This window comes from Streptomyces sp. NPDC049627, from assembly GCF_044465645.1.
In the GTDB taxonomy this organism is placed as follows: Bacteria; Actinomycetota; Actinomycetes; order Streptomycetales; family Streptomycetaceae; genus Streptomyces.
Genome location: NZ_JBITLW010000004.1, coordinates 403116 through 460391 on the forward strand (window position 1 = coordinate 403116; position 57276 = coordinate 460391).

General features: G+C 71.0%; 47 protein-coding genes (1 of these 47 cut by a window edge). 24 read left to right on the forward strand and 23 right to left on the reverse strand.

All coding sequences use genetic code 11. The features are described from left to right. Positions 1-91 precede the first annotated feature (91 nt). Both ACIBU0_RS13600 and ACIBU0_RS13605 read left to right on the forward strand, forming a co-directional pair. A complete protein-coding gene (locus ACIBU0_RS13600; protein WP_398816419.1) occupies positions 92-2266 on the forward strand; it encodes a HEAT repeat domain-containing protein in 2175 nt (724 codons plus the stop codon). Between the two features lie 205 nt (positions 2267-2471). Further along, on the forward strand, positions 2472-3479 hold the full coding sequence (locus tag ACIBU0_RS13605) for a nucleotidyl transferase AbiEii/AbiGii toxin family protein (RefSeq protein WP_398816422.1): 1008 nt from the start codon (positions 2472-2474) through the stop codon (positions 3477-3479). 151 nt (positions 3480-3630) lie between these two features. Here ACIBU0_RS13605 and ACIBU0_RS13610 read toward each other — a convergent pair whose 3' ends face one another. Beyond that, on the reverse strand, positions 3631-4554 hold the full coding sequence (locus tag ACIBU0_RS13610) for an LLM class F420-dependent oxidoreductase (RefSeq protein ID WP_398816425.1): 924 nt from the start codon (positions 4552-4554) through the stop codon (positions 3631-3633). Between the two features lie 244 nt (positions 4555-4798). Between ACIBU0_RS13610 and ACIBU0_RS13615 the strand changes: the two genes are divergently transcribed. Further along, positions 4799-4975 carry a hypothetical protein gene (locus ACIBU0_RS13615; RefSeq protein WP_398816428.1) on the forward strand — a complete coding sequence of 59 codons (177 nt, stop codon included), beginning with the start codon at positions 4799-4801 and terminating at the stop codon, positions 4973-4975. Positions 4976-5259: 284 nt separating this feature from the next. On the opposite strand, the gene ACIBU0_RS13620 is transcribed toward ACIBU0_RS13615, so the two are convergent. The 4 genes from ACIBU0_RS13620 to ACIBU0_RS13635 form a co-directional block, all read right to left on the reverse strand. After that, the gene (locus tag ACIBU0_RS13620; RefSeq protein WP_398816431.1) at positions 5260-5730 is read right to left on the reverse strand and encodes a DUF6099 family protein; all 471 of its coding nucleotides are present in this window, start codon (positions 5728-5730) and stop codon (positions 5260-5262) included. Between the two features lie 184 nt (positions 5731-5914). Further along, on the reverse strand, positions 5915-6241 hold the full coding sequence (locus tag ACIBU0_RS13625; RefSeq protein ID WP_398816434.1) for a nucleotide pyrophosphohydrolase: 327 nt from the start codon (positions 6239-6241) through the stop codon (positions 5915-5917). Further along, positions 6238-7473, reverse strand: a complete 1236-nt coding sequence (locus ACIBU0_RS13630) for an AAA family ATPase (protein WP_398816437.1) — start codon at positions 7471-7473, stop codon at positions 6238-6240. Before ACIBU0_RS13630 ends, ACIBU0_RS13625 begins: the two co-directional genes overlap by 4 nt. A 92-nt stretch (positions 7474-7565) precedes the next feature. Continuing rightward, on the reverse strand, positions 7566-7955 hold the full coding sequence (locus ACIBU0_RS13635) for a cell division protein SepF (RefSeq protein WP_274244558.1): 390 nt from the start codon (positions 7953-7955) through the stop codon (positions 7566-7568). A gap of 284 nt (positions 7956-8239) precedes the next feature. Between ACIBU0_RS13635 and ACIBU0_RS13640 the strand changes: the two genes are divergently transcribed. Both ACIBU0_RS13640 and ACIBU0_RS13645 read left to right on the forward strand, forming a co-directional pair. Continuing rightward, on the forward strand, positions 8240-12274 hold the full coding sequence (locus ACIBU0_RS13640) for a molybdopterin-dependent oxidoreductase (RefSeq protein ID WP_398816441.1): 4035 nt from the start codon (positions 8240-8242) through the stop codon (positions 12272-12274). Between the two features lie 156 nt (positions 12275-12430). Continuing rightward, entirely contained in the window at positions 12431-14101 is a 1671-nt protein-coding gene (locus ACIBU0_RS13645) for a hypothetical protein (protein WP_398816444.1), read from the forward strand. On the opposite strand, the gene ACIBU0_RS13650 is transcribed toward ACIBU0_RS13645, so the two are convergent. Continuing rightward, positions 14079-14597 (reverse strand): YceI family protein, encoded by a 519-nt coding sequence (locus tag ACIBU0_RS13650; protein ID WP_398816447.1) that lies wholly within the window; start codon positions 14595-14597, stop codon positions 14079-14081. The genes ACIBU0_RS13645 and ACIBU0_RS13650 overlap by 23 nt on opposite strands. Before the next feature lie 108 nt (positions 14598-14705). Here ACIBU0_RS13650 and ACIBU0_RS13655 point away from each other — a divergent pair, with 108 nt between their 5' ends. After that, positions 14706-15188, forward strand: coding sequence for a MarR family winged helix-turn-helix transcriptional regulator (locus ACIBU0_RS13655; RefSeq protein ID WP_398816450.1), 483 nt, complete (start codon positions 14706-14708; stop codon positions 15186-15188). Between the two features lie 58 nt (positions 15189-15246). Next, the gene (locus ACIBU0_RS13660; RefSeq protein WP_398816453.1) at positions 15247-18384 is read left to right on the forward strand and encodes an FAD-binding and (Fe-S)-binding domain-containing protein; all 3138 of its coding nucleotides are present in this window, start codon (positions 15247-15249) and stop codon (positions 18382-18384) included. A 93-nt stretch (positions 18385-18477) separates the two neighbouring features. On the opposite strand, the gene ACIBU0_RS13665 is transcribed toward ACIBU0_RS13660, so the two are convergent. Next, positions 18478-19251, reverse strand: coding sequence for a carbonic anhydrase (locus ACIBU0_RS13665; RefSeq protein WP_398816456.1), 774 nt, complete (start codon positions 19249-19251; stop codon positions 18478-18480). Positions 19252-19451: 200 nt separating this feature from the next. Here ACIBU0_RS13665 and ACIBU0_RS13670 point away from each other — a divergent pair, with 200 nt between their 5' ends. Then, on the forward strand, positions 19452-19919 hold the full coding sequence (locus ACIBU0_RS13670; RefSeq protein ID WP_398816459.1) for a DUF6174 domain-containing protein: 468 nt from the start codon (positions 19452-19454) through the stop codon (positions 19917-19919). 30 nt (positions 19920-19949) lie between these two features. Here ACIBU0_RS13670 and ACIBU0_RS13675 read toward each other — a convergent pair whose 3' ends face one another. Then, on the reverse strand, positions 19950-20813 hold the full coding sequence (locus ACIBU0_RS13675; protein ID WP_398816462.1) for a winged helix-turn-helix transcriptional regulator: 864 nt from the start codon (positions 20811-20813) through the stop codon (positions 19950-19952). Positions 20814-20905: 92 nt separating this feature from the next. Here ACIBU0_RS13675 and eno point away from each other — a divergent pair, with 92 nt between their 5' ends. Next, positions 20906-22189 (forward strand): phosphopyruvate hydratase, encoded by a 1284-nt coding sequence (gene eno / locus ACIBU0_RS13680; protein WP_398816465.1) that lies wholly within the window; start codon positions 20906-20908, stop codon positions 22187-22189. 45 nt (positions 22190-22234) lie between these two features. Here the strand turns inward: eno and ACIBU0_RS13685 are convergent, their stop codons facing one another. Continuing rightward, positions 22235-22522 (reverse strand): hypothetical protein, encoded by a 288-nt coding sequence (locus tag ACIBU0_RS13685; protein WP_398816468.1) that lies wholly within the window; start codon positions 22520-22522, stop codon positions 22235-22237. A gap of 308 nt (positions 22523-22830) precedes the next feature. Here ACIBU0_RS13685 and ACIBU0_RS13690 point away from each other — a divergent pair, with 308 nt between their 5' ends. Continuing rightward, a complete protein-coding gene (locus tag ACIBU0_RS13690) occupies positions 22831-24504 on the forward strand; it encodes an allantoin permease (RefSeq protein WP_398816471.1) in 1674 nt (557 codons plus the stop codon). A gap of 80 nt (positions 24505-24584) precedes the next feature. On the opposite strand, the gene ACIBU0_RS13695 is transcribed toward ACIBU0_RS13690, so the two are convergent. From ACIBU0_RS13695 to ACIBU0_RS13710, 4 genes are all read right to left on the reverse strand, one after another. Further along, positions 24585-25226, reverse strand: a complete 642-nt coding sequence (locus tag ACIBU0_RS13695) for a superoxide dismutase (RefSeq protein ID WP_398816474.1) — start codon at positions 25224-25226, stop codon at positions 24585-24587. A gap of 380 nt (positions 25227-25606) precedes the next feature. Continuing rightward, positions 25607-26380 (reverse strand): DUF1775 domain-containing protein, encoded by a 774-nt coding sequence (locus ACIBU0_RS13700; protein WP_398816477.1) that lies wholly within the window; start codon positions 26378-26380, stop codon positions 25607-25609. A gap of 177 nt (positions 26381-26557) precedes the next feature. Then, on the reverse strand, positions 26558-27220 hold the full coding sequence (locus ACIBU0_RS13705) for a hypothetical protein (protein ID WP_398816480.1): 663 nt from the start codon (positions 27218-27220) through the stop codon (positions 26558-26560). A 162-nt stretch (positions 27221-27382) separates the two neighbouring features. Beyond that, complete coding sequence (locus ACIBU0_RS13710; RefSeq protein WP_398816923.1) at positions 27383-28096, reverse strand: TauD/TfdA family dioxygenase; 714 nt, start codon at positions 28094-28096, stop codon at positions 27383-27385. 493 nt (positions 28097-28589) lie between these two features. On the opposite strand from ACIBU0_RS13710, the gene ACIBU0_RS13715 reads away from it, so the two are divergent. The 7 genes from ACIBU0_RS13715 to ACIBU0_RS13745 all read left to right on the forward strand — a co-directional run bounded on the left by ACIBU0_RS13715 (position 28590) and on the right by ACIBU0_RS13745 (position 37132). Beyond that, on the forward strand, positions 28590-29612 hold the full coding sequence (locus tag ACIBU0_RS13715) for an AraC family transcriptional regulator (protein ID WP_398816483.1): 1023 nt from the start codon (positions 28590-28592) through the stop codon (positions 29610-29612). A 348-nt stretch (positions 29613-29960) separates the two neighbouring features. Further along, positions 29961-31013, forward strand: coding sequence for a 3-keto-5-aminohexanoate cleavage protein (locus ACIBU0_RS13720; RefSeq protein ID WP_398816485.1), 1053 nt, complete (start codon positions 29961-29963; stop codon positions 31011-31013). A gap of 64 nt (positions 31014-31077) precedes the next feature. Continuing rightward, positions 31078-32052: a quinone oxidoreductase family protein gene (locus ACIBU0_RS13725; RefSeq protein WP_398816489.1), complete on the forward strand. Its 975-nt coding sequence runs from the start codon at positions 31078-31080 to the stop codon at positions 32050-32052. Positions 32053-32133: 81 nt separating this feature from the next. After that, positions 32134-33048 carry a TauD/TfdA dioxygenase family protein gene (locus tag ACIBU0_RS13730; protein ID WP_398816492.1) on the forward strand — a complete coding sequence of 305 codons (915 nt, stop codon included), beginning with the start codon at positions 32134-32136 and terminating at the stop codon, positions 33046-33048. Positions 33049-33089: 41 nt separating this feature from the next. Then, a complete protein-coding gene (locus tag ACIBU0_RS13735) occupies positions 33090-34454 on the forward strand; it encodes an MFS transporter (protein WP_398816495.1) in 1365 nt (454 codons plus the stop codon). After that, positions 34451-35065, forward strand: coding sequence for an RBBP9/YdeN family alpha/beta hydrolase (locus tag ACIBU0_RS13740; protein ID WP_398816498.1), 615 nt, complete (start codon positions 34451-34453; stop codon positions 35063-35065). The genes ACIBU0_RS13735 and ACIBU0_RS13740 overlap by 4 nt, the downstream gene beginning before the upstream one ends. Before the next feature lie 30 nt (positions 35066-35095). Beyond that, a complete protein-coding gene (locus ACIBU0_RS13745; RefSeq protein WP_398816500.1) occupies positions 35096-37132 on the forward strand; it encodes an acetoacetate--CoA ligase in 2037 nt (678 codons plus the stop codon). Positions 37133-37265: 133 nt separating this feature from the next. Here ACIBU0_RS13745 and ACIBU0_RS13750 read toward each other — a convergent pair whose 3' ends face one another. Further along, the gene (locus ACIBU0_RS13750; protein ID WP_398816503.1) at positions 37266-37739 is read right to left on the reverse strand and encodes a hypothetical protein; all 474 of its coding nucleotides are present in this window, start codon (positions 37737-37739) and stop codon (positions 37266-37268) included. Positions 37740-38331: 592 nt separating this feature from the next. On the opposite strand from ACIBU0_RS13750, the gene aspA reads away from it, so the two are divergent. The 6 genes from aspA (at position 38332) to ACIBU0_RS13780 (ending at position 45159) form a co-directional block, all read left to right on the forward strand. After that, complete coding sequence (gene aspA / locus ACIBU0_RS13755) at positions 38332-39744, forward strand: aspartate ammonia-lyase (protein ID WP_398816505.1); 1413 nt, start codon at positions 38332-38334, stop codon at positions 39742-39744. Positions 39745-39809: 65 nt separating this feature from the next. Then, positions 39810-41258, forward strand: coding sequence for a four-carbon acid sugar kinase family protein (locus tag ACIBU0_RS13760; RefSeq protein ID WP_398816508.1), 1449 nt, complete (start codon positions 39810-39812; stop codon positions 41256-41258). Beyond that, positions 41258-42121 carry a ketose-bisphosphate aldolase gene (locus ACIBU0_RS13765; RefSeq protein ID WP_398816511.1) on the forward strand — a complete coding sequence of 288 codons (864 nt, stop codon included), beginning with the start codon at positions 41258-41260 and terminating at the stop codon, positions 42119-42121. Before ACIBU0_RS13760 ends, ACIBU0_RS13765 begins: the two co-directional genes overlap by 1 nt. A 161-nt stretch (positions 42122-42282) precedes the next feature. Beyond that, complete coding sequence (locus tag ACIBU0_RS13770; protein WP_398816514.1) at positions 42283-43032, forward strand: aspartate/glutamate racemase family protein; 750 nt, start codon at positions 42283-42285, stop codon at positions 43030-43032. A gap of 283 nt (positions 43033-43315) precedes the next feature. Beyond that, entirely contained in the window at positions 43316-44107 is a 792-nt protein-coding gene (otnI, locus tag ACIBU0_RS13775) for a 2-oxo-tetronate isomerase (protein WP_398816517.1), read from the forward strand. A 686-nt stretch (positions 44108-44793) separates the two neighbouring features. Further along, entirely contained in the window at positions 44794-45159 is a 366-nt protein-coding gene (locus ACIBU0_RS13780; RefSeq protein WP_398816520.1) for a cupin domain-containing protein, read from the forward strand. 508 nt (positions 45160-45667) lie between these two features. Here the strand turns inward: ACIBU0_RS13780 and ACIBU0_RS13785 are convergent. The 8 genes from ACIBU0_RS13785 to solA form a co-directional block, all read right to left on the reverse strand. Beyond that, positions 45668-46651, reverse strand: a complete 984-nt coding sequence (locus ACIBU0_RS13785) for a D-2-hydroxyacid dehydrogenase (RefSeq protein ID WP_398816523.1) — start codon at positions 46649-46651, stop codon at positions 45668-45670. 1 nt (position 46652) lies between these two features. Continuing rightward, positions 46653-48104, reverse strand: coding sequence for an NAD-dependent succinate-semialdehyde dehydrogenase (locus ACIBU0_RS13790; protein ID WP_398816526.1), 1452 nt, complete (start codon positions 48102-48104; stop codon positions 46653-46655). Positions 48105-48142: 38 nt separating this feature from the next. Next, on the reverse strand, positions 48143-49423 hold the full coding sequence (locus ACIBU0_RS13795; protein ID WP_398816529.1) for an NAD(P)/FAD-dependent oxidoreductase: 1281 nt from the start codon (positions 49421-49423) through the stop codon (positions 48143-48145). 187 nt (positions 49424-49610) lie between these two features. Continuing rightward, positions 49611-50378 (reverse strand): amino acid ABC transporter ATP-binding protein, encoded by a 768-nt coding sequence (locus ACIBU0_RS13800; RefSeq protein WP_398816532.1) that lies wholly within the window; start codon positions 50376-50378, stop codon positions 49611-49613. Continuing rightward, positions 50375-51292 carry an amino acid ABC transporter permease gene (locus ACIBU0_RS13805; protein ID WP_398816535.1) on the reverse strand — a complete coding sequence of 306 codons (918 nt, stop codon included), beginning with the start codon at positions 51290-51292 and terminating at the stop codon, positions 50375-50377. The genes ACIBU0_RS13800 and ACIBU0_RS13805 overlap by 4 nt, the downstream gene beginning before the upstream one ends. 43 nt (positions 51293-51335) lie before the next feature. Beyond that, on the reverse strand, positions 51336-52355 hold the full coding sequence (locus ACIBU0_RS13810; RefSeq protein WP_398816537.1) for an ABC transporter substrate-binding protein: 1020 nt from the start codon (positions 52353-52355) through the stop codon (positions 51336-51338). A gap of 99 nt (positions 52356-52454) precedes the next feature. Next, a complete protein-coding gene (locus ACIBU0_RS13815; RefSeq protein WP_398816540.1) occupies positions 52455-53135 on the reverse strand; it encodes a haloacid dehalogenase type II in 681 nt (226 codons plus the stop codon). Positions 53136-53251: 116 nt separating this feature from the next. Then, a complete protein-coding gene (gene solA, locus ACIBU0_RS13820) occupies positions 53252-54388 on the reverse strand; it encodes an N-methyl-L-tryptophan oxidase (RefSeq protein ID WP_398816543.1) in 1137 nt (378 codons plus the stop codon). Between the two features lie 278 nt (positions 54389-54666). Here solA and ACIBU0_RS13825 point away from each other — a divergent pair, with 278 nt between their 5' ends. Further along, on the forward strand, positions 54667-56295 hold the full coding sequence (locus ACIBU0_RS13825; protein ID WP_398816546.1) for a PucR family transcriptional regulator: 1629 nt from the start codon (positions 54667-54669) through the stop codon (positions 56293-56295). A 49-nt stretch (positions 56296-56344) separates the two neighbouring features. Here ACIBU0_RS13825 and ACIBU0_RS13830 read toward each other — a convergent pair whose 3' ends face one another. Further along, positions 56345-57276, reverse strand: the 3' portion of a protein-coding gene (locus ACIBU0_RS13830; RefSeq protein ID WP_398816549.1) for a tartrate dehydrogenase. It continues 127 nt past the right edge of the window; 932 of the gene's 1059 nt are visible here — the last part of the coding sequence; the start codon falls outside the window, past its right edge — the gene reads right to left on this strand; the stop codon is at positions 56345-56347.

The following is a 57276-nucleotide window of genomic DNA, read 5'->3' on the forward strand; positions in this document are numbered from 1 at the left end:
GCCTGTACAACGTACAGAGCGTGCGGGGGAACCACCCGGAGTTTTTCGCCCCGCGGCCCTCGTTGTCAGTGCTCTCTGTCAAGATCCGGCCATGGATCTCGCGGATGCCCTCACCGGGCTCGACGACCGGCCCTGGGCCGCCCTGCAGCACGCGTACGGCAGCGCTGAGGACGTGCCTGCCTTGCTGCGTGCGCTGACCGACGACGACGCGGAGGCGGCCGGGGAGGCTCTGCATGAGCTCTACGGCACCATCTGGCACCAGGGCACGGTGTATGCGGCCACAGTGGAGGCGGTGCCGTTCCTGGCACGGCTGGCGGCGGCCGGGTGCCGGAGCGCCGAGCTGCTGGTCCTGCTCGGCTGCATGGCCGAGAGCGACGACGAGCACGAGGTGGCCCGCGGTGCGTGCCGCGGCGCCGTCGCCGACGGGCTGCCCCTGGTGCTCCCGCTGTTGGACAGCGAGGACCCGAAGGTGCGGCAGGCGGCGGCGTGGGTGTCCGGGCACACCGCCGCCCGGGACCGGGCGTGGCCGGCGCTGGAGCGGCGGTGGGCCGTGGAGCGGGACCCGGTCGTCCGGGCGGAGCTGCTCACCGCCATGGCCCGGCTCGACCCGGCGGCGAGTGCGGATACGGCCGTGGCGGCGCTGGATGCTTCGGCTCCGGCGGAGGTGCGTATGGCCGGCGTGCTGGCCTGTCTGGATGCGGGTCTGCCCTGGGACGCGGCCCTCCTCGACGCGGCCCTTTCGGTGCTCCCGGCGCACGACTTGGTCTCGGAGCGGTTGGACGAGGGGCGGCGGGAGCCGTTGCGGGCCGTGGTCGACGTCCTCCTGCGCCGGGACACGGACGAGGACCGCGAGGGCGCGTTCGTGCTGCTGGAGGCCGCTTTGGCGATTCCGGCGCCCGAGGTGCGCGCGGAGGCGGTGTGGGCCGCCGACGGGGCCTGCATGATCTCGCGGGCCGCCCCGGCACGGCTGCTCCCCCGCCTGGTGCCCCTTCTTGACGACCCGTCGTCCGCGCCGGCCGTCCTGAGGCTGCTGTACAAGGTCGCGGACCTGGCGACGGGTCCGGTGGCGGATACGCTCGCAGAGGCGCTGACCCGCATCGCCGCCGGTGCCGACGCCGGCGACATGGCGGACAGCGCACTGGCGGCCCTCGTGACCGTCGACCCCGCACGTGCCGCGCGCCTGCTCGCCGGCGACCTGCCCCGGCGCCCCCGGGCGCTCGCCGTCGCGTCCGGGGCGCGGGACACCGGTACGGCGCGGGAGGCGACGCCGCCCTTCGAGCCCCTGCTCCTCGACGCGGTCCGACGGCGCCTCGCCGACCCGGAGGTGCGCGGCAACGAGCCGATCCACCTCACCCTTTTGCTCACCTCCTGGGGCACACAGGCGTCCGCCGCCGTACCCGAAGTGCTGGACGCGCTGCCCCGCATTCCACTCGTCGGGCCGAAGGCTCTGGTGGCTCTGTGCCCCACCGAGGGCCCGGTGCGGGGGCGCATCGAGGACCGGCTGCGCGAGGCTGCGGACCAGGGGCCCAAGGAGGGTCACCTCGCGGCGGCGCACGCCCTGTACGAACTGACCGGAGACGCGGCCCCGCTCCTCACGGCCGTACGCTCCCGGCTCGGCGGCCGCTCCTACGACGTCCGCGACGCCGCCGGGCACGCGGCGGAACTGGGCGCGGCCGGTGCGGAGTTGGTGACCGACCTGCGCGCCGCGCTCAGTGACCCCGGGCAGCAGCGGGTCGTCCCGCAGCTGGACGCCGACGTGCAACTGGCCGAGGCGCTGTGGCGGATCACCGGCGACGCCACTGAGGCCGTAGGGATCCTCGACACGGTGCTCGCGGAGTCCGACGGGCCGTGGTTCACCTGGACGGGAGTCCGGGCCGCACGGCTGGCGGCACGGCTCGGGCCCGCCGCGCGCCCCCTGCGCCCGGCGCTGGAGCGCATGCTCGCCACGCCGCTGCACGCACCGGCCTGCACGCTGGCCCTGCTGGCGACCGGCGTCGAGGAGGAGCTGCGCCCGACACCGGCCGATCCGGTGCTGGTCGCGGCGGAGCACAACGCCGACCCGGACACGGCATTCGAGGCGCTGCTGTCGCTGGGCAGGCGCCACCTCACGGACGGCCGGCTGAACCGGCTGGTCGCCCTGGCCGACGGTGATCGCCGGGTGGTCGACTCGGGACTGGAGGACCAGATCATCCGCGCCGACGAACGCTTGCGCGCCCGGGCCCGGGCGACGCTGTCGGCACTGGACGGGCAGGCGGCGGCGCAGTGATGGAATGCGCGGGGAGGTCCGAGATCCCTCTCACCCCGGTGACGGATGCCGCGTGCGATGCGGAGGGTCGACTCCTGTGCCGGACCGAGCGGTTGGGCGCCGTCGGGTTCGTCGTCCACGGCCACGGCCCGGACCTGGACCGTGGCCGGGTCGACGAGAGCACGGACGGGGGCTGAGCTCACCCGTGACGGACCGGCCGACCGGCATGACCGCCGACACGCCCGCCGACATGCCCGCCGGCACCTCCGCCCGCCTGCGGTGGCGCAGGGCACACCGCGCGGCACTCGACCACCTGCTCCGACTCGTCGCCGAGTCGTCGCTGGCCGGCCAGTTGGTGCTGCGGGGCAGCATGGTGATGCCGGCCTGGGTCGGGGCCGGGGCCCGGGAGCCGGGTGACCTCGACTGGATCGTCCCGCGGCCGCTGATCGTGCCGATCGACCCCTTGGACCCGTATCCCTACGTGGACGACGTGGCGGTGGTGCAGCAGTGGCCGGAGACGGCGGACGGCGCCGGCGCCGGCGCCTACGAGATGTGGAAGCAGGAGGAGTACGACACCCGGGGAGTGCGCGCCGTGCGGCCCCCGGAGGGCCTGCGCTGGATCACCGGTCCCGAGCCGGAACCCGAAACCGCCCCGCCCCACAGGGAGTTGCTGGACCTGGTACGGCAACGGCCGGTCGCCGCGCCGGGCGTCGTCCTCGACCCGGACGCGGCCCGCGACGACGGCACCTGGACCTACTCCGCGTACGACACCCCGGGTGTCCGCGTGACGGTTCCCTGGCGTGCCGAGGGCCTGCCGCCCGGCGAAGCCCGCATGGACTTCGCCCGCGACGAACGGCTTCCGCAGGCGCCCGTGTGCACGGCGGTGCCCCGCGGCGACGGCGGCCCGCCCGCGGTGGTGCGGACCGCGAGCCGGGAACTGTCCCTGGCCTGGAAGCTGCTGTGGCTGCACACGGACGCCTCGACCGAGGCAGGCGCACAGGGCAAGGACCTGTACGACGCCGTCCTGCTCGCCGAGACGCGGGGCATACGGCTGTCCCCGCGGCTGCTGCGCACGGTGTTCCCGCCGGGGGTGGCCGCGCCCACCGGGGCCGTGGTGCGGTCCTGGTCCGTGGACTGGGAGTCCTTTCGCGCCGGGCACCCAGCGGTGCGAGGTACCGCCGAGGAGTGGCTGGACCGGCTGTGCCGTGCGCTGACCTCGGTGACCGCGCCGTAGCGACCGGGCCACGGGCAACCGCCCCCAGGCCACGGGTCACGGGTCACCGGCCACGAGCCGGCCGGGTGGCGACGCACCGCGGCCCTCGGTCACGGGGTCCCGAGGGCCGCGAACAGAAGAGTCCGCCAGGAGAGTCCCGGCACCCGACGCGCTACGACAGCTGCGACTGCACCTGCGAGGAGATGAGCTCCAAGTGGTCCAGATCATCGAGGTCGAGGAGCTGGAGGTAGATCCGACGCGAGCCGATCTCCTGATACCGGCCGATCTTCTCGACGACCTCGTCCGGGGAACCGGCGAGCCCGTTCAGCTTCAGCTCGTCGACCTGGCGCCCGATCGCGGCAGCGCGCCGGGCGACCTCCTGATCGTCCTTGCCGACGCACACGACCAGGGCGTTGGAGTAGACGAGGTCGTCCCCCTTGCGACCGGCCTCCTCGGCGGCGGCCCGCACCCGCCCGAACTGCCGCTCACTGTCCTCGATCGAGGCGAACGGCATGTTGAACTCGTCGGCGTACTTTCCGGCCAGCCGCGGAGTACGGGTGGCGCCGTGACCGCCGATCAGCACGGGGATCCTGTCCTGGGCCGGCTTGGGCAGGGCGGGCGACCCGGTGAGGTCGTAATAGGTGCCGTGGAAGTCGAAGGTCTCACCGGGCTTGGTCGCCCACAGTCCCGTGACGATGGCGAGCTGCTCCTCCAGCCGCCCGAACTTCTCCTTCGGGAACGGGATGCCGTACGCCTTGTGCTCCTCCTCGAACCATCCCGCACCCAGGCCGAGTTCGACACGGCCGCCGGACATCTGGTCGACCTGCGCGACCTGAATGGCGAGGACGCCGGGCAGCCGGAACGTACCGGCGGTCATCAAGGTGCCGAGGCGGATCCGCTTGGTCTCCCGCGCGAGGCCGGCGAGGGTGATCCAGGCGTCGGTGGGTCCGGGAAGCCCATCCCCGGAGCCCATCTTCAGATAGTGGTCCGACCGGAAGAACGCGTCGAAGCCAAGGTCTTCGGTGGCCTTCGCCACGGTGAGGAGGGTGTCGTAGGTGGCCCCCTGCTGGGGCTCGGTGAAGATGCGAAGATCCATACCTCCCATCCTGCACGCCGCGGCACCGGTCGGCCTCACCGGTCCCCCGGGCCCTCGCCTCCCCGGTCGGGTGAATTCCGTCAACGCCCTTCCCGGCCGCCGGGCCGGGCCAGTGACCGGCCCCGACGGTGATCGTTGGCTCGGTCGGAGCCGGACCGCCCGGCGCCCGCGCCGGCCGGTGACCGCCGGAGCGTCACCGTGTCGGCCCCCTTTCGGTCGGGGGCCGGAGGCCGAGGAGGCCGTCATGTCCGAGGAATCCACACCGCAGCAGGCCGGGGGCGCCGGTCAGCCGAAGGGGCTGCTGCAGCAGATGGAGGAGCTGATGGCAGCGCTGAACGCGGACCTGTCGGCGCTGGATGCGGATCTGCAGTCGGCCGGGGGGCCTGGGCGTGGGACGCAGCAGGACGGGGAGGTCTGCTGAGGTTCCGGTCGCCGGGGCCGGACGGCCGTGGGGCCGGTCTGGGTGACCTGGGCCGGCCACGCCCTCCTTGTGCTCGCCCCCGCCGCCCCTACCCGTCCCATCCCCCAGGGGCTCTGCCCCTTCGACCCCGGTCCCTGGGGGCTGCCGCCCCCAGACCCCCGCTTCGGCCCTGAAAGGGCCTCGTCCTCAAACGCCGGACGGGCTGGATGACGCGGGCCGGCGCCGAAAGGTGGCCGCCCCTTGCAGGGCTCACCGTCTGCCCAGCCCCGCCCGACCGCCGGAGGCTACCCCGCCTCCCTCTCCGCCAGCACCTGATCCCGATCCGCCAGTCTGCGCAGCATCTCCCGCACCCGGTCCCGCGACTCGTCGGCGGCGTCGATCGCCTCCATGCACTGCCAGTACGTCGCCTCGTCGTCCGCGCCGCTGGCCACCCCGACCAGGGCGATCCCCACCTCCCCCAGCAGGCTCCCCAAATGCATCAGCGCCAGACGGGCATCCCCCAGCTCAGTGAGCTGTGCGGCGCGTAAGTCGCCCTCCGTCAGATCCGGCGTGTCCAGGACCCCGCAGCCGCGCCCGGCCAGCTCCGTCAATCCCAGTGCCTCGCCCCGCAGTTCGGGTGGACCGAAGACCGCCAGCCGACTCCCTATCGCCTGGGCCAGGGCCTGCGCCTGCCACACCTCGGTCATGATCTCCGGCGCGGCCCGACTACCGGCCAACGCACGCCTGCTCGTCACGATGAGCCGCACCGCGTCCATCCGCTGTCCCCGTCCGTCCCGACGCGCTGCCCACGCGTCCACCGAACTCCCGAACTCCCTTGTCCACTACCCAGAGTGAAGGCCCCTGAGACGAAAAGCCAGAGGAAGACGGAAATCTGTGGACAACTTTTCAGTTACGCACCAGGAAACGAATACGGAGAGTGAAAGCGGACTCCACTCCTCCTCACGGCGCCGGAAACCTCCGCTCGTTCCGGTCGATCTTCGCGTCCAGCGCCGCCAGCGGATCGATCCCGAGCACCTCGCACAGCTGCAACAGATAGGCCAGCACATCCGCGACCTCGTCCGTCACGCGCTCCGCGGTCTCCGCGTCGTCCATGACCCGCGCCGACTCCTCGGGAGTCAGCCACTGGAAGATCTCGACCAGTTCGGACGCCTCCACGCTCAGCGCCGCGACGAGGTTCTTCGGCGTGTGATACGGCTGCCAGTTGCGCGCGGCGGCGAACTCGGCCAGCCTGCGCTGCAGCCCGGCGACATCAAGAGGTTCGGTCACGGCTCAAGGTGTACCACCGTCGTCCCACCGGCCCCCGACAGCCCCGCCACGTCACTCACCGCCCCGACCACCCTGATATGCCCCCGCTCACACATCCGCGCCGCCAACCCCGCCAACTCGCGCCGCTGCACCGGATCCAGCCCCCGGTCGAGCCCGTCCGCCAGCACGGTCAGCGTCTGCATGGCCTCGGGTACCTCACCGACCGGATCGACCTCCAGCACCCCGGGCCCGGTCAGCAGCACCAGCGCCAGCGCGAGATACCGCAGCTCGCCGTCGCCCAGCCGGCCGAGCTCCGTCCGAATCCCGTCCCCCCGGTCGAGCACCGCCCGCACCGTCCCGTCCCCGAGTACCTCCGCGACGACATCCGCCACCACCCCGGCACACCCCGCCCGCACGGCACCCACGAGCCGTGCATGCCGCCGCCCGCACTCGACCCGGGTCCGCCACAGCACATCGGCGAGGTTGTCGCAGCCGGCGAGCAGCCGCCCGGACCCGACCGGCACAGGCCTGCGCATCCGTTCGGGCCGGGGATCGCAGGCGAAGACCGACCGCAGGGCCACCACCATCTGCTCCGCGGCGGCGAGCACCCGCCGCTGCCCTTCCGTCCTGCCCGCCACACGCAGCGGCAGCAGCGCGGTACCCAGCCGGTCGTCGGGCAACGGCGCCCGCGTCACCGGCGACTGACCGGCCGTGTGCCAGGCGGCCTGCACCCAGGGCCGGCTCGGATCCCGCAGGGCCGTCTCCAGCAGAACCACCCCGCCCGCACTCAACCGCTCCCCGACGATGCGCAGATCGGGCTCGGCCTGTACGGCGACATCGAGCCGCACCGGCCCCTCGGGACCGTCGGCCGTGCAGCCGATACGGAAGCCGCGCCGCCGCTGCGCATCGGGCCGGGCGCGCTCCGGCACACAGGCCACCGGGTCGGGGAACACCTCAGCGACACCGGCGCCACCACCGAGCCGCGCCAGCGCCTCGTACGCCCGTAACGCACTCGACTTCCCGGACCCGCTCGGCCCGGCGAGGAGCGTGAACGCCCCGAGCGGAAACACGGCCCGCCGATGCCCCGCGAACGCGGACAGCCGCAGTTCGGTGAGGCGGGGCCGGTCGGGGTGGGTCGCCTCATCTGCGGGGCGCGCCGCAGACAGCTCGGGCGCCCCAGAGATCCCAGAGGTCCCAGAGGTCCCAGAAACCTCCGACGCAGAGGAGGCTGATGACACAGACGACGCACCCATGCCCGGACCGTAGGACCCCGGCCGTCAGGCGAACCGTTCCACCCCGAGGCCTTCCTACGATCGAGCGACCGCCCCGGAAACCGGCCGCCGCCTCACGCGCCCGGAACCCCGGCCCCCTCCATCAATCCGCTCACCTCGGTCCCCGGCGGCGTCAGCAGAAACACGTTCCGGTCCACCCGGTGCATCCCGCTCGCCAGCCCGAAGACGACACCCGTGCTGAAGTCGAGGACGCGCTTGGCGACCTCGGTCTCCGCCCCGGTCAGATCCAGCAGCACCGGAATCCCCGCCATCAGCGTCTCGGCGACGTCGCGGGCGTCCGCGAACACGTTGACCCGCAGGACGACGAACCGGCGACGCGGCTCCGTCACCGCCTCCGGGGGCACTCGGTGGTCCACCGCGGACGGCCAGGCGTCACGGCCGCGCAACGGCACGACCTGGGCGAGCCCCTCCCACTGTTCATCGGTGACGTCGTGGCTGTTCACCGGCTCCCCCCGCCTTGACTCGCCTTCAATGCCTGCACCAGCCAATTCTTACGCCAAGTCACCCGTTCGGCCCAACAGCGACACGGACCGCGACCGCACCGGACCGTCCCACACCCCTCACATCGCGCCACGGCCCGCGATCGTCACCCCCTCACATCGGGCCTCCGGTCGCTGTGTGGCCGACGTAACTCCTCATGATCAAGGGATGTGACATCGACGTAACGGGCAATTCGTACGCTCCAGACAGCTTCAGTTCCCCCCAGGCCGCAGGAGAAGGGCAGCGCGTGACCTCGACCACCTCCACGACTCAGGTCCGGACGGTCTGCACGTACTGCGGGGTCGGCTGCGGAATCCTGCTGGACGTCGGAATGGGGCCCGACGGACGGCGTACGGTGCTGAAGGCCTCCGGCGACAAGGCGCATCCCGCGAACGCGGGCCGCCTGTGCACCAAGGGCGCGACGACCGCCGAGATGCTGTCCGCGCCCGGGCGGCTGACCACCGCGCTGGTCAGGGACGACCGGGGCGAGGAGCCGGTGCCCTCTCCCCTGGCGGACGCCATCGCCGAGACGGCCCGGCGGCTGCGCGCGATCATCGACGAGCACGGGCCGGACGCGGTCGCCTTCTACGTCTCGGGGCAGATGAGCCTGGAGGCCCAGTACCTGGCGAACAAGCTGGCCAAGGGGTTCGTCCGCACCAACCAGATCGAGTCGAACTCGCGGCTGTGCATGGCCAGCGCGGGCATGGGCTACAAGCTGTCCCTCGGTGCGGACGGGCCGCCGGGGTCGTACGAGGACTTCGACAAGGCGGACGTCTTCCTCGTCATCGGCTCGAACATGGCCGACTGCCACCCCATCCTCTTCCTCCGCATGATGGAGCGGGTCAAGGCGGGTGCCAAACTCATCGTGGTCGACCCGCGACGCACCGCCACCGCCGCCAAAGCCGATCTGTTTCTGCAGGTCAAGCCGGGTACCGACCTCGCCCTCCTCAACGGGCTGCTGCATCTTCTCGTCGAGAACGGCCACACCGACCCCGGCTTCGTCGCCGCCCACACCGAGGGCTGGGAGGCGATGCCGGAGTTCCTCGCCGACTACGCGCCGGCCGCCGTCGCGGAGATCACCGGTCTCGCCGAGGACGACATCCGCACGGCCGCCCGGCTGATCGGCGAGGCGGGCGAGTGGATGAGCTGCTGGACCATGGGGCTCAACCAGTCCACGCACGGCACCTGGAACACGAACGCCCTGGTCAACCTGCATCTGGCCACCGGCGCCATCTGCCGCCCGGGCTCCGGCCCGTTCTCGCTCACCGGGCAGCCCAACGCGATGGGCGGGCGTGAGATGGGGTACATGGGGCCGGGGCTGCCGGGGCAGCGGTCCGTCGCCGTGGACGCCGAGCGGGCCTTCGTCGAGGACCTGTGGGAGCTGCCGCCGGGCACCCTGCGCGCCGACGGGGTCGGCAAGGGCACCGTCGAGATGTTCCGGAAGATGGCCGACGGGGAGATCAGGGCCTGCTGGATCATCTGCACCAATCCGGTCGCCTCGGTCGCCAATCGCCGTACGGTCATCGAGGGGCTGGAGGCCGCCGAGTTCGTCGTCGCGCAGGACGTGTTCGGCGAGACCGAGACCAACGCGTACGCGGATGTGGTGCTGCCCGGCGCGCTGTGGACCGAGGGCGAGGGTGTCTTCGTCAACAGCGAGCGCAATCTCACACTGACCCGGCCGGTGGCCGACCCGCCGGGCGAGGCGATGGCGGACTGGCGGATCATCGCGGCCGTCGCGTGTGCGATGGGGTACGAGAAGGGGTTCTCGTACGACAGCGCCGAGGACGTCTTCGAGGAGATACGGCGGGCCTGGAACCCGGTGACCGGCTGGGATCTGCGCGGGGTGACGTACGAGCGGCTGCGGGAAACGCCCGTGCAGTGGCCCGCCGCCGAGGTGGACGGGCCCGAGCGCAATCCGATCCGGTACGTCGACGCCGACGGCGGTCTGCGGTTCCCCACGGCGAGCGGGCGGGGCGTCTTCCACGCGCGGCCGCACCTGCCGCCCGCCGAGATGCCGGACGACGACTATCCCTTCGTGCTGAACACGGGGCGGGTGCAGCACCAGTGGCACACGCTGACCAAGACCGGGAAGGTCGCCAAGCTCAACAAGCTGAACCCGGGGCCGTTCGTTGAGGTGCACCCGCAGGACGCGCATGCCCTGGGGATCGCCGACGGGGACCGGGTGGAGGTCGCCTCGCGGCGGGGGCGGGCCGTGCTGCCGGCGGTGGTGACCGACCGGGTGCGGCCGGGGGGCTGTTTCGCGCCGTTCCACTGGAACGACCTGTTCGGGGAGTATCTGAGCGTCAACGCGGTGACGAGCGACGCGGTGGATCCGATCTCCTTCCAGCCCGAGTTCAAGGTGTGCGCCGTGTCGCTGGCGAAGGTCAGCGAACCCGCGGCGGCTCCTGCTGCGGCCCCCCTGGAGCCCGCCGGGGTGATCGTGCCGGCCGCCGTCACGCCGGGCGCCAACCCCTTCGGGCTCGACACCACCGCGCCGCCGGTCCTGACCGCGCAGGAACGCCTCTATCTGACCGGCTTCCTCGCCGGTATCCGGACCGGCGCGCCCGGCGTCCCTGTCCTGCCGCCGGACGCGCCCTTCAGCCCCGAGCACGCGATGTGGGTCAACGGCGTGCTCGCCGGCATGTACTCGCGATCGGCGAGCGAGCCTGCCGTGCCGCACCGGCCGGGCCGCGAGGTGGTCGTGCTGTGGGCCTCGCAGACCGGCAACGCGGAGGAGTTCGCCGGCAGCACCGTCGAGCGGCTGGGCGCGGCCGGGCACCGGACCACGCTGGTCGGCATGGACGAGGCCGACGTCGCCGCCCTCGCCCGCACCTCCGACCTGCTCTTCATCACCAGCACGTTCGGCGACGGCGACGCGCCCGACAACGGCTCCGGCTTCTGGGACACCCTGTCCGACGAGCAGGCCCCGCGGCTGGACGGGGTGCGGTACGCCGTGCTCGCCTTCGGCGACTCGTCGTACGACGACTTCTGCGGGCACGGACGCCGCCTCGACGCACGGCTTGACGAACTGGGCGCGGTGCGCCTGGCTCCCCGCACGGACTGCGAACCGGACTACGAGCCGTCCGCAGTGGCGTGGCTCGACCAGGTCCTCACGGCGCTGGGCGGCACCGGCGCCCCCGCCGCCGAGAAGCCGAAGGCCAGGTCCAAGCCCGCCGCCAGCACCGCCCGCCTCGTCGGCAACCGGCTGCTCAGCCGGCCCGGCGCGGGCAAGGAGGTGCGGCGCTTCACCTTCGACACGAGCGGGACCCCGCTGACGTACGAGGCGGGCGACGCGCTCGGTGTACGGCCGGTCAACTCGCCCGCGCTGGTGGAGGAATGGCTCGCGGTGACCGGTGTCGACGGGGCGGCCGCCGTGGAGGTGGACGGTGTGGGCGCGGTGCCCTTCGCGGAGGCCCTGCACCGGCATCTCGACATCACGAGGATCACCCCGGACCTGCTGCGCTTCGTCGCCGAACACGTCCGTGACGACCGGGAGTTGCGCCGGCTGCTGCGGCCCGACAACAAGGACGGGCTGGCGCAGTGGAGTTGGGGGCGGCAGGCCGTGGACGTCATCGCCGAGCACCCCGTGCGGGCGGGCGCCGAGGAGTGGGCCGGGGTGCTGAAGAAGCTCCAGCCGCGGCTGTACTCCATATCGTCCAGCCCGCTCGTCGACCCGCACAGCGTCTCGCTGACGGTCTCCGTCGTGCGGTACGAGAACCTGCACGGCCGTCCACGCGGCGGGGTCTGCTCGCCGTTCCTCGCCGACGCCGGGCCGGACACCGAGGTGCCGGTCTTCGTGCAGCGCTCCCCGCACTTCCGGCCGCCCGCGGACGCCTCGACGCCGATGGTGATGGTCGGCCCCGGCACGGGCGTCGCGCCCTTCGTCGGCTTCCTCCAGGAGCGGCGCGCCCTCGGGCACAGGGGGCCCAACTGGCTGTTCTTCGGCGAGCAGCACCGGGCGAGTGACTTCTACTACGAGGAGGAGCTGACCGCGCTGCTCGACGAGGGCACCCTCGCCCGGCTGGACACCGCCTTCTCCCGCGACCAGCGCAAGAAGGTGTACGTGCAGGACCGGATGCGCGAGCACGGCCCGGAGCTGTGGCGCTGGCTGCAGGACGGCGCCCACTTCTACGTCTGCGGCGACGCCTCGCGGATGGCCAAGGACGTGGACCAGGCCCTGAGGGACATCGCGGTCACGCACGGCGGGCTGGACGAGGCCGAGGCCTCGGCGTATGTGAAGCAGCTGGCGGCGGCGAAGCGTTACGTCCGGGACGTCTACTGACCCGTCCCGGGGATCGCGGCGTTCTTCTCACCTGCCTCACACCGGACTCTTCACCTCCCTCCGCACCCCGCTCACCAGGCCTGATTACGGTCCGGTGCCGTGCAGTCGGCAGCAGAACCGCAGCCGGTGACACCCGCCCGGCGGAGACAACCGTCGATGCCGGCTGTCCCGGCACCGGAGCCCCCCGCCCAGTGGCACCGCGTCCTGACCCTCCTCGCGGACATCGGCCTCTTCATCGGCACGCGCGCCATCTGGACGCAGGCGGCGAGCCACCGTCTCGTCGTGGCCGCCGCCCTCTCGGTGTGCTACGCCTCGATCCTGGTCTGCGGCGTGCTGGCGCTGGTCGTGCGGCGGACGAGGTCGCTGGCGCGGCTGGACCTGTGCGTCCTGGTGACCGCCGTGACGCTGACGCTCTGCGCGTGGGCGATGAACCACCAGGGCAGTGACGAGGCGATCCTCACCACCCAGGCCGCCCGTGAGCTGGTCGCCGGGCACCCCGTGTACGGGCAGCCGTGGCCCTGGCTCTTCGGCCACGGCGTCGCGCTCACCCCGACGGTGACGGGCGGCTACGACTTCACGTACGGCTATCCGCCCCTGACTCCGCTGCTGACCGCGCCGCTGCTGTGGCTGGGGCACGGGGGCACGCCGGCGACCGCGGTGGGCACGGCCGCGCTCCTCGCCGGCACGGTGGCGCTGTGGCGGATGCTGCCCACGCCGTGGCGGTCGGCGGCGACCATGGTGTGCCTCGGCTTCGGGTTCCTTCCGTCCTACGGCCGCCTCGGCTATCCGGCGATCGTGGCGCTGGCCCTATTGGTGCCGGTGGTGGTGCGCTGGCCGCGGATCGGGCGGGGCGGGCGGCTCGGGGGCGCCGGGCTGGCGCGGGCGGCGTGTCTCGGGGCGGCGTGTGCGGCGCAGCAACTCCCGTGGTTCGTGGCGCCGTTCCTGCTGGCCGGGATCTACGCCGTGCGACGCGGGGAACTGGGGGCACGGGCGGCGGCGCTGGTGGTGGCGCGGACCGCCGGGGCCGCGGCAGTCGTATGGCTGTTGATCAACACGTACTTCGTCGTCAGCGAGCCGGGCACCTGGCTGCGGGGCATCGCGCTGCCGCTGACGCAGGGCGCGGTGATCCACGGGCAGGGCGTGGTCGGCGTCTCGCTGTACTTCACGGACGGCAGCGACCGGCTCGACTGGTACTCGCACGCGAGCATGCTGCTGGCGGCGGGGCTGCTCGCGCTGTTCGTGCTGTTCGTGCGGCGGCTGGGGCCCGCGGCGACCGTGCTGCCGTGGTGCGCGTTCTTTCTGGCGACCCGGTCGCAGGACGGCTACTACCTGATGATGACGCCGCTGTGGCTGGCGGCGGCGGTCACCGCGCCGGCGGCGGAGTTCGCCACCGCCTGGCAGCCGCGCCCGCGGTTCCTGGCCCGGCGTCCGGCGCGGATCGCGGCGGCGGCGCTGCTGCTCGTCCCGGCCCTGGCGAGCGCGGCATGGGCGGCGACCGGGACGCCGCCGCTGGGGATGCGGGTGACGTCGGTCCGGTGGGCGACGCCGACCGCCGTGTCCGGCCTCGGCGTCGAGGTCGTCAACACGGGCGCCGCCGCCCTCACGCCCCACTTCACGCTGACCACGGGCCAGGGCATGAACCCGTACTGGACGGTCGTACGGGGCCCGGCCGCTCTGCCCGCGCATACGACGGCCCGCTATGAACTCCGGCCGTCCGCGGGGAGGTTCGTCCTGCCCCGTCCCGGCACCCGGATCCGGCTGCGGGCCTTCACGGCCGTACCGCAGACGCTCTCGAGCGCCGACGTCAGGCTGCCGCGGTCCGGGTGAAGCGGAGCGTGGCGGCGACCGTGGTCAGGCCGCGGATCATGCCGAGCTGGTTCCAGCCCAGGCCGAACTGGTCGCGGTCCACACTGAACTCGGCGTCCAGGGTGAGCGCGTCGGCGTCCGCGCCGACGAGGCGTGCGGTGAAGGACTGGGGACGGCTGATGCCGCGGGCGGTGAGCTGACCGACGATGTGCACCGTGTCGTCGGCACGGAGTTCGGCGCTGCGCACCGCGAAGGTGAGCTCGGGGTGGTTGGCGACGTCGAAGAAGTCGGCGCCGCGCAGGTGCTCGTCGCGCTTGGCGTTCTTGGTGTCGAGGGAGGCGGCGTCCAGGGTGACCGTGCCGACGGCGGAGCCGTCGGGGCGGACCTCGCCGTTGCCGGTGACGGCGGCGAAGGTGCCCTTCACGGTGACCAGGCCCCAGAACGTCCTGTGCCGGATGGCGACGGTGGAGGCGGCGGGGTCGAGCTGCCAGGTTCCGGTTTCGACGGCGACGGTCATGATCTTTCACTCCTGGTCATCGGGGCGTCATCGGAGGCTGTAGTCCAAATTTGGATGACCCCACGCTAGCCGATACTCCAAATTTGAACAACAGCTACACTCGAATTCATGGCCGACCTCTCCGACTGCCCCTCCGCCTCCGGCGACGGACTCCTGCCCGCCGAGCTGCACGCCTGGATGCTGATGCTGGCCGCGACGGGGGCCGTCGAGCAGGAGCTGCGCACCGTCGTCAAGGAACGGCTGGACGTCTCGCACGACGAGTTCCTGGTCCTGTGCCTGCTCGCCGCGGACCCCGGCGAGGCCCTGCGCATGACGCGGATCGCCGAGCTCCTGGGCCGCCCCAAGACCCGCCTCACCTACCAGATCGCCTGCCTCCAGCACGCCGGCCTGGTCACCCGCAAGTCGGTCTGCGGCGACAAACGCGGCGTCGAGGTCGCCCTCACCGAGAAGGCCCGACGCCTGATCGAGGAGGCTTCCGGGGTCCTCGCCGACACGGTCAAGCAGGCGCTGGCGCGGTTCATGGGCCCTACCCAGCGGCAGGCGATGTGCGCTCTGATGCCCGACTTCCTGGCCGAGGCGAGGCCGGAGTAGTCCCCGGTGCGGTTGCGGGTACCCGGGCGGTGCCCGTACCGACACCGAGGAGGGGTTCATGGGCACCTTGGACCTGCCCGCTCCCGTCGTCCGCCGCGAGGCGGCGCCCCCGCCCGACCCGGCAGCCCTGGAGGCCGTGCTGCGCGAGCGTGTCGACGGCGAGGTCCGCTTCGACGCGGGGAGCCGGGCCGCGTACTCCACCGACGCCTCGAACTTCCGCCAGACGCCGATCGGCGTGGTCGTGCCGCACACCCCCGAGGCGGCCGCGGAGGCCGTGGCCGTCGCCCGGGAGCACGACGCGCCCGTGCTGTCGCGGGGCGGCGGGACGTCGCTGGCCGGGCAGTGCACCAACACGGCCGTCGTCATCGACTGGTCGAAGTACTGCACGGGCCTGGAGTCCGTCGACGTCGACGCCCGTACGTGTGTCGTCCAGCCGGGGATCGTCCTCGACGAGCTCAACCGGCAACTGGCCCCGACCGGGCTGCGCTTCGGCCCCGAACCCGCCACCCACGCCAACTGCACGATCGGCGGCATGATCGGCAACAACTCCTGCGGCGCCACCGCGCAGGCGAACGGCAAGGTCGTCGACAACATCGCCCGCCTGGAGGTGCTGCTCTACGACGGCACCCGCTTCTGGTGCGGGGAGACGAGCGACGAGGAGTACGCCGAGATCGAGCGGCACGGCGATCTGCGGGCCGCCGTCTACCGGCGGCTGCGCGCCCTGCGCGACGCCTACGGCGACGAGATCCGCCGCCGCTTCCCGCGCATCCCCCGCCGGGTCTCCGGCTACAACCTGGACTCGCTCCTGCCCGAGCACGGCTTCGACGTCGCCGGGCTGCTCGTCGGCAGCGAGTCGACGCTGGTCACCGTCCTGCGGGCGGAGCTGGAGCTGGTGCCGGTGGTGAAGGAACGCTCGCTGGTGGTGCTGGGGTTCCCGGACATCATGCGCGCCGCGGACGCCGTACCGGCGATCCTGCCGTACGAGCCGATCGCGCTGGAGGGCGTCGACCGCCACTTGGTGTACGACGAGCGGCTCAAGCACCTCAACGAGCGGGCGATCTCCCAACTGCCCGAAGGAAACGCCTTCTTGATGGTGCAGTTCGGCGGCGAGACGGTCGAGGAGGCCGACGAGCGGGCGCACCGGATGCTGGACGGGCTGCACGAGTCGGAGCACGAGGCCGAGGTCGCCTTCCTGGACGACCCCTCCCACGAGGAGCAGCTCTGGCAGGTCCGCGAGGCCGGTCTGGGCGCCACCGCGCACATCCCCGGCCGTCCGGACACGTGGGAGGGCTGGGAGGACTCGGCGGTGCCGCCGGAGCGGCTCGGCGACTATCTGCGGCGGCTGCGCGGTCTGTTCGAGGAGTTCGGGTACCAGAGCGACACCGGGCCCAGCCTCTACGGCCACTTCGGGCAGGGATGCGTGCACACGCGGATCCCCTTCGATCTGTACAGCGCCGAGGGGGTGGCCGACTACCGGCGGTTCATGGAGCGGGCGGCCGATCTGGTGGTCGAGTTCGGCGGCTCCTTCTCCGGCGAGCACGGGGACGGGCAGAGCCGGGGCGAGCTGTTGCCGCGGATGTTCGGGCGGACGCTCGTGGAGGCGTTCGGCCGACTCAAGGGCGTCTTCGACCCGGCCGACCGGATGAACCCGGGGAAGGTCGTGGCGCCGTACCGGCTGGACGAGAACCTGCGCATCGGCGGCGACTGGGCCCCGTACGACCCCCGCGACCTGCACTTCCGCTTCCCCCACGACGGCGGGTCGTTCGCCGAGGCCGCCAACCGGTGCGTGGGCGTGGGCAAGTGCCGCCGGCTGGAGACCGAGGGCGGCGCGGTGATGTGCCCGTCCTACCAGGTCACGCTGGAGGAGGAGCACTCCACCCGCGGCCGGGCCCGGCTGCTGTTCGAGATGCTCGACGGGCACGGCGACAGCGCGATCCGCGACGGCTGGCGTTCGCAGGCGGTGAAGGACGCCCTCGACCTGTGCCTCGCGTGCAAGGGCTGCAAGAGCGACTGCCCGGCCGACGTCGACATGGCCACGTACAAGGCGGAGTTCCTCTCGCACCACTACGCCGGCCGTCCCTGGCGCAGGCCCCGCTCGGACCTGTCGATGGGCTGGCTGCCGGTCGTCGCACAGGCTGTGGGGCGGGGTGGGCTCGGCCCTGTGGTCAACGCGTTCACCCATACTCCGCCGCTGTCCCGGGCGGCGGTCGCGGTGGCCGGGGTCGAGGACCGGGAAGTGCCGCTGTTCGCACGGCAGTCGCTGCAGCGGTGGTTCGCCCGCCGTGCGCCGGACGGCTGCTACGGCGACGGGGAGCGCGGGTCGGTGCTGCTGTGGCCGGACACCTTCAGCAACTTCTTCCACCCGCATGTCGGACAGGCGGCGGTGGAGCTGCTGGCGCACGCGGGCTGGCGGGTGACCATGCCCACCGAGCCGCTGTGCTGCGGGCTGACCTGGATCTCCACCGGCCAGCTCGGCATCGCCGAACGCGTCCTGGCCCGGACCGTCCGCCACCTGGCCGGGCATCTCCGGGAGGGCGGGCTGGTGGTCGGCCTGGAGCCGAGCTGCACGGCCGTGTTCCGGTCGGACGCGGGCGAGCTGTTCCCCGGCGACCGGGATGTGCGCAGGCTGGAGGAACAGACGGTGACACTGGCCGAGTTGCTCACCGAGCACAGCCCGGGGTACGAGCCCCCGCAGGTGCCCGACCGGAGCGCCCGCGCGCTCGCCCAGGTGCACTGCCACCAGCACGCCGTACTGGGCTGGGACGCCGACGACGAGCTGCTGCGCCGCGCCGGGGTGGACGTCGAGCAACTGGCGGCCGGGTGCTGCGGGCTGGCCGGCAACTTCGGTTTCGAGCAGGGCCACTTGGACGTCAGCCGGGCCTGCGCGGAGCGTGTCCTGCTGCCGCGGCTGCGCGCGGAGGACGCCGGGACCGTCGTCCTCGCCGACGGCTTCAGCTGCCGTACGCAGATCCACGAGTTCGACAGCGGCGGCCACGAGGCCGTCCACCTGGCGGAACTGCTGGCCTCGGCACTGCCGGTGTCCGACGTGGCGCCGAGTGCGTACGGGGTTGCCCCGGGGGCGCGGCCGGAACCTCCGGGGCGCCGGGCTCGGGCTCTTGCGCTCGCTTCGGCGGGGGTGGCCGCGGGCGGGGTGGCCGCGGGGATGGCCCGCATGGTGCGGGAGTTGCGGGGGTGAGCAGGAGTCGCGGGGTTGAGTCCGTGCCGGGGGCGCGCGGACCGTGCCGGATGATGACCGGCCGCCCCCCAACGGCGGCCGGTCGTCCCTCCGTCAGGCGGCGGGCCTGCCGGAGAGGACCTCCACCCGGCCGGTGTCGAGCGAGTAGTAGGCGCTGACGACGGCGAGCTCGCCCTTCTTCACGAGCGGCGCGAGACTGGCGTTGCGCCGCAGGTCGGCCGCCGTCCGCTGGGCGTGGACCCGGATCATGGCGTCGACGGGGTCGGCGTGCTTCTCCTTGGATATCGCCTCGTACGCCGGGCGGAGGGCTTCGACGATCGACTGCAGGTTGCCGCCCAGCGGCTTGCCCTCCTTCAGCGCCTTGTACGACGCCTTGACCGCCCCGCAGCGCTGGTGCCCGAGGACGACGATCAGCGGGCTGCCCGCGGTCAGCGGCCCGTACTCGACGGAGCCGGTGACCACCGGGGCGACCACCTGGCCGCCGGTGCGTATCACGAACAGGTCGCCGATCCCGGTGTCGAAGCTCAGCTCCGGATCCACCCGGGAGTCGATGCAGGAGACGATGACACCGTACGGGTCCTGCTCCTCGGCGACGGCCTTGAGCCGGGCGAGGTCCTGGTGGGGGCGCTGGAGCGCTCCGGCGACCCAGCGCTTGTTGCCCTCCATCAGCCGGTCGAACGCCGCCCGAGGCGTGGCGGGGGGTGCGCCCGCGGACGACGAGGGGGTCGACGCGGCTGCGGCGGGCGTGGCCTTCGGAGCCGCTGTGCGGGCGTCCGCCGTCGACGAACACCCGGTGATCGCGGCCGCGGTGGCCACGAGCCCTCCGGCGAGAACGGCTCGGCGCTGTGGAAGCGAGGCACTGCCCATGGCACTCTTCCCTTCTGGTGTCTTCCCTGGTGGGGCGGGTGATGCCACTGTTGCGAAAGGGCAGTTAGGGCCCGTACAGGGCTGATCAAGCGCACGAGAAGGGCTCGTCCAAAACACGGAGCGTGGTCGGCCGGGCTCCGCCGAACGTTCCCCGGGCGACCGGCGTCATAGCGGTAGTCGTCGTCGAAGGGGCTGCCGCCATGACCTCCGCCGTATCTCTCACCCGCCGTGCCGTGAGCCGGGCCGTACTGATCGGAGGGCTGCTCGGCGCGGTCGCCGCCTGCGGCAACGGCACCCAGAGCGCGCGGACCCAGAGCCGGGTCCCGTGGCAGGAACCCGCGTCGTACACGTACACGCTCCGATCGAGCGAAGGGGAGCGGGCGTTGCTCGGCGCCTTCCGGATCACGGTCCGCGACGGCGCCGTGGTCAAGGCGGAGGGACTCGACGACAGCGGCCGGCGCCTGGTCGAGGACATGCCCGACGCGGTGCCGACGATCGGGCAACTCCTGGGCGAGCTCGAACAGGCACGGCGGGACGACGCGGACACCGCCGAGGCGCAGTACGCGGCCGACGGGCATCCGGTGAGCATCTCCCTGGACTGGGAGAAGAACGCGATCGACGACGAGGCCCGCTACGACATCAGCGCCTATGAGCCGGGCGACCGCTAGGTGAGTCCGCGGGGTCCCCTGTCACCCCGCTCACGCCGCCCGCGCGCACCGCGCCGCCACGCGCAGGCTCTCGTCGACCGCGTGCGGGATGTCGACGACCGGGAACACCGCGTGCCGTACGGTCCGTTCGGCGTCGACGACCAGGATCAGCCGCTTGTGGCGCAGCCGGCCCGCGCCACGGAAGGCCGGCAACCGCAGGGCGGCGGCCAGCTGGTGGGCGGCGTCGGAGAGGAGCGGGTACGGGATCTCCTCGGTTCGGGCGAACTCCGCTTGTTCGTGGGTGAGTTGGGTGCTGACTCCGCGCACCTCCACGTCTGCACGGCGGAAGTCGGGCCAGGCGTCCCGGAAGAGCCGGTTCTCCAGCGTGCAGCCGGCGGCGCCGGGGATGGGGCCCCATTCGATCCCGGTGCCGGGGTAGGTGAACAGCACGGTGGCGGCGGCGTCCGGCGGGACGACGGGGAGATCCCCGCCCTGGGTGCCGGGCAGTTCGAGGCCGTCCGGTACTGGGGTGCCCACCAGGGCGTGGACGCGGGCGTGTTCGGCGCCGTCCGCCTCCGCGGTCGCGGTGAGGCCTCCGTCGCCCAGCACCCACCGGTCGCCCCAGTCCTGCATGGCGACCAGCAAGGGCAGCAGTGCGGCCCCGGCGTCGGTGAGGACGTACTCGTAGCGCACCGGGCGTCGCTGGTAGAGGCTGCGCCGCAGGACCCCGGACGCGACGAGCCGGCCGAGCCGCTCGGTGAGGACCTTGCGGGACAGGCCGATCTCGGCGGCCAGCGCGTCGAAGCGGACATGGCCGCGGGCGACCTCCCGCAGCACCAGTACGTTCCACCAGTCCCCCAGGACCAGGGCGGCCTGGGCGATGCCGCAGGTCTCGTCGGCGTTGTGCATCCTCATGCACCCATAGTAGGTTCCCTTTCGGGACTCACTTTGTTCCTACGGGGAACTTACGCCCGCCGCCGCGCGGGCCCAACGCGAGGAGAGACACCGTGACCGCCATCAGCCGGGTCGTCGCACGGGAGATCATCGACAGCCGGGGCAATCCGACCGTCGAGGTCGACGTGGAACTCAAGGACGGATCGCTCGGCCGCGCCGCCGTCCCGTCCGGTGCCTCGACGGGCGCCCGCGAGGCGGTGGAACTGCGCGACGGGGATCCGACCCGCTTCCACGGCAAGGGAGTTCGGCGCGCGGTCGACGCGGTGAACGAGAGCATCGCGGACGCCGTGATCGGCCTCGACGCCGAGGACCAGGCGACCGTGGACCACGCCATGATCGAGCTGGACGGCACGGACACCAAGGCGCGGCTCGGCGCCAACGCCCTGCTCGGTGTCTCCCTGGCCACCGCCAAGGCCGCCGCGGCCGCCCACCGCCTGCCGCTGTACCGCTACGTCGGCGGAGTCGACGCCCGCCTGCTGCCGGTGCCGATGATGAACATCGTCAACGGCGGCGCGCACGCCGACAACCCGCTGGACTTCCAGGAGTTCATGATCGCCCCCATCGGCGCGGCCACCTTCGCCGAAGCCGTCCGCATGGGCTCGGAGGTCTTCCACACCCTGCGCGGCAACCTGATCACGGCCGGCCATGGCGTGAACGTCGGCGACGAGGGCGGCTTCGCACCCGACCTGCGCACCGCCGACGAGGCCCTGGACTTCGTCGTCCGGGCCATCGAGCAGAGCGGCTACAAGCCGGGCACCGACATCACCCTCGTCATGGACCCGGCCACGTCGGAGTTCTTCCGCGACGGGGTCTACGACTACGCGGGCGAGGGCGTCCGCCGGACTCCCGCCGAACACGCCGACTACCTCGCCACGCTCGTCGACCGCTACCCGGTCGCCTCGATCGAGGACCCGATGGCCGAGGACGACCACGACGGCTGGCGCGACCTGACCGCCCGCCTCGGCGAGCGCTGCCAGCTCACCGGTGACGACGTCTTCTGCACCAACGAGACGCTGCTGCGCGCCGGGATCCGGGACGGCATCGCCAACTCGATCCTGGTGAAGGTCAACCAGATCGGCACCCTCACGGAGACCCTGGCCACCGTCGCCACCGCGCACCGGGCCGGCTACACCGTCGTGATGTCCCACCGCTCCGGCGAGACCGAGGACACCACCATCGCCGACCTCGCCGTCGCCACCGGCTGCGGCCAGATCAAGACCGGCTCACTGTCCCGCGCCGACCGCACCGCCAAGTACAACCAACTCGTCCGTATCGAGGAAGAGCTGGGCGCACAGGCGCGGTACGCGGGCGCGCAGGCTCTGGGGCTGCGCCGCTGATCCCGGCGCCCTTCGTCCCGGCGCCCGGCAACCAGGGGGCTCGGCCTAGAAGGCGCCGTTGTTGCAGCCCATACCCGAGCCCAGGTGGGTGTCGTCCTGGCCACCCGAGTTGCCCTCGCCGCCGAGCGCGTTGCCCAGCGCGCCGTTGAGCACGCCGACCTGGCCGAGGACGTCGACATTGAGGTCGTGCGACTTGCAGCTGGAGCTCTGCAGGACGCTCACCTTGTCCCCGTCCTTGCCGCCGAGGCCCTGAGCGGTGGCCGTGCCGGTGCCGAGGAGTCCGACGCCGCCAAGGGCGACGACCAGGACGGCAGCCTTGCGAAGCTTGTGCATGTCATCTCCGATGGAGTGAGGTGGATGCGATCCGTGAGGGATCAGCTGCGTGCAGTGAAAAGAGATTAAAAGGAAAAATCCCAATATATTCTCACGGCACGCCGATGCTCGCGATCTCGTGACGGCCAACCGGGCCTGCACCAACGCCCACTGAGTCGCCGTCAGACAGCCGGACCCGCTGCCGCCCGGATCGATTCCACCGGAAACACTTCCTTCATACGGGAAGTATTTAGGTGTAACGACTTCTGCCTACCGTCCCTCCTCATGGCCACGACTGCAGTCCCCCACCCGCAGCAAGGAGGCGAGGCGTGAGCATCGAGCCACGGCTGGCAGAAGTCACCGAGCCGGAACCGGCGCAGAAGGCGGCACGCGGTACAGATCAGGCGGTCAAGGAGACCCTGGAGGACTACACCCTCCGCTTCGCGCCCCGCAGTTACCGACGCTGGACACCGATGGTCGTGGCCACCACGGCACTCGGCGGCATCGCCTACATGGCGGACTTCTCCATCGGCGCCGGCATCGGCCTGGCCCACGGCACCGGCAACGCGCTCGTGGCGATCGCGGTCGCCGCCGTCGTCATCTTCATCACGGGCTTCCCGCTGGCGTACTACGGCGCCCGCTACAACATCGACCTCGACCTGATCACCCGCGGCTCCGGCTTCGGCTACTACGGCTCCGTCCTCACCAGCGTCATCTTCGCCAGCTTCACCTTCATCTTCTTCGCCCTCGAAGGCTCGATCATGGCCCAGGGCCTGAAGCTCGGCCTCGGAATGCCGCTGTGGCTGGGCTACTTGGTGTCCACGCTGATGGTGATCCCGCTGGTCGTCTACGGCATGAAGGCCCTGAGCAAGCTCCAGGTGTGGACCACCCCGGTCTGGCTGCTGCTGATGGTCGCCCCGCTGGTCTACCTGATCTCCACCGACCCCGGCACGGTCGACCGCTTCCTCGCCTACGCCGGCACCGACGGCGACGGCGGCGTCAACACCGCCTCCGTGCTGCTGGGCGCGGGCGTGTGCCTGTCGTTGATCGCGCAGATCGGCGAGCAGATCGACTATCTGCGCTTCATGCCGCCCAAGACCGAGGCGAACAGGCGCACTTGGTGGACCGCGGTGGTCATGGCCGGCCCCGGCTGGGTGGTGCTCGGCGCGCTGAAGCAGGCCATCGGTGTCTTCCTCGCCGTCTACATCCTCGCCGAGGTCGGCCCGGCCGCCGCTCCCGAGCCGATCCAGCAGTTCCGCGGCGCCTTCGACGCGATGATGCCGTCCTGGATGGTCGTCCCGCTGGCCGTGGCCCTCGTCGTGATCAGCCAGATCAAGATCAACGTGACCAACGCCTACTCCGGCTCCCTCGCCTGGACGAACTCCTTCACCCGGGTCACCGGGCGCTACCCCGGCCGCATGGTCTTCGTCCTGGTCAACCTGGCCTTCGCGCTGGCCCTGATGGAAGCCGACATGTTCAGCTTCCTCAACGGCATCCTGGGCTTCTACTCGAACTGCGCCATCGCCTGGGTCGTCACCGTCGCCACCGACATCGGCATCAACAAGTACGTGCTGAAGCTGTCTCCGCTCCAGCCGGAGTTCCGCCGAGGCATGCTCTACGCGGTCAACCCGGTCGGTGTCGTGGCCTTCGTCGCCGCCTCCGGTCTGTCGATCGCGATGTACTTCCACCTGCTGGGCGACACCGTGCAGCCGTATTCCCCGGTCGCCGCGGCCGTGATCGCGTTCGTCCTCACCCCGCTCATGGCCGTCGTCACCAAGGGCAAGTACTACCTGCGCCGCACCGACGACGGCATCGACGAGCCGCTGCTGGACGCCGAGGGCAACCCGAGTGCGACGACGTACGACTGCCATGTCTGCCATCAGCCCTATGAGCGCCCTGACCTGACGGCCTGTCGGACCCACGACGCCGTCGTCTGTTCGCTCTGCCTGAGCACGGACAAGGTCGGCGACCACGTACTGCCGGCCGCGCCCGCCCACCCCTGACGCCCGGTCCGCTCCCCCCGGACCCCGAAGGGCTCCCCCACGTCACCTCCGCGGGGGAGCCCTTCGTCGCGGTCACCGCGTCAGGGCGCGAGCAGCAGGCTGTCGCCGCGCTCCTTGGCGGCGGCGTAGCGCCTCGCGACGTCCTGCCAGTTGACGACCTGCCACATGGCCTCGATGAAGTCGACCTTCTGGTTGCGGTACTGCAGGTAGAAGGCGTGCTCCCAGGCGTCGAAGACCAGGATCGGGGTCGAGCCCTGGCCGACGTTGCCCTGGTGGTCGTAGACCTGCTCGACGATCAGTCGACCGCTCAGCGGCTCGTACGCCAGCACGCCCCAGCCCGAACCCTGGGTGGTGGCCGACGCCTTGGACAGCTGCGCCTTGAAGTGGGCGAAGGACCCGAAGGACTCGGCGATCGCGTCCGCCAGCTCGCCCACACCGTCCTTCTCCAGCGGCTCGCCGCCGCCGTCACCGGTCATGTTGTGCCAGTAGATCGAGTGCAGGATGTGGCCGGAAAGGTGGAAGGCCAGGTTCTTCTCCAGCCCGTTAATCGAGCCCCACGACTCCTTGTCCCGCGCCTCGGCGAGCTGTTCCAGCGTGTCGTTCGCGCCCTTCACGTAGGCCGCGTGGTGCTTGTCGTGGTGCAGCTCGATGATCTCCGGGCTGATGACCGGGGCGAGCGCCGCGTAGTCGTACGGAAGTTCCGGGAGCGTGTAAACCGCCATGTCCAACGTCCTCCGACGTTATTGCGAATGATGTGCAGCTGCACGCTAACAGCAAGAGCGGCGTCTTTTCGATCAGGCGTTGGACCTAGGACCCCGCGCAGAGGGCGCCGACCGCGGCGGCGAGGGTGCCCAGCAGGAGGCGGAAGTCCTCTCGTGCAAGCGGGGTTGAAGGCGAGCGCCGCGCCCAGGTAACCGCCCGTCAGGCCGCCCACTCCGCAGGCCAGTCCGAGGCGCTCTCCCCAGCCCCAGTGCGCGGCGTCCGGTGACCGCCTCCAGCCGCTGCCGCCGGGGCGGGCGATGTCGAGGATCTGCGCACCGTCGTAGGCGACGATGAGAACCCGCCGCCGGTCGTGCACGCCTCACCCGCCCCGCACTCCGCCTCAGGCATCCCGGCTTCGGCGGCTCCTGAACCACCACACGCCGCCGCCGAGGGCAAGCACGGCCACACCGATGCCGACGGGCACGGCCGGCGGCATGCCGTCATCCTCTTGCGCGCTGTCCGCGACAGGCTGCGCCGACGACTGGGGTGACGACGGGGATGACGCCCCGGTCGTCGGCTCGCCCGTGCCGTTGCCCGACGAGGGGGTGGTGCCGGCGGGTTCCGCGGTGGGGCTGGGGCTCACGGGCTTCGCGCCTGGTGCGGCCGGCTTCAACTCCAGGCGCGGCGCGGGATGGCCGTGCCCGTGGCCGTCGTCCTCGGCCTCTTCCTCCAGTTCGATCCAGCGGTCGACCTGGCCGTCGCTGTAGGTCTGCAACGTCTTGAAGACCAGTTCCTCGGCATCGGGCAACTGCCGTACGGTCACGACGTACTCGGCGTCCTCGCCCACAGCGAGCTTCGGCCCGGAGACGGTGTAGCCCCGGTCGCTGGTGGCGAACTTCCACCCCTGCGGGCCTTTCTTGTACGTGATGTCCTGCGGGGTGAGGCCCTTGGGGAGGATCACCTCCAGCTTGCTGATCCCGGCGGAGGCGGACTCCGACTCCGCGGTGAAGGTCAGTGCGACGTTCCGGTCGAGGGCGCGGGCGCCCTCCGCCTCGACCTCGGCGTGGGCCGAGGCCGGTCCCGCGGCGACGACGGTGGCCGCCAGAGCGAGTGCCGTGAGCGCGCCGAGCCGGCACAGGCTGCGTACGGGGACGGAGCGGGTGGAGCTGTGCATGACGGGTTCCCCCTGGTTGCGGTCTGGTGTCCCTCGCGGGCTCCGGAGAACCACGTGAGGGCATGCGAGGTACGGCCACTGCGGCCGGTGAGGTGAGGAAGCGGTCGTAGGCACGTTCAGACGCGCGCCCACGACTGCCCCGAGGCGGAACGGACCGCATCGGGGCACCGGCTGTCGTCAGGCGACAGTGGTCGCCAGGGGCGGGCCCCGTGAGGTGATCGAGTGGGTGAGAAGGAGCCGGCGCGGTGACCGGTCGTCGTGGCGGCGGCGTACCCGGATACGCGGGCGGTGCGGCGGGGCGGGCAGGTCGAGCGGCAGCCCCAGCGGTGTGGCCAGCCATCCGGCCACGGCCCGCAGGATGCGGAAGGCGGCGCGTTCCCCGTACGCGAGCCAGAGGCCACACAGCAGCGCGGCCAGCAGGTGGGCGGCGACCATGCCGGCCGACGACGTACCGCCTGTCACATGTCCGCCGTGGTCCAGGTGCCGCAAGCTCAGGTGACCGAGGTCCGTGGAATCCATGTGCATCGGGGGCATGGTGTGGCTCATGGAGCCCATGCCCGTAGACGCCTGCGCCTGACCCACGGCTTCCTGCGGCACGAGTGAGAAGGCAAGGTGCAGAGCTGTCTGCAGGGCGACCACCACGGACACGATCAGCGCAGGTCCGCGCTCACGCCCGGCCAGACACCAGCCCACGACTCCCGTCGTGGCAGCTCCGCCGACCAGAGTCCCCGCGGGGACATGGCTGCCGGACATCATGACGTGGGCCACGGCGGCGAGCGCCACGCAGACGGCCGCGAACACCGCGGCCCGCGACGCGCGAGAACACCACCCGGCAGTCATGGCGCCTCATCCTTGCATCCGGAGGCCGATCGTCGTGGGTGGTACGGAAGGTGCCCCCGGGCAGCACTCAGCTCCGAGGCCGTGATCCATGCCACACAGTGCGTGTGGCGGCACAGAGCCGAAGGCCAGGAGCCCTTCGCGGCAGGCCCGTCGGTGTGGGTCTCACGGACCGGTGACCACGATCCGGGGCCGGATCACGTCACGAGGGGCGACCCCCGCGCGGGCGTCGTCGGTACGGGGGCGGTGCGGCCGGGCCAGCCACAGCCGCAGCAGGTGGCGCTTGAGTTCGGGCCGGTCGTGGTCCTCGAACTCCGCTCGCGCGTGCATGATCGTGTGGGTGTTGAGCAGCAGCAGGTCGCCGGCCCGTAGGTCGATGTCGAGCCGGAACTCCGGCGAGCCCGCCACGTCGTCGATGAGGTCGAACAGCTCCACGTCGGCGGGTTCCAGACGCGGCACCTGGGGGAAGCGCTGGGCGGATTCCAGGTAGCAGCGGTTGTAGCGCATGCTCAGTGCGCCGCCTTTCCGGACGGCGAGCGGGGCGGCGGCGTACGGCGGCTCCCCGGGAGCGTGCTCCTCGCGGCGGTCGAAGAAGTACGTGCGGTACAGCCGCTCGGCCAGATCGGGGCGGCGGGCCAGCACCGCGTCGTGGACCGCCGCCGAGCTGACCAGGGAGGTGCGGCCCCCGGTGCGAGGCCCGCGCAGGGACAGCAGCGCGAGCAGATCGGCCCCGTCGGTGTGGAACGGCAGCGCGGCCCGGGTCCGGTAGCCGCGCGCCGCCGGATCGGCCAGGCTGCGGCCGGTGTCCCTGACATGGCCGAGCAGGTGCCCGTCCGCGTTCTGCGGGACGGGCCGCCCAGGTACTGACCGAGGCCCCAGAGGACCGTACGCGCAGCCGGCTCGCCCAACTCCTCGACCTCGATGCCCTTGACGAGCACGAACCCCCGCCCGTGCTCCAGCTCCTCGGCGATGCGTCCCAGCTCATGGGCGAGCGTGGGCAGCGGGAAGTCGGCGGCTGTCAGCTTCAGCAGGGTGCGGTCGCGCCTGCGCGCCTGAGTCACGGCGGAGTCGATCTCGGCCGGCTGGTGCGGCGAGAGCCGTACGATCCATTCCTCGGGGTCGTTCGCCAGATGCCCGCCACGCCACACCGAGGGCCCCGAACAGGGCGCGTGCGACGCCTCACCTGCGTCCGTCATACCGGTCATGTGCGCCTCCGTACCATCAGGAGTTCACCGGCCCGGAGCTGTCGCCACGTGTGGTCCGGGCCGGTGAACGGCGCCATGCTAGGTTGCGCATCCCCGCCTCGCTTGTCCTGGCGTGACATGTGATTTGTCTTTTCGGGACACTGCCGGGGCAGTCCTGGAGTGTGCCCATGAAACCCCTGGTCCGCACCGCAGCCCTCAGCGGCTATGTCGAGCTGTGCCGCACGCTCGGCATCGACCCGCAGGCGCTGATGAAGCGCGTGGGCCTGGACACCGCCGCCCTCGCGGTCCAGGACCGGTGGATCTCCGGCGCGGCCGCCGTCCAGTTGCTGGAACTGTCGGCGACCGCCTCGGGGCACGACGACTTCGGCTTGCTGATGGCGGAGTTCCGGCGCTTCGCCAACCTCGGCCCCGTCAGTCTGGTCGTCCGCGAGGAACCCGACGTGCGGAGCGCGCTGGGGCTGCTGATCCGTCATCAGCACATGTACAACGAGGTCCTGCACGCCCGGCTGTCCGAGGGCGACGGGCTGGCCACGCTGAAGGTCGACCTGCAGATCGGCGAGGCGATGGAAGCCCGGCAGGCCACGGAGCTCGCTGTCGCCGCCTTCCACCGGATCCTGCGCGGCTTCCTGGGCGCCCGGTGGCAGCCGCTCTCCGTCTGGTTCAGGCACCCCGCCCCCGCGGACACCGCGACGCACCAGCGCGCGTTCGGGCCCATGGTGGGGTTCGGCCGCGAGTTCGACGGCATCGTCTTCTACTCCGACGACCTCGACGCACCCAACGCGATGGCGGACCCGCTGCTGCGGGAGTACGCCCGCCAGTACTTCGAGTCGATCGTGGTCCCCAAGGACGCCACCGTCGCGGACCGGGTGCGGGAGCTGATCGAGGTCCTGCTGCCCAGCGGGCGCTGCTCGATCGAACAGGTGGCGCGCAGCCTGGGCGTCGACCGGCGCACCGTCCACCGCCAGCTGGCCTCCTCGGGCGAGACGTTCTCCTCGCTCCTCAACGCCACCCGCATGCACCTCGCGGAGCAGTTCGTCGCGAACCCTCGGCGCTCACTGACGGAGATCTCCGACCTGCTCGGCTTCTCCTCGCTGAGCGCGTTCTCGCGCTGGTTCAGCGAGCGGTTCGGGTGCAGCCCGAGGGCGTGGCGCACCAGGCAAAGCCAGCAGAAACTCCCAGGTCAGGACTGATATCCGAGGCGGGACGCAGCCGCCCACGATCATGCCCACGCGCTCGGTCGCGGCCCTGATGTCCCCAAATGGCAAGTCATCCGTCCCCGAGGGTCAAGCGATCACCGATCGCTCGCCCTACCTTGGCAGGACCGCAGAGACGCGGTCGACCGCCGGAGGAGTCCGTGAACTCCCCCTGTGCACCTCTCCTCCGGACCTGGTCGATCGTACCGGGGCCGTCCTGAGGCCCTGTCGCCCGGTTTCCCGCATCGATCCTCGCCGGACCTCTCGGCCCCTCGCATCGCCCCTCGCACGTCTCACGCGGCGATGCCCCGGCGGGTGATCACCGATCGCACGAAGGAGACGACCGTGCACTTCCACGACGACTCACTTTTCCCGGAGAACCAGGAGAAGCTGGTGATCCAGGCCGCTCCCTACGGGCCGGAGTGGCTGCCCGGGGACGCAGACGACCTTCCCCTGACGATGGACGAGCACGTCCAGGCGGCCGTCGACTGCTACAACGCCGGCGCGACCGTGCTCCACATCCATGTACGTGAGCTCGACGGCAGGGGCTCCAAGCGGATGTCCATGTTCAACGAACTGCTGGGCCGGCTGCGCGAGGCGGTGCCGGACATGGTGCTGCAGATCGGCGGCTCGATCTCGTTCGCCCCGGAGGACGAGGGCAGCGAGGCGAAGTGGCTGAGCTACGACACCCGCCACCTGCTGGCCGACCTCACCCCCGCACCGGACCAGGTGACGATCGCGATCAACACCAGCCAGATGAACATCGTCGAGATCATGACCGACGACGACCTGGAGGGCACCTCGATCGCGAAGCCCGAGTACTACAAGGCCTACCGCGACATGGTCGTCGAGGCGGGCCCCGCGTTCTATCTGGAGCACCTGAAGCGGCTGCACGCGAACGGCATCCAGCCGCACTTCCAGCTCGCCACGCTGGCCCAGCTCGAAACCGTGGAACGGCTCATCAGGGCCGGCATTCACACGGGTCCGCTGATCCTCAACTACGTGGCCATCGGCGGCGGTTTCGCGGGCCGTCACCCCGCCGACCTGATCGAGTTCGTCCGCCGCACCCCGGACGGCGCCGTCCTCACCATCGAGAGCTCCATGCGCGCCGTCGCGCCGATGAACGCGATCGGCATCGCGCTCGGCGTCCACGTGCGCGTGGGCAACGAGGACAACCTCTGGCGGCGCAAGGGCGAGCGCATGACCACCGTCGAGCAGATCGAACAGATGGTGCAGATCTCCGAGGCCCTCGGCCGCGACATCGCGACCGGCGCCGAGGCCAAGAAGATCTACAAGCTCGGCGAGTACTACTCCGACGCCGACGAGACGCTGGCCCGCCTCGGCATGGTGCCGAACCGCCGTCCCGGCCGGCGCGGCTTCATGCTGCGCGACGCCTGATCGCGGCACGGAAGCACCGGCGCCCTCTCCCTGCCCCACCTCTCACGAACAACGGAGCACGTCCATGGCGTACGCCATTCGCTTCAAGGAGACCGGCGGTCCCGACGTCCTGCGCCGGGAAGAGGTCGTCGTCGGCGACCCCGGCCCGGGGGAGGTACGGATCCGGCACGAAGCCGTCGGACTCAACTTCGCCGACACCTACTTCCGCAGCGGCCTGTATCCCGCGCAGCTGCCCGCCGGGCTGGGTGTCGAGGCCGCGGGTGTGGTCGAGGCGGTGGGCGAGGGCGTCACCCACGTCGCCGAGGGCGACCGGGTCACGTACACCGGAAGCCCGCTCGGCGCCTACAGCACGGAACGGGTCATGCCCGCCGACTCGCTGATCCGGCTGCCGGACGGCATCGGCTTCGAGACCGCCGCCGCGATGACCATGCGCGGCCTCACCTCCGCGTACCTGCTGCGCAGGATCCACCCGCTGAAAGCCGGTGACACGATCCTGCTGACCGCGGCGGCGGGCGGCGTAGGCCTCATCGTCTGCCAGTGGGCCAAGCTGCTCGGCCTGACCGTCATCGGCACCGTCTCCACCGAGGAGAAGGCCGAGGCCGCCCGCGCGCACGGCTGCGACCACGTCATCCACCACCGGCGTGAGAACGTGGCCGAGCGGGTGCGCGAACTGACCGACGGCGCCGGAGTCCCGGTCGCCTTCGACAGCGTCGGCCGGACCACCTACGCCACCTCGCTCGCCTCGCTCCGGCGCCGCGGTCTGCTCGTCTGCTTCGGTACGGCCTCCGGGCCCGTGCCTCCCATCGACGCCATGCAACTGGCCGTCAGCGGCTCCCTGTTCGTCACCCGGCCGGCGCTCGCCGACTACATCGCCGAACCGGCGGAGCGGGCGGAGCTGGCGGGCGAGCTGTTCGACCACGTCGCCTCCGGCCGCATCGTCATCGAGGTCAACCAGCGCTACGCGCTCGAGGACGCCGTAAGGGCGCACCGCGAGCTGGAGTCGGGACGGACCACGGGGTCGTCCGTCTTCGTCCTCTGAGCCCTCTGAGATTTCTGAGCCTCTGAGACTTCTGAGCCCTCTGCGGGATCACGCCCACCACCCTCTCCTGGAGGAAGCACGATGGAGAAGACTCTCGCTTCGCCGCAGGGCGCGCCCACGCTGGTGCGCGCCCACTCCCGCGGCTCGATCAAGGTCGAACCGCTGACCTGCACCATCGGCGCCGAACTCCTCGGCGTGAACCTCGGCGACGCCTCGCGCGACGACGAGCTGTTCGCCGAGATCAAGGCCCTGCTCCTGAAGTACAAGGTCCTGTTCCTGCGGGACCAGGACATCACGCGCGCCGAGCACGTCGCCTTCGCCGAGCGTTTCGGCCCGCTGGAGGACCACCCGGTGGCCGGCAGCGACCCGGACCACCCCGGCCTGGTGCGGATCTACAAGGACCTGGACAGCCCGGCCGAGCACTACGAGAACGCGCTCCACACCGACGGCACCTGGCGCGGGAACCCCTCCATGGGCGCCGTACTGCGCTGCATCGAGTCGCCCCCGGTGGGCGGCGACACGATCTGGGTCAACATGGCCGAGGCCCACCGCCGGCTGCCGGAGCACATCAGGACCCAGATCCAGGACCTGCGGGCCCGCCACAGCATCGAGGCCACCTTCGGCGCCGTCATGCCGCAGGAGAAGCGTCACGCGCTCCGGGCGCAGTTCCCCGACGCGGAGCACCCCGTCGTGCGCACCCACCCCGAGACCGGCGAACAGATCCTCTTCGTCAACGCCTTCACCACGCACTTCGTCAACTACCACACGCCCGGGAACGTGCGCTTCGGGCAGGACTACGCCCCCGGTGCGGGCCTCCTGCTGAACTACCTGATCAGCCAGGCCGCGGTTCCCGAGTACCAGGTGCGCTGGCGCTGGACACCCAACAGCGTCGCCATCTGGGACAACCGCTCCACCCAGCACTACGCCGTCCAGGACTACTGGCCCGCCGTCCGCAAGATGGAGCGCGCCGGGATCGTCGGCGACAGACCGTTCTGACCCTTCCCTCTTTTCCTTCCACAGCAGTCGAGGTGATGACAATGGGGTTTCTCACCACTGCGGAACCCGCCCCGGGCAGAACCGCATCCGGTTCCCCGGAGTGGCCCGGCTCCCGGCGCTACGCCTGGGTCGTCTTTGCACTGAGTTTCGGACTCCTGCTCTCGGACTACATGTCCCGGCAGGTCCTCAACGCCGTCTTCCCGATGCTGAAGGCCGACTGGCTGCTCTCGGACGCCCGACTGGGCTCCCTCAGCGGCATCGTGGCGCTGATGGTCGGTCTGCTCACCTTCCCCCTCTCGCTGCTGGCCGACCGCTGGGGCAGGGTGAGGTTCCTGGTCGTCGCGGCGACGCTGTGGAGCCTGGCGACGCTGGGCTGCGCGGTCGCGGCGAGCTACGGCCAGATGTTCGTCGGCCGCCTCTGCGTCGGCGTCGGTGAGGCCGCGTACGGCAGTGTCGGCATCGCCGTGGTCCTCAGCGTCTTCCCGCGTGCCCTGCGGGCGACGCTGTCGGGGGCCTTCATCGCCGGCGGCGCCTTCGGCTCGGTCCTGGGCATGTCCATCGGCGGTGCCGTGGCCCAGGCGTACGGCTGGCGCTGGGCGTTCGGCGTGATGGGCGTCTTCGGCCTGGTGCTCGCGGGCGTCTACGCCGCCGTGGTCACGGAGAAGCGGCTGACCCCGGGGAAGGACCCGGCCGGGGATCCGTCCGAGAACGAGTCCGGCGGCGCCGACGGGCGCGACCGTCTCCGCGTCCTCCTCCCGCGGCTGTTCTCCTCCGTCTCGGTGGTCAGCGCCTACATCGGCAGCGGTCTCCAGCTGTTCATCGCGGGCGCCCTGATCGCCTGGCTGCCCAGCTACTTCAACCGCTACTACGACATGCCCACCGCGAAGGCGGGAGCGACCGCGGGACTCTTCGCCCTGGTCATCGGAGTCGGCATGATCGTCGGCGGAATCGCCTCGGACCGGATCAGCCGACGCGCCCCGATCCACAAGTGGACCGTCGCCATCAGCTGCAGCGTGGGCTCCCTCGTCCTGCTGATGACCGCGTTCCGCCTGCCGGCCGGCCCGGCGCAGCTGCTGGTGCTGGCCTTCGGCGCCCTGCTGTGCGCCGGAACGGCCGGACCGGGAGCCGCGATGGTGGCGAACCTGACCCCCGCGGCCATCGCCGCGACGGCCTTCGCCACGCTCACGCTGGCCCAGAGCCTGCTCGGACTGGCCCCGGGCCCCGCGGTCACCGGCGCGCTCGCCGACCGGCTCGGTCTGCTCGGCGCGCTCCAACTCGTCCCGCTGGTGGCGATCGCGGCCACCGGATGCTTCCTGACCGGCCGCCGCCACTACGACCGCGATCTGCGCCGTCTGACCGGACTCGCCCCGGTCGCAGAGCCGAAGGAATCGGAGGTGTCACCATGAGCCGTACCACCGAGATGAGCCGTACCGGCGAGATGAGCGGTAGGACCGAGCCGGCGGTCGTGATCGTGCCCGGCCTGCGCGACCACGTCGAGGAACACTGGCAGACCCGGCTGGGGGCCCGGCTCGCCGAGGCCGGACGCACGGTCCGCACCGTTCCCCCGCTGACGCAGGACCGGCTGAGCCGCAGGGCCCAGGTCGCCTCCCTGGACAAGGTGATCTCGGAGATCGCCGGGCCGGTCGTGCTGGTCGCCCACAGCGCCGGAGTGATCACCACCGTCCACTGGGCCCAAGGGCACGAGGCCCAGGTGCGGGGGGCGCTGCTGGTGACCCCGCCGGACTTCGAGAAGCCGCTGCCGGAGGGCTACCCCACCCCCGAGGTGCTCGACGCCCACGGCTGGACACCGGTACCCCGCTCCCCGCTGCCCTTCCCCAGCATCGTCGCGGCCAGCTCGAACGACCCTCTGGGCCCCCTCGACCGCGTCGCCGAGCTGACCCGGAACTGGGCCGGCCGCCTGGTGGAACTCGGCGAGGTCGGCCACCTCAACCCCGCCGCCGGTTACGGCCCTTGGCCGGACGCCGAAGAACTGCTCCGCGAGCTCGAACAGAGCTGATCCCCCGTGCGGCCCCCGCGAAAGGCAACGATGGACACCGAGACCGACACCGACACCCACACAGACCTGCTGTGGTCTCCCGGTCGCCGCGAGTTGGAGGACTCCAACGTCGCGTGCTTCCTGGATTGGGTGAGCGAGACGCGGGGGCTGCACTTCTCCGACTACGCCGCACTGTGGCGCTGGAGCTCCACGGACCTGCCCGGCTTCTGGTCGGCGGTGTGGGAGTTCTACGGGCTGGATTCGGTCACCCGGTACGACGAGGTGCTGCGCGATGCGTCGATGCCAGGCGCCGTCTGGTTTCCCGGCGCCCGGCTGAACTTCGCCGAGCGGTGCCTCGCCCAGGCCACGGACGCCCGCCCGGCGCTGATCGCCGTGGCCGAGGGCGGCACCCCCGTGGAGACCTCGTGGCAGGAACTGCACCGCCAGGTCGCGGATGTCGCCGCGGCCCTGCGCCGCATGGGCGTGGGACCCGGCGACTGCGTGGCCGCCTGTCTTCCCAACCTTCCGCAGACCGTGGTCGCCCTGCTGGCCACCGCCGCCGTCGGCGCCGTATGGACGGTGTGCTCCCCGGACTTCGGCACGCCCAGCGTGCTCGCCCGGCTCCAGCAGGCACGGCCGGCCGTCCTCGTGGCCGCGGACGGATACCGCTACGGCGGCAAGACGTACGACAGGCGCGCGGAGGTCGCCGAGCTCGCGGACGGACTGCCCACGCTCCGTCACATCCTCGCGGTCGACAACCTCTTCACGGCCCCGACCGAGCCCTGGTCGGCACGCCCCGGCCTCGAACAGCACGCATGGTCCGCCCTGCCGGCCGCCGAAGCACCACTGGAGTTCGCCGACGTACCCTTCGACCACCCGTTGTGGATCCTGTGGTCATCGGGGACCACCGGGATACCCAAGGGAATCGTCCAAGGTCACGGCGGCATCGTGGTCGAACTGCTCAAGGCACTCGGCCTGGGCGCGGACCTGCGCCCCGACGACCGCTACCTCTTCCTCACGTCCACGAGCTGGATGGTCTGGAACTTCCTCGTCGGCGGCCTGCTGCACGGCAGCACGATCATCCTGTACGACGGCAGCCCCACCTTTCCGGACATCAACGGGGCCTGGCGGATCGCCGAACGGACCGGTGCCACCATGGTCGGCGTGGGCGCGGCCTACCTCACGGCCGTCGAGAAGTCCGGCACGCACCCTGCCGCCGAGCTCGACCTCGGGCGAGTGCGCTCCATCCTCCAGACCGGATCGTCCCTGCCGCCCAGCACCTGGCGGTGGGTCTGCGAACGGCTCGCCCCCGGCATCTGGCTGCAGTCGATCTGCGGCGGCACCGACGTCTGCTCGGTTCTCGCGGGCGGGTCCGCCCTGCTGCCCGTACACGTGGGCCGGATCCAGTGCCCCGCCCTCGGCGTCGCGCTGGCCTCCTGGGACCCCTGCGGGCACCCTCTGACGGGTGAACAGGGCGAGCTGGTGGTGACCGCGCCGCTGCCGTCCATGCCCCTCCACTTCGTCGGCGACCCCGACCACACCCGCTACCGGGCCGCCTACTTCGACGTCTACCCCGGCATCTGGCGGCACGGCGACTGGGTCACGATCGACGCGGACCTCTCGGTCGTCGTCGCCGGCCGCTCCGATTCCACCCTCAACCGCATGGGCGTACGGATGGGCTCCGCCGACATCTACGCCGTCGTGGAACAGCTCCCCGGCGTCGCGGACAGCCTCGTCATCGGCGTGGAACAGCCGGACGGCGGCTACTTCATGCCGCTCTTCGTCGTGACGGCCCACGGCACCGCACTCGACGACGGACTGCGCGAGCGAATCACCACGGCCCTCAAACGCCACCTGTCCCCGCGCCATGTGCCCGACGTGATCGTGCAGATCCCCGCCGTCCCGCGCACGCTCACCGGCAAGAAGCTCGAAGTACCCGTCAAGCGCATCCTGCAGGGTTCCCGCGTCACCGACGTCAGCAGCGCAGGATCGGTGACGCACTCCGAGATGCTCGCCTGGTTCGCGGACTTCACCGCGGCCGCCGACGGCGGCGATGCGCGCCGCCGGTACGGTCAGCGGCCCTTCTGAGCAGGCTCCAGAATCGCCACGCACTCCACGTGATGCGTCATCGGAAAGGCGTTGAGTTTGAGCCATTCCAGGAAAAGTGCAGGTCAGATGCTACTTCGAGGGCGAAATCCAGCCTTCCGGAGCCCTTCATGCGTCATACGTGCGTCACCGCCACGACGATGTCCTGTGCTCCTATTGGCCCGTCGGCGACTTCCCTGGTGAGCCTCCGCCGATCAAGCGGCACGGAAACGTAGGCATCCATGCCCGCTGTGGCCCGAGGGTGGGGGGCAGCCGTCTCAAGATCGCCGTGCAGGCGCAGCAGTGCATGGTCGTCGCCGCCCAGGCAGTCGGTGAACGGAAGGGTGTGGGACAGCAGGCGGGCGAAATCGGCGCAGGCCGCCCAGACGTCCACCTTGTCGAGGGCGAGCCAGACGTGCAGCGTGCCGTCCTGAACCGTCAGCTCGACGTCAATGCGGGTGCCGACTGCCTCGGCGGCTTCGCCGCACCACGTCAGGGTCTCGCCCAGCGCGCCGAGGTGAACGGGAAGCGGGCGGAAGACGTCCTGACGCATGTCATCGCGGGCCGTGACGCCGGTGGCCGGGGCCTGGTCGCGCCACCAGTCCTGCACGATGTCTCGGACGGAGGCGGCCTGCGGCCCGCTGCTCAGCGCTCGCCGTACGGCGTCCGTCGCGTTTCGCCGGACTACGCTCGCGGCGTCGGGTCCGGGGCCTGTCCCTCCGGGCAGGACAGTGGCTCGCGAAGGGCTGGCCGGGCGCCGGCAGATCAGCCGCCGCGGCCCAGTGTCCCTGTCGGCGACGTACTTCCTGGGCGGAGCTGACGGAACCGCAGTAAAGCCACCTTATAGGGCGCCCCTATAAGGAACATCGGCATTGCGTCTTGGACGCGCTGCCCGGCCCGCTGCTGCAATCGGCCCTATGACGAACCCAGAACCACCGCATCACCCTCATCCCCGGTGACGGCATCGGGACCGCGGGACCGAGGTCCTGCCGCCCGCCCGGTTCCTGCCGTTCGGCCGCGCCTACTGCAAGGCGAAGGAGAGGTCGTTCCGAGCCGATACCCACGGCGGTGACACTGCGCAGACTTCCGCCACGTGATCGTGGGAAGTCCCCGCCGCCCTGGCGGGTCGGCTCGCTCGCCCCCTTGCCGCACCCCACGAACACGCCCGCCTGAACATGCTCCGAGAGAAGGCCCGGCCTGCCATGACCGCCGTAGCTCACCGCAGCGAGCACGACCTGCTCGGCCACCGCGACGTACCCGCCGAGGCGTACTGGGGCGTCCACACCCTGCGCGCCAGGGAGAACTTCGCCATCACGGGGACGCCGATTGCCGCCTACCCGCATCTGATCGACGCTCTGGCCGCCGTGAAGGAGGCCGCCGCCCGGGCGAACGAGGAACTCGGCCTGCTGGAGCCGAGGAAGGCCGCCGCCATCGTGGAGGCGTGCCGTGAGATCCGTGACGGCAAGCTGCACGACCAGTTCGTCGTCGACGTCATCCAGGGCGGAGCCGGCACCTCGACCAACATGAACGCCAACGAGGTGATCGCCAACCGGGCCCTGGAGCTGCTGGGCCACGCCAGGGGAGAGTACGGATTCCTGCACCCGAATGAGGACGTCAACCTCGGCCAGTCCACCAACGACGTCTATCCGACCGCCGTCAAGATCGCGACGGTATATGCGGTGAGCGGGCTGCTGAAGGCGATGGCGGTGCTTCAGGACGCGTTCGCGGCCAAGGCGGTGGAGTTCCGTGACGTGCTGAAGATGGGCCGCACCCAGTTGCAGGACGCAGTGCCGATGACGCTGGGGCAGGAGTTCTCGGCGTACGCGGTCATGCTGGAGGAGGACCGCAGCCGGCTGGCGGAGGCGGTGGAGCTGGTCCACGAGATCAACCTGGGCGCCACGGCGATCGGCACCGGCCTCAATGCTCCTGCCGGGTACGCCGAGTCGGTGCGGCGCCACTTGTCGCAGATCACCGGGCTTTCGCTGGTGACCGCGGTCAACCTGGTGGAGGCGACGCAGGACTGCGGGGCGTTCGTGCAGATGTCCGGCGTGCTCAAGCGGATCGCGGTCAAGCTCTCCAAGAGCTGCAATGACCTGCGTCTTTTGTCGTCCGGGCCGCGCGCGGGTCTGAACGAGATCAACCTGCCGCCGGTGCAGGCCGGTTCCAGCATCATGCCCGGCAAGGTCAACCCGGTGATCCCCGAGGTCGTCAACCAGGTCGCCTTCGAGGTGATCGGCAACGACGTCACCATCACCATGGCCGCCGAGGCCGGGCAGCTCCAGCTGAACGCCTTCGAGCCGGTCATCCTGCACTCCCTCTCCAAGAGCATCACGCACCTGGAGCGCGCGTGCCTGGCCCTGACCGAGCGGTGCGTCGCAGGGATCACGGCCAACACCGAGGTGCTGCGGGCGGCGGTGGAGAACTCCATCGGCCTGGTCACCGCCCTCAACCCGTACATCGGCTACGAGGCGGCCACCGGCATCGCCAAGGAGTCCCTCGCCACTGGACGCGGAGTCGCCGAACTCGTACTGGACAAGGGCCTCCTCCCCGCCGGCACCCTCGCCCAGCTGCTCCGTCCCGAGGCCGTCGCGGGACCCGGTCAAGCCCTGGTGTGACGTGATCAGGCGCGACCTCGACTGACGTTCCCCCTCAACTACTCGTACCAGAGCAGGAATTCGCCATGTCTCTACCCCTTCATGCCCAGACGCGGGCCGTCCCCGAGGCAGCGGTGCTGGAAGGGCTGCCTCCAGTCCACGAGGTGAGCGCCGCGGAAGTGGCCGCCCGCATATCCGGCGGCCCCCGTCTCGTCGTCCTCGACGACGATCCGACCGGCACCCAGACGGTCGCCGACGTGCCCGTCCTGACGTCCTGGACGGTGGACGACCTGCGCTGGGCGCTGCGCCAGGACAGCGCCGTCTTCTTCGTCCTCACCAACACCCGCAGCCTGTCCCCCGAGGACGCCGCCGCCCGCAACCGCGAGGTGGTGCGCGCCCTGCACGCGGCGTCGGCGGCCGAGGGCACCGGCTACGTCCTGGCCAGCCGCGGGGACTCCACGCTTCGCGGTCACTTCCCGCTGGAGACCGATGTCCTCGCAGAGGAGCTGACGGAGCTGGGCGCAGGTGCTCCGGACGGCGTGGTAGTGGTCCCCGCCTACATCGAGGCGGGCCGGCTGACCGCCCGCTCCCGCCACTGGATGCGGACCGCCGACGGGCTGCTTCCGGTCGGGATGAGCGAGTTCGCCCGCGACGCCACCTTCGGCTACCGCAGCTCGTCGCTGCCCGAGTGGGTCGAGGAGAAGACGGGCGGACGCATCCCCGCGGACGAGGTTCTGCGCGTCACCCTCGACGACCTGCGCGGCGGCGGCCCGGCGCACACGGCGCGGCTGCTGTCCTCGCTGCGCGGCGGACGCACGGCCGTGGTCGACGCGGTGCGCGACGACGATCTGCGGGTGCTCGCCCTGGCCCTCGCACAGGCGGAGGAGAACGGCACGCGACTGCTGTACCGGGTCGGGCCGTCCTTCGTCAGGGCCCGCGCCGGACAGGCGGCGCGGGCACCGCTCACCCCGGCCGAACTGCGCCCGCTGCGCGGGGACGCACCGCACGGTCTCATCGTCGTGGGGTCTCATGTGGCGCTCACAACACGGCAGTTGGACCGGCTGCGGGAGCGAGGCGGGATCGCCGAGTACGAGCTGGATGTGGCCCTGCTGCTCGACGAGGAGCGGCGTGACGCCCACATCGCCCAGGTCGCGGCCGCGGCCGCCGGCGCTCTGGACTCGGCCGACGCCGTGATCTGTACCTCTCGCGTGCTGGTGACGGGTGCCGACGCGGACGACAGTCTCGCGATCTCCCGCCGGGTCTCCGCCGCGCTCGTCGAGGCCGTACGCCAGGTCAACGCCACCCGGCGGCCCGCCTTCGTCGTCGCCAAGGGCGGTATCACCTCCAGCGACACCGCCACCCACGGCCTTGGGATCCGCCGTGCCTGGGCCCGGGGCACCCTGCTGCCGGGCATCGTCTCGCTCTGGGAGCCCGCGGACGGCCCCGCCGCCGGCATCCCCTACATCGTCTTCGCCGGGAACGTCGGGGGCTCCGACGCCCTCGCCGACGCCCTCGACCTGCTCAGGAGTGCCTGATGCTGCTGCATGGAACCCATGCCCTGAAGGCGGCCGCGGCCGCCGGTCACGCCCTGCCTGGCTTCGTCGCCTACAACCTGGAGACGGTCCAGGGCATCACGGCCGCCGCTGAGGCCGCCGGACAGCCGGTCGTCATCCAGGCGGGCTCCAGTCCCTTCAAGCACGCCGGGCGCGAGGCCCTGATGCGGCTGGCGCTGCACGCGGCCGGACACTCCGCCGCCCGCCTCGGTGTGCACCTCGATCACAGCCGGGACCTGGAGGAGATCACCGACTGCCTGGAGGCGGGCTACACCTCCGTCATGGTCGACGGCTCCCATCTGCCGTTCGCCGAGAACATCGCATTGACGAAGGAGGCGGTCCGGCGGGCTCATGACCACGGCGCCTGGGTGGAGGCCGAGCTCGGTGCCCTGCCGGGCGACGAGGACGTCTCCACCGACGCCGTCGCGCAGGCCGCCGCGATGACCGATCCGCAGCAGGCGGCCGCATTCGTGGCCGCGACGGGCGTGGACGCGCTCGCCGTCGCCGTCGGCAACGTCCACGGCTTCACCAAGCACCCGGTCCGCCTGGACCTGGAGCGGCTGGCCGCGATCCACGAGGCCGTACCGGTCCCGCTCGTCCTGCACGGCGCCAGCGGTCTGCCCGTCGAGGAACTGCACGGCGCCCTCGCCCGAGGCGTCGCCAAGGTCAACGTCAACGCCGAACTGCGCCGCGCCTACCTGGAGGCCGTCCGCGTGACCCTCCCGTCCGCGCTGCCCGGCTCCGACGTCGTCTCCCTGTGGGCGGCGGGCCGCGACGCGGTCCGGGACGCAGCCCTGGAGGTCATCGGCCGCCTCAGCCCCCACGTCGAGGGGGGAAGCGCGTGACCTGAACTCAGCCTCGCTGTCCGAGCCGCACCACAGCGACGGACACAAGACCGTCGTACGCCCCCGGCCGTGCGCGCTGCGCGCGGTTCGCACCGCTGCGTCTCGTGCTCGCGTGCCCTCCTCGGCACGCGAGCCGATACCTCACCCTGTTGGAGCCACGCATGTCCACCACCGCCTCGATCGCCGTTCTGCATACCAGCCTGCTGTTCGTCAACCCCGATTCGGTCATCAACGAGTACCTCGCGGAACTCGCGCCGGACGCCAAGGTCCTGCACTTCGTCGACAGCGACGTGCTCGCAGCCGTGGTGCGCGACGGTGAGGTCTCACCTGCCAGCACCCAGCGCATGGTGCACCTGGCCCAGGCGGCGGAGGCCGCGGGCACCGACGTCATCTTCTCCGCCTGCTCCTCGGTCGGTCCGGCCATCGACGTGGCCCGACGCCTGGTCTCCGTCCCGATCGTCAAGATCGACGACGCGATGGCCGCGTCAGCGGTCGAGACCGCGGACGCCGTCGGCGTCCTGGCCACGGTCCCCACGACGCTGCCGCCGACCCGTTCCCTCGTCGAGGAGAAGGCCCGGGCGGCCGGTCGCGACATCACCGTCCAGGAGCAGCTCTGCGAGGGTGCCTTCTCGGTGCTGATGTCCGGTGACCGCGACCGCCACGACGCGATGGTGCTGCACGGGGCACGGGTGCTGGCCACCGAGGTAGACGTGATCGTGCTGGCCCAGGCGTCCATGGCACGGCTGGCTCCCGCGATCGCCGAAGCCGTCGGCAAGCCCGTGCTCTCCAGCCCGCGCAGCGGAGCGGAGGACGCGGTGCGTGTGCTGAACGAGCAGACGGCTGAACCGGTTCATGCCGCGGTCAGGGCCTTCGAGACCGTAGAAGGGCAGGGGGGCTGCGGGGCCGGATAATGGCACCGCGTCACTGCGGTCCGGCTTCGACGGCGCGGTCCACGGTGTTGCGCTCTCTGAGGTCCGCGGCGTCGTGGCCCACCGGGCGACCTCCGCCAGAGCTCTTTCCTTGCGGTTGGCCGCCTGGTCGGCCTGCTCCGGGACCACCGCCCAGATTTTCCCTTTGCACAGGTGAGCACGGCCTGCACGGACCGGGAGTACGCCTTTCCCCCTGCGACAGCCCAAAGAAACAGGCCGTCGACCACTGCCCTTGGCCGTCCCCGGCCGGAACTCAGGAGCCAGCATGCCGAGGTTCGCAGCGAACCTGTCCATGATGTACACCGAGCACGATTTCCTCGACCGCTTCGCCGCGGCCTCGGCCGACGGCTTCCAGGCCGTCGAGTACCTCTTCCCTTATGCGTACGACGCCGCCGAGCTGCGTCGTCGGCTCGACGACCACGGCCTGAGGCAGGTGCTCTTCAACGCACCTCCCGGGGCGTGGGAGTCCGGAGAGCGCGGGATGGCGGCACTGCCCGGACGCGAGGCGGAGGTGCGTTCCGGGGTCGACCGGGCGCTGGAGTACGCGGCGGCGTTGGGCTGCCCACGGGTGCACCTCATGGCCGGACTGGCCCGGCCTGACGCGACACCGGCCGAGCGGGCCGAGCACCGCGACACCTACCTGACCAACCTGGCCTGGGCCGCGGAACAGGCCGTCGCGGCGGGCGTCGAGCTCCTGATCGAGCCGATCAACGGCCGCGACATGCCCGGCTATTTCCTGAGTACCCAGGCCGAGGCCCACGCCGTGGTGCAGGAGGTGGGAGCCTCGCATCTCAAGGTGCAGCTCGACCTCTACCACTGCCAGATCGTCGAGGGCGACCTCACCGCGACCCTGCGCCGTGACCTGCCGACCGGCCGGGTCGGTCATCTGCAGATCGCGGGCGTGCCCGACCGGGGCGAGCCCGACCGTGGTGAGATCAACATCCGCCACCTGCTCGACACAGTCGACGAGCTGGGCTTCGACGGCTGGATCGGCTGCGAGTACCGCCCCCGCGCCGGCACGAGTGAAGGTCTCCGTTGGCTCAGTAGGTATCTTTGATCCTCCCGGCGTTGTTGATCTTTGTGGAGCGGGTATGAGACCCGATGTTGCCCGTGGTCGTCCGCTCTCATGGACACGCTTTGGGCACGGTGCCGGCTCAGGCATGCGGGAGCCGCGCCCGGTGGGCGACGGACGTCCGAGCCTTGGCAGCGGGAACTGGCCGGAAGGCACCGCTGCGGGAGCATACGGCGGAGGTTTCAGCATCCCCTCGTTCAACGGGCCGTGAGTGTCGCCTCCCAGTCCCACGCTTGACACAACGTCCGAAGATCGTGCCCGCAACGGACAGATCACGTCTGGGCTCGGGGCGGGGCGTCGGAGACACTCGATGGGCGGCAACAGGCGCGCGGTCCACGCCGCCGGTGCAGGCCCGTCCGAATCATGCCCAGGCAAGGTCGAACCGGTGGTTGCCGAGGTCGCCCGTCAGGTCGCGATCGGTGATCGGCACGACGTCACCACCATGGCGGCGGAGGCCGGACAGCACCGCGAGGCCCTCGCCCGCCGGTGCGTGGCCTGACTCGCTCAGGAGAAGGGCCTGTTGCCCGCCGAGAGGCTCGCCGGTCTGCTGCGCGCCGAGACCGTGGCGGGCAGCCGTCAGGCCCTGGCCCTGGATGGGTGATGGGCCTGATCCGACTCGACCGGGTGACGCCCGGTATGTCCGCACCCGATTTGCACCGTTCCCAGAACCAGTGGAGAAGAACATGTCGCTACTGAAGACCATCGATCCCAACCCCTCTTTCGCACCCCAGGAGTCCGGCCCGCTGCCGGAACGCCTGATTTCCGGCGACCCGACCTACAAGACCTGGGCCCAGGACGCCGCCCGCGGGGAAACGATCAAAACGGGTGTCTGGGAAGCAACGCCCGGCGAGACGCGCTCGATCAAGGGCGAGCTCTTCGAGTTCTGCCACATCCTTTCCGGCGTCATCGAACTCACGCCGGAAGGCGGCGAGCCGGTGGTCTACAAGGCAGGCGACAGTTTTGTCATGCAACCGGGCTACGTCGGTGTCTGGAAGACCATCGAAACCGTGCGCAAGATCTACGTGACCGTGTCGTGACACCGATGCCGCAGGACGCGATCGTCGTCGCGGCCTCCCGCGAGGGCAGCCTGGCCGAAAGGTGCACGCTTTCGATGCCCTGAGACGCGCACTGTGGCATAAGTTCAGATGAGCGACGGGTACTGGCGATGGGACCGGGCGGCTACCGACCGGTCCCATCCGAGAGTTCCAGATGGAAGTGGCCCTCCCCGACCCGCGGGGGGTGAGTGACGATGCCCGCCGCCGGACGGCACGTCCAGCAGAAAGCCACCGGTGAACGTATGGCGGCGCAGGACGAGGGAAAGGCGAGTAGCGGGGGGGGGGGCGCGGGGGGGGGGGGGGCGCGCGGCGGGGGGGGGGCCCCCCCCGGCGGGGCGGGGGGGGGGCGGGGCGCCCCCCCGCCCCCCGCCCCCCACCCCCAACCACCGACCCCGCGGGGTGTCGGGGGGGGGGGGCCGCGGGGGGCGCGGGGGGGGCCCCCCCCCCCCCCCGCGGGCCCCCCCGCCCCCCCCCCCCCCGCTACTCGCCTTCAGGCTGGGCGCGTGTCGTCGACCACGTATCCCCGCCGCTTGTCCACCAAGTTCCGCAGCGGTCGGCCCTCGAGGTGGCGGGCGAAGTTGTCGAGGAACACCTCGATGAGCGCCTCCCGCTCGCTGGTGGTCTCGCCCGCCGTGTGCGGGGAGATGATCACGCCGGGCATGTCCCACAGTAGTGATCCGGCAGGCAGCGGTTCTTGAGCGAACACGTCCAGGGCCGCTCCGGCGAGCCGTCCGGCGGCGAGGTGGTCGACCAGCGCCTCCTCGTCGACGAGTCCGCCCCGGCCTACGTTGATCAGCCGCGCCCCCGGCTTCATGGCGGCGAGCACGGGGGCGTCGACCATGCCCCGGGTGCCCTGGGTGAGGGGGGCGGCCAGGACGACGTAGTCCGCTTCTGTCAGGGCGGAGCGCAGGGTCGTCGCACCGTGAACAGTGCCGAAGTCGGGATCGTCCGAGCGGGACTGGCGGCCCGCACCGCTCACCCGCATCCCGACGGCGCGCAGCAGCCGGGCGATGGCCCGGCCGATCGGCCCCGTCCCCCAGACCAGCACAGTGCGTCCGGTGATGCCGTCACTGGGGCGCGGACGCCACTCGCGGCGCCGCTGGTGCTCCCAGGTGCCGGGGAAGTCCTTGGCGAGGGCGAGGATCAGGCCCAGGACGTACTCGGCGGTCGGCTGCTCGTAGACCCCGCGGGCGTTGGTCAGGACAACCCGCGGATCGTCCACCAGGGCGGGGAACAGCAAGGAGTCCACGCCTGCGGAGGACGCGTGGACCCAGCGGGGCGCCTTCTGCGGATCGTCGGGCCACGCCTCCCGGATGGCCGGGGTGATGGTCACCCAGGCCAGCAGGACGTCGGCGCCGGGGAGGAGGTAGGGCAGTTCCTCCTCCGTGGCGTAGACGGTGTCCGCGAGGCTTTCGATGAGTTCGGTGGCGGGGGGCCGGTTGCCGCGGTAGAGGACGACGAGTCGCTCGCGCATGTCAGGCTCCGACGGGGACGGCCATGTACTTGTACTCCAGGAACTCGTCGATGCCGACGAGTCCGCCTTCGCGGCCAAGGCCGGACTGCTTGACGCCGCCGAAGGGTGCCGCGGGGTTGGAGACCAGTCCGGTGTTGATGCCGATCATGCCGCTTTCGAGACGTTCGGCGACACGCAGGGCACGGTCGAGGTTCTGGGTGAACAGGTAGGCGGCCAGACCGAATTCGGTGTCGTTGGCGGCGGCGACGACCTCGTCCTCGGTCTCGAAGGTGCGGATCGCGGCGACGGGGCCGAAGATCTCGGAGTCGATGATCGCGGAGTCGGGGGCGATACCGGTGAGGACGGTGGGCGGGTAGAAGCAGCCCGGCCCTTCGGGGAGTTCACCGCCGGTCAGGACGGTGGCACCGCGCTTGACGGCGTCCCGCACCAGGTCGTGTGCCTTGCTGCGGCCGGCGGCGTCGATGAGGGGGCCGACGTCGGTGCCGGGTTCGGTGCCGGGCCCGACGGTGAGGGCGGCCATGCGGGCGGTGAGGCGCTGGGCGAACTCGTCGGCGACGGCAGTGTGGACGAAGATGCGGTTGGCCGCGCAGCAGGACTCGCCCATGTTGCGCATCTTGGCGACCATGGTGCCCTCGACGGCGGTGTCGAGGTCGGCGTCGTCGAAGACGATGAGGGGGGCGTTGCCGCCCAGTTCCATGGAGGTGCGGATGACGGTGTCGGCGCACTGGGCCAACAGGATCCGCCCGACCTGGGTGGAGCCGGTGAAGGAGAGCTTGCGGATCTTCCCGCCGCGCAGGAGGGGTTCGACGACGCCGGCGGCGTCGGTGGTGGTGACGATGTTCAGCACCCCGGCCGGCAGACCCGCCTCGCTGAGGATCTCCGCCAGGGCGAGGCTGGTCAGGGGGGTCTGGGGGGCGGGTTTGAGGACGATGGTGCAGCCGGCGGCGACGGCGGGGCCGATCTTGCGGGTGCCCATCGCCAGGGGGAAGTTCCAGGGGGTGATGAGCAGGCAGGGGCCGACGGGCTGACGGGCGACCAGCAGACGGTTCTTTCCGTCGGGGGCGGTCATCAAGCCACCGTCGATACGCACGGCTTCCTCGGAGAACCAGCGGAAGAACTCCGCGCCGTAGGCGACCTCGGCACGCGCCTCGGCCAGGGGCTTGCCCATCTCCAGGGTCATCAGCAGCGCGAGATCCTCGGTGCGCGCGATGATGATGTCGTAGGCGCGGCGCAGGATCTCGCCGCGCACGCGCGGCGGGGTGGCGGCCCAGGCGGCCTGCGCGGCGACCGCCGCCTCGACCGCACGCCGGCCGTCGGCGGGTGAGGCGTCGGCGATCTGGCACAGTTCCTCGCCGGTGGCCGGGTTGTCGACGGACAGGGTCCGGCCGGACTCCGCGTCCTGCCAATCGCCGCCGATGAACAGCTGCTTGGGAACATCACGGACGACAGTCATCGTGGGTATCTCCTTGTGGGTGTAGAGCTGCCGACCGGTCAGCGGATGCGGTCGAGCGTCTTGTAGTAGGCGCCCGCGAAGGGCAGGAACCAGGCGGTGCCGTTGTAGAGGGGGATGCGGGGCGGGGCGATGTCGCGGACGGGGCTGACCTCGGGGTGGCCGTCCATCACCTCGGCCATGACGTGCCCCATGTGGGTGGCCATCTGGACGCCGTGGCCGGCGTATCCCATGGAGTAGTGGACGCCGTCCTCGGTCTGCCCGGCGTGCACGATGCGGTCCATGGCGAAGCCGACGGAGCCGCCCCACACGTACTCGATCCTGGTGCGGGAGAGCTGGGGGAAGATCTCGCACATCTCACGGAACAGGACGGCCCCGCTCTTCTTGTCCGAGGTGGGGTCGGACGGAGCGAAGCGGGCGCGGCCGCCGAACAGCAGCCGGTTGTCCGGGGTGAGCCGGAAGTAGTGGCAGACCTTGTTGGAATCGACGATGAGGCGGGCCTTGGGGATGATGTCCCGGGCGAGTTCCTCGCCGAGCGGCTCGGTGACGATGATGAAGCTGCCCACGCAGACCTGCTGTCGGCGCAGCCACGGGAAGTTCTTGTCGGTGTAGGCGTCGGTGGCCATCATGACCTGCCCGGTACGGATGACACCGCGCTCGGTGCTGACCTCGAATCGGCCGGCGGCGGTCCGCCGTACGCCGATGGCCGCGTTGCGCTCGTGGATCTCGACACCGGCGCGCTCGCACGCCTCGGCCATACCGCGCACGAAGCGGCCGACGTGCAGGGCCGCGCTGAACGGGTCGAGCAGGCCGCCGTGGTAGGCGTCGGAGCCGATCTCGGACCGCAGTTCGGACTTGCCGATCAGAGTGGTCTCGTGTCCGAAGTGCTTGGCCAGGAGGAGCTGTTGTGCCTTCTTGCTCTCGAAGTGGGCGGGGCGGGACGCGACACCCAGGCGTCCGACTCGGTGGAACTGGCAGTCGATGGACTCCTCGTTCACGAGCCGCTCGACGGTGTCCACGGCCTCGCCGTAGGAGTTGTAGATCTCGCGGGCCCGTTCGAGTCCGTACCGGCGGATGGCCTGGCCCACGCCGATGGTGAAGCCCAGGTTGGCCATGCCGCCGTTGCGGGCGGAGGCACCAGAGCCGATCTGGCCCTTTTCGACGAGGGTGACGCGGGCGCCCTTGCGGGCGGAGTGCAGGGCGGTGGACAGTCCCGTCAGGCCGGCGCCGACGACCACCAGGTCGGTGTCCTCGGTCAGCGGCTTGCCGGATCGGTCGGGAAACGCCCCGGCGGTTTCTATCCAGTAGGGAATCGTCTTCATGTCGGGTCCTTAGCGGGGAGTTTCGAAGGAGGCGCGGCCGGGCAGCACCAGGGGCCCGGCCGACGGCGAAGTCAGCGTCGGCGCGGCCCATGCCGGCCCGGGGGCTCGGGTGACGCCGAGGATCACCAGGCCGATGCAGACCGCGCTGACGACGGTGACGGTCGGGTCGACGTCGAACCGGAAGGCGTTACAGCACCCTTTCGAGGAACGCCTGGGTTCGTTTCTCACGGGGGTTGCCCAGGACTTCGCGTGCGTCGCCGCGTTCGACGGCGATGCCTTCGTCCATGAACAGGACTTCGTCGGCGACTTCGCGGGCGAAGCCCATCTCGTGGGTCACGAGCAGCATGGTCATTCCGTTGCCGGCGAGGTCGCGCATGACGGCGAGTACTTCACCCACGCGCTCGGGGTCCAGCGCGCTGGTGGGTTCGTCGAACAGCATGATGGTGGGTTCCATCGCCAGCGCGCGGGCGATGGCCACCCGCTGCTGCTGGCCGCCGGAGAGTTGAGCGGGGTACTTGTGGCCGCAGCCCTTGAGGCCGACCTTCGCCAGCAGCTCCTGTGCCTGCTCCCGGCAGGTGGCGCGGTCCTTCTTCTGCACCAGCACCGGTCCGGACATGACGTTGCTTTCGGCGGTCATGTTCGGGAACAGGTTGAACTGCTGGAACACCATGCCGATGCGGGCGCGCTGCTCGGCCAGCCGTTTCGGGCGGACGGCGTGGTAGGCGTCGTCCTTCTCGACGTAGCCGAAGTCCTCTCCGTTGACCTTGAGGACTCCGCGGTCGACGGTCTCCAGACCGTTGATACAGCGCAGCAGGGTGGATTTGCCGGATCCGCTGGGCCCGATGATGCAGGAGATCTCCCCGGCCGCGACGGTCAGGTCGATGTCACGCAGGACCTGGTGACGTCCGAAGCTCTTGCACAGCTTGCGTGCGACGATCGTTCCGTCGGCGTTCACAGCAGGGACTCCCTCGTGGTGGGAACTGGCTGGCCCGCCCCCGGCTCGGCCGAGGCGGCGGCCGGGGTCAGCCGCGTCCGGGTCGAGCGGGAGAACCGCCGCTCGATCATGGACTGCGGCACGCTCAGCACCAGCGTCATGATCAGGTACCAGAGGCTGGCCACGATCAGCAGCGGGATCGTCTGGTAGTTGCGGGCGTAGATCGACTGTGCACTGTTCAGCAGGTCGGCGACGCCGAGCACGCTCACCAGTGAGGTCTCCTTGAGCATGCCGATCACCTGGTTGCCGGTGGCCGGGATGACCGCCGGCATGGTCTGCGGGATGATCACGCGCCGGAGCTTCGTGAACCCCGACATGCCCAGGGACTCCGCCGCCTCGTGCTGTCCGCGGCTGACCGAGGCGAACCCGCCGCGGATGATCTCGGACATGTAGGCGGCCTGATTGAGCGTCAGCCCTACGATGGCCGCGGTCATCGGCGTCATGATCGCGTTCACGTTCACCGGTGTGGAGATGTCGGTGAACGGGATGCCGATCGAGAGGTGCGGATACAGGGCCGCGATGTTGAACCAGAAGACCAGCTGCACGAGCACCGGGGTGCCGCGGAAGAAGGTGATGTAGAGCTGGGCCAGCCCGGAGACGGGCCGCAGGTGCGACATCCGCATCACCGCCAGCACCAGCCCCAGCAGCGTGCCCAGAGCCATGCTCGCCGCCGTCAGGAGCAGCGTGATCAGCAGGCCGTTGAGGATGGTCTCGGTGGTGAAGTAGCTGAACACCACCGGCCAGCGGTAGTTCTCGTTCGTCACCGCGGTCCACACCAGGCCGGCGACGATCGCGATCGCGACGGCCCAGGCGACGTAGTCGCGCGGACGTTTCGGCGTGATCCGCTTCTTTTCTTCGGCCAGCAAGGGTGACATCGGTCGGCTCCCGGTCTTCGTACCGATCAGATCCGTGGACATGTCAGTCCTGCGGGACGGCCATGGCCGCGGTCTTGATCCCGAGGTCCTTGAGACCCCAGCGACCGAGCGCCTGGGTGTACTTGGGGTCGTCGATGATCGACTGGATGGCGGCCTTCACCGCGGGTGTCAGCGGCGAGTCCTTCTTCAGCGCGACGGTCGCGGGCTTGGTGGCCACCAGGGGCCTGAGGACGTCGAACGTCTTGGGCTGCTGCGCGGCCGCCCACTCGAGCGAGGTGAAGTCGTACATCACCGCGTCGATCCGATTGGAGACCAGCTGGGTCAGAGCGTCGTTCACGCTGGGCAGGGTCACGGACTTGATGGCCGGCTTGCCCTGGCTCGTACAGTCCTGCTTGGACAGCTGGGGCAGCCACTGGAGCTCCGCGGTGCTGCCGGAGGGGACGGCGACGCGGTGCCCGCACAGCGTGTGGGTGCCCAGCTTCTGCGGGTTGCCGTAGGGGACGGACACGCCTGTCCCTGAGTTGATGTAGTCGACCATGTCGAGCACCTTCAGCCGGTCGCTGGTGGCGCCCATGGTGGAGCTGGTGAAGTCGTACCGATCGGCCTGCAGGCCGGTGATGATGGTGTCGAACTTGACGTTGTTGATCTGGAGTTTCAGGCCGAGCTTGGCAGCGATCAGCCGGGACATGTCCGGGTTGAAGCCGATCGGGGTCTTGTTGTCCGATGCCATGAACGTGGTGGGCGGGTACGACAGGTCCATGGCCACCGAGAGCGTGCCCTTGGCCTTCACCGCCGCGGGCAGCAGCTTCACCGCCTTCGCGTCCGGCTTCACACCGACCGAAATGTCGTCGGTGTGCTCGGCCGACGCGCCGGATCCCCCGCCCTGCGTCGTGCCCTTCGCCCCCGCGTTCTGCGCGGTGCCGGTCGACCCGCACGCGGCGAGCGCGAGGGCCAGGGCGGTGGTGACGAGCGGGATGCTCAGGTGTCTGTTGACCTGCATCGCGGCGGCCACGGCGCCTGCGGTGCGGAATGCGTTTCTGCGGCCTGTCCGGTTGGTTTCCATGGCGGTGCCTCCTGGGGATACGGGGATACGGGGAATCCGTGATGCGGGGACGACGTGCGGATCGGACGGGGGGCGGGTGAGCGGGGTGCGCGGCGCGCGTCAGATGCCCAGCATCTGGTTGAGCTCGTCCAGGGACTTGACAGTCACGTAGTCGTAGCCGTGGGTGACCGGGTCGCACCCGCGGTCCAGCAGGACGAGGTTGCGGAAGCCCATGTCGTGCATCGGCATCAGGTCGTAGCGGGTGTGCGAGGAGACGTGGACGAAGTCCTCGGGGGACGCGTCGAGCTGGTCGAGCATGTACTCGAACGCGGCGTAGCGGGGCTTGTAGTAGCCGGCCTGCTCGGCGGTGAAGACGGCGTGGAAGTCGGCGCCCAGCTGCGGCACGCTTTCCGCGAGGAAGGCGTTGTCGGCGTTGGAGAGGATCACCAGCTTGTAGTTCTCGCCCATCTTCTTCAGGGGTTCCGGCACGTCGGCGTGCGGGCCCCAGCTGCGCACGCCGTCGGCGAGCCGCTTGCCCGCGTCCGGGACCGCCTTGATCCCCCACTTGCGGCAGACCCCCTCGAAGGCGGCCTGCAGCGTCTGCTCATAGGGGTAGTACTTGTCGAGGACCGAGTCGTAGCGGTAGCCGCGGAACTCCTTGACGAACTGGTCCCACTGCTCGGCGGGGATCTGGTCGCCGACGAGCTCACGCGTGATGGGGGTCATCGGCCACTCGATCAACGTGCCGTAGCAGTCGAACGAGACGTACTTCGGGCGGAACTGGAACGAGGGAATGGGCATGGACGGGCTCCACTTTCTTGCGTCGGGGAACTGGGCAGGGCCGGCGCGGCCCTTTTTAGGCATGCTCACGACAAAGACGTCGGGAGTGGGGGTGATGACGTCGGCAACCGCCGGGGTCAGGCGGCGCCGGCTCCTGCCGGAGCGAGGAAGTCGACAGGGTGCTCCGTGGTGCCGTCGAGCGCCAGGTCGGCGGCGATCTCTCCCATCGCGGGCGAGAACTTGAAACCGCTGCCGGAGAACCCGGCCATGACGATGATGTCGTCCTCGCCGGGGAGATGCCCGACGAGCGGGTTTCCGGACTCCGTGTAGCCCTCCATGTAGGCCGACATCCTGATGGGGTCGGGGTTCAGGTCGGGCATAAGTTCATCGATGAGCTCGCGGAAGACACCGAGTTCGTCGGGGCGGACGGTGCGGTCGAGCCGATCGGGCTCGGGCACCGGCGCATGGTATTTGAAGGAGAGACCGAGCTTGACGGAGATGCCGTCGGGCGACGGGATTCCGAAGCAGTCATGGGGTGCGGCGCGCACGAAGGACGGCCCGCCGCCCGCGAACCAGTCGTGCCGGGTGGGCAGGTGCCAGGAGCAGACCACCCGGCGGACGTCGACGGTCCGGGGCAGGTCCGGGAGCAGGGTGTTGATCCACGGGCCCACGGTCACCACGGCGGCGTCCACATGGTCCGTGCCCAGGTCGGTGACGACCCGCACCCCGCCACCCGCCGCGGGGACGACCTCGCGCACCGTGGTGTAGCGGTGCAGCCGGGCGCCCAGCTGCTCGGCACGGGCGGCGGCGGCCTGGATCGACGCCTCCGGCCTGATGACGGCGCCCAACCGGTCGAGGACCGCGGTGTGTCCGTCCGGGAGCCGGTGCTGTGGGTAGCGGCGGGCGAGTTCCTCCCGGTCCAGTACCTCGTGATCCAGCCCCTGGGCCGCGCTGGTGGACAGGAGGAGGCGCATGGACGGTGAGGCGGTCTCTCCCATCACGAGGCTCCCGCTGCGGCGCCGCAGCGACCGGGCCGTCTCCGCCTGGAGCTGCTCCCACATCCGGTCCGCCAGCCGCAGCAACGGAATGTACCCCGGCTCGCCGAGGTGGGCGGCCCGGTAGATACGGCTCTCGCCCCCGGCCGCGCCGCGGTCGTGACCCGGTGCGTACCGGTCGTAGCCGATGACCTCGGCTCCGCGGGCGGCCAGTCGCCACATGGCCTGGCTGCCCATGCTGCCGGCACCGATCACGGCGACGCGCTTCGGGATGCGCATGAGGTCGCTCCTCTCGATGGTGTGGTGGGTGGCAGTGGGGCCCCAGCACTGTGCGGACACCGTGCGGACCTTTCCGGTTCGCGTCCTGCTGGGGATGGCGTTCACTCTCCGCCCGGGAGAACCCGCAGAGCAACCCACACTGTGTTCCGCCACGGGGCCTTCTTGAGACGGTCTGTCACGGCGGACGACCGGACTGCCCGAATGACGGGCCGCCTCTTGTCACGATGAGTGGCCGATGCGAAGGTGAGCCCGATTCCCCTCGGATGAAAGCACCACCTATGCCACCCAGACGTCACGCAACCGGGCACTTCCCCACGCTCAGGGAGGTACTGCGCCTGCCCGTGCTCGCCGAAGGGATGCCTCGCGTGCTGGCAGGCGAGGCGCGGTTGGACAGCCCGGTGCGCTGGGTGCATGTCACCGAGCTGCTCAACCCCGCGGACTTCCTGGAGGGTGGCGAGCTGATCCTGACGACCGGTGTGCCGCATCCTGAGAACGCCTCCGAGCTGCGCGGCTACGTCGACCAGCTCGCGGACGTCGGCGCGGCGGGCCTGATCGTGGAGCTCGGTTACCGGTACCAGAAGGTGCCCCACGAGCTGGTGGCGGCGTGCCGTGCCCGTGATGTGCCGCTGGTCGAGCTGGCCCGTGGCGTCCGGTTCATCGACGTCACGCACGCGGTGCACGCGCTCATCCTCGACGCCCAGGGAGCCCTGCTGCGCCGCGGGCGGGACATCCAGGACATCTTCACGGCCCTGACGCTGCGGGGCGCGGACCCCGAGGAACTGGTGCACACCACCGCGGAGCTCACCGGAGCCCCCGTGGTGCTGGAGGACCTCACCCACCGGGTCCTGATGTGCGAGCTGCTCGGCCGGCCGTACGAGCCGGTGGTGTCGGCCTGGTCGCGGCGTTCGCGGGCCGCCCCGACGCCGGAGAGGATCACGCCGAGCGGCCCGGAGGGGTGGCTGATCGCGCCGGTACAGGACCACCACGGCCCGTGGGGGCGGCTGGTGCTGCTGGAGGACCGGCTGAGCGCCGAGCCCGACCCGGAGCACGTCCTGGTGCTGGAGCGTGCGGCGATCGCACTGACCATGGCGCGTCTGGCGGGGCAAGCCTGGTGGGAGCGCCGGGCCCACCGCTCCGTACTGCGGGACCTGTACGAACGGCGTTTCCGCTCCCCCGCGGACGCCCGCGCCCGCGCCGAGGCACTGGGACTGCCCACCCTCGGACACCGCCTGTTCGCCGTGGTCATCCGCCACCCCTACACCGGCACCGAGGGGGAGCACCTCGACGAACGGATCGCGAAGGCACTGACGCACACCGGTGTCCGCGCCCTGGTCGGCGAGACGGCCCCGGGCCACATCGGTGTCCTCATGGCTCTGGCACAGGCGAGCGCCTGGCAGCCGGTTGCCGAACGGATCGGCCGCCTGGTCCGGGAAGAACTCGGACCGCGGGCAGTGGTCGCCGTCGGCCCCGGGGTGACCGATCTCGGCGGGATCGCCCGATCGTGGCAGGAGGCGGAGCAGACGGCCGAGGCCATCACACGGGCCTCCCCCGAGCGGTGGTTCTACGTCCCCGCTGACGTCCGGCTGCCGGAGTTGCTGGGCATCCTTCGCGAGGACACCCGTCTTCAGCGGTACGCCGAACGGCAACTGACCCGCCTCATCGAGCACGACGACCGCAACAGCGGCGATCTGCTCCCGGCACTGCGCGCCTATCTGGCGGCGGCCGGGAACAAGTCGGTCGCGGCGAAACGCGCCGGCATGTCCCGGCAGGCGTACTACCAGCGCCTGCACACCATCGAGCGGCTCCTCGGCTGCGACCTGGAGTCAGGACTGGAGCGCACGTCCCTGCACGTCGCGGTGCTGGTTCTGGACGCGGGAGAAGCAGCGGCAGAGGGCGCGGGGGAATGATGACCGGTGGGCGGCGTCGTCCCTGCCGCCCACCGCGGAGGAACATGGCTCAGAGGAGCTCGATCAGCCTGTCGGTGAACTCGGCGGTGGTCGCGGTTCCGCCCAGGTCACGGGTGCGGGTATCGGTCTTGGCCAGGACCGACGCGATCGCGTCCGTGATGTCCCTGGCCGCGGCTGGGTGGCCGAGGTGGTCGAGCATCATCGCCGCGGACCAGATGGCGCCCAGAGGGTTGGCGATGCCCTGGCCCGCGATGTCGGGCGCGGAGCCGTGTACCGGCTCGAACATCGAGGGGAACTCACCCTCGGGGTTGAGATTGGCCGCCGGGGCGACGCCGATCGATCCGGCGACCGCGGCCGCGAGGTCGCTGAGGATGTCGCCGAAGAGGTTGGAGGCGACGACGACGTCGAAGCGGGCGGGGTCGAGGACGAACTTGGCCGCCAGCGCGTCGATGTGCTCCTGGTCCCAGGTGACGTCGGGGTGGTCGGCGGCCCGCTCGGCGATCAGCTCGTCCCAGAACGGCATGGTGTGAATGATGCCGTTGGACTTGGTGGCGGAGGTGAGCTTCCCTCGGCGGCGGGCGGCGAGCGAGAACGCGTAGTCGGCGACACGGGTGACCCCGGCCCGGGTGAACACCGCTTCCTGGACGGCCAGTTCCTCGGGCGTGCCCTGGTTCAGCCGTCCGCCGATCTCGCTGTACTCGCCCTCGACGTTTTCCCGAACGACGACGAGATCGACCTCGCCCGGCTGCGCGCCGCGCACCGGACTGTCGATGCCCGCGAAGACACGGACGGGCCGGAGGTTGACGTACTGACGGAAGCTGCGCCGTATCGGGATCAGCAGCCCCCACAGCGAGACATGGTCCGGGACCCCCGGGTAGCCGACGGCGCCCAGCAGGATCGCGTCCTTGTCGCGCAGCTGGTCGATCCCGTCGGCGGGCATCATGGCACCCTCCCGCAGGTACCGCTCGCACGACCAGTCGT

Bases quoted from the DNA above. Each gene is read 5' to 3' on its own strand.
- ACIBU0_RS13825 (WP_398816546.1), top strand. From the start codon at position 54,667: ATGCCACCCAGACGTCACGCAACCGGGCACTTCCCCACGCTCAGGGAG.
- ACIBU0_RS13700 (WP_398816477.1), bottom strand. From the start codon at position 26,380: ATGCACAGCTCCACCCGCTCCGTCCCCGTACGCAGCCTGTGCCGGCTC.
- ACIBU0_RS13685 (WP_398816468.1), bottom strand. From the start codon at position 22,522: ATGCACAAGCTTCGCAAGGCTGCCGTCCTGGTCGTCGCCCTTGGCGGC.
- solA (WP_398816543.1), bottom strand. From the start codon at position 54,388: ATGCGCATCCCGAAGCGCGTCGCCGTGATCGGTGCCGGCAGCATGGGC.
- ACIBU0_RS13670 (WP_398816459.1), top strand. From the start codon at position 19,452: ATGACCTCCGCCGTATCTCTCACCCGCCGTGCCGTGAGCCGGGCCGTA.
- ACIBU0_RS13815 (WP_398816540.1), bottom strand. From the start codon at position 53,135: ATGCCCATTCCCTCGTTCCAGTTCCGCCCGAAGTACGTCTCGTTCGAC.
- ACIBU0_RS13630 (WP_398816437.1), bottom strand. From the start codon at position 7,473: ATGGGTGCGTCGTCTGTGTCATCAGCCTCCTCTGCGTCGGAGGTTTCT.
- ACIBU0_RS13665 (WP_398816456.1), bottom strand. From the start codon at position 19,251: ATGGGCAGTGCCTCGCTTCCACAGCGCCGAGCCGTTCTCGCCGGAGGG.
- ACIBU0_RS13760 (WP_398816508.1), top strand. From the start codon at position 39,810: ATGTCTCTACCCCTTCATGCCCAGACGCGGGCCGTCCCCGAGGCAGCG.
- ACIBU0_RS13695 (WP_398816474.1), bottom strand. From the start codon at position 25,226: ATGGCGGTTTACACGCTCCCGGAACTTCCGTACGACTACGCGGCGCTC.
- ACIBU0_RS13795 (WP_398816529.1), bottom strand. From the start codon at position 49,423: ATGAAGACGATTCCCTACTGGATAGAAACCGCCGGGGCGTTTCCCGAC.
- ACIBU0_RS13605 (WP_398816422.1), top strand. From the start codon at position 2,472: ATGACCGCCGACACGCCCGCCGACATGCCCGCCGGCACCTCCGCCCGC.
- ACIBU0_RS13730 (WP_398816492.1), top strand. From the start codon at position 32,134: ATGGAGAAGACTCTCGCTTCGCCGCAGGGCGCGCCCACGCTGGTGCGC.
- ACIBU0_RS13765 (WP_398816511.1), top strand. From the start codon at position 41,258: ATGCTGCTGCATGGAACCCATGCCCTGAAGGCGGCCGCGGCCGCCGGT.
- ACIBU0_RS13655 (WP_398816450.1), top strand. From the start codon at position 14,706: ATGGCCGACCTCTCCGACTGCCCCTCCGCCTCCGGCGACGGACTCCTG.
- ACIBU0_RS13645 (WP_398816444.1), top strand. From the start codon at position 12,431: ATGCCGGCTGTCCCGGCACCGGAGCCCCCCGCCCAGTGGCACCGCGTC.
- ACIBU0_RS13610 (WP_398816425.1), bottom strand. From the start codon at position 4,554: ATGGATCTTCGCATCTTCACCGAGCCCCAGCAGGGGGCCACCTACGAC.
- ACIBU0_RS13600 (WP_398816419.1), top strand. From the start codon at position 92: ATGGATCTCGCGGATGCCCTCACCGGGCTCGACGACCGGCCCTGGGCC.
- ACIBU0_RS13620 (WP_398816431.1), bottom strand. From the start codon at position 5,730: ATGGACGCGGTGCGGCTCATCGTGACGAGCAGGCGTGCGTTGGCCGGT.
- aspA (WP_398816505.1), top strand. From the start codon at position 38,332: ATGACCGCCGTAGCTCACCGCAGCGAGCACGACCTGCTCGGCCACCGC.
- ACIBU0_RS13770 (WP_398816514.1), top strand. From the start codon at position 42,283: ATGTCCACCACCGCCTCGATCGCCGTTCTGCATACCAGCCTGCTGTTC.
- ACIBU0_RS13705 (WP_398816480.1), bottom strand. From the start codon at position 27,220: ATGACTGCCGGGTGGTGTTCTCGCGCGTCGCGGGCCGCGGTGTTCGCG.
- ACIBU0_RS13735 (WP_398816495.1), top strand. From the start codon at position 33,090: ATGGGGTTTCTCACCACTGCGGAACCCGCCCCGGGCAGAACCGCATCC.
- ACIBU0_RS13675 (WP_398816462.1), bottom strand. From the start codon at position 20,813: ATGAGGATGCACAACGCCGACGAGACCTGCGGCATCGCCCAGGCCGCC.
- otnI (WP_398816517.1), top strand. From the start codon at position 43,316: ATGCCGAGGTTCGCAGCGAACCTGTCCATGATGTACACCGAGCACGAT.
- ACIBU0_RS13740 (WP_398816498.1), top strand. From the start codon at position 34,451: ATGAGCCGTACCACCGAGATGAGCCGTACCGGCGAGATGAGCGGTAGG.
- ACIBU0_RS13660 (WP_398816453.1), top strand. From the start codon at position 15,247: ATGGGCACCTTGGACCTGCCCGCTCCCGTCGTCCGCCGCGAGGCGGCG.
- ACIBU0_RS13725 (WP_398816489.1), top strand. From the start codon at position 31,078: ATGGCGTACGCCATTCGCTTCAAGGAGACCGGCGGTCCCGACGTCCTG.
- ACIBU0_RS13615 (WP_398816428.1), top strand. From the start codon at position 4,799: ATGTCCGAGGAATCCACACCGCAGCAGGCCGGGGGCGCCGGTCAGCCG.
- ACIBU0_RS13745 (WP_398816500.1), top strand. From the start codon at position 35,096: ATGGACACCGAGACCGACACCGACACCCACACAGACCTGCTGTGGTCT.
- ACIBU0_RS13790 (WP_398816526.1), bottom strand. From the start codon at position 48,104: ATGACTGTCGTCCGTGATGTTCCCAAGCAGCTGTTCATCGGCGGCGAT.
- ACIBU0_RS13650 (WP_398816447.1), bottom strand. From the start codon at position 14,597: ATGACCGTCGCCGTCGAAACCGGAACCTGGCAGCTCGACCCCGCCGCC.
- ACIBU0_RS13805 (WP_398816535.1), bottom strand. From the start codon at position 51,292: ATGTCACCCTTGCTGGCCGAAGAAAAGAAGCGGATCACGCCGAAACGT.
- ACIBU0_RS13785 (WP_398816523.1), bottom strand. From the start codon at position 46,651: ATGCGCGAGCGACTCGTCGTCCTCTACCGCGGCAACCGGCCCCCCGCC.
- ACIBU0_RS13715 (WP_398816483.1), top strand. From the start codon at position 28,590: ATGAAACCCCTGGTCCGCACCGCAGCCCTCAGCGGCTATGTCGAGCTG.
- ACIBU0_RS13810 (WP_398816537.1), bottom strand. From the start codon at position 52,355: ATGGAAACCAACCGGACAGGCCGCAGAAACGCATTCCGCACCGCAGGC.